Below are 56,637 nucleotides of genomic sequence, written 5' to 3'. Positions count from 1 at the left end.
CACCGTCCAGCCGTCGTGCCTGCACCTTGATCCGTCCCAGGTGCGGCAGGTGCAGCAGCAGGTCCAGTTGCGGGTCCTGGGTGGCGCGCAAGCGCGGCGTGAGTTGATCGACAAACGCCTCCACGTCACCGCCGTCCAGGCCCACCAGGCCTGACAGCGAGCCCGCCCCGGCGGTGTCCTGCTGCGAGCCGCCGTCCGGCGCATCGACCCATTGGCGAAACCAGTAACCATCGCTGCGGCCGATCGCGGCCTCGGGATCGCCGTCGGTACGGGGCGCGGGATCGCGCGGCGCCGGGCGCGTCAGCCGGCTCACCTGGGCCGGCGGCTCATACCCGCGAAACGGCGGGTGGGCCGGCGCTGCCGGCGGCTCGTGGCGAGGGATCGGCTCATGCCGTAGGGGACGTTCATTCATCGCAAGGTTCCTGCGCCAGGCGCTCCATCAGCGCCTTGAGTTTTTCCAGGTCGCGGCGGCGCCCGCGCAAGCGCTGTTGGGCCGCCTCAGTGTCCTGTGCCTGCCGGGCCTGGGCAGCGTCCAGCGCCTGCACGCCCTGGGCTTGCTCGGCCAACTCGCCCATCAGGCGGCGTTCCTGGGTGCTCCAGGCGTTCAGCTCGACCACACTCAGCGCCCGCCCGCGGTGCTCGTCGCACAACGCCGCGCGCTGCACCGCCTGGCGCTCACGGGCAGCCTGCCATTGCGCCCGCGCCGCCGTGGCTTCGGCTTCGCGCTCACGCAGCAGGTCGCGGGCCTGTCGCCACGCCCGTTCGGCCTGCGCTTCGCGGTGACGGCGCACCGGCGCCAGGGCATCCAGATCAGCTCGGGACATAGGCGGTCAACTGTTGCAGGTGCGCGAGGGTCGACGGCCAGGGTTCCGGCTCGCGCAGGTCCTGGCGCAGGAAGGCGTCCAGGGCGCCGCGTGATTCCACCGCCAGGTCGGTCAGCGGGTCGGCGCCGGCCTGGTACTCGCCCAGGCGCAGCATCAGTTCGATCTGTTCGTAGGCCGACAGCAATCGACGCAGGTTGATACCCGCCCGCAGGTGCTCCGCCTCGGCCACATTGGCCAGGGTGCGCGACAGGCTCGCCAACACATCGATGGCCGGGTAATGCCCGCGCTCAGCCAATTTGCGCGACAGGACGATGTGGCCGTCGAGCAACGAACGCACTTCGTCGGCCACGGGATCGTTCATCGAATCCTGTTCGATCAGCACCGTGTACAGCGCGGTGATGGCCCCGCCATCGGTCAGCCCGGCGCGCTCGACCAGGCGCGGCAGCAGGCTGTAGACCGAAGGCGGCAGGCCGCCCCGGCCCAACGGCTCACCGGCGGCCAAGCCGATCTCACGCTGGGCCCGGGCAAACCGGGTCAGCGAATCGATCAACAGCAGGACGCGCCGGCCTTCGGCCCGGAAGCCTTCGGCCAGCGCCGTCGCCGTGAAGGCCGCGCGGGCGCGCTCCATGCTGGAGCGGTCGGAAGTGGCGCACACCAGCACTGCCCGGGCCCTGAGCTCGTCATCGAGTTCGTGATCGAGGAATTCGCGCAGCTCGCGTCCGCGCTCGCCGATCAGGCCGAACACGATGACGTCGCAATCGACGTTGCGGGCGATCTCCGCCAGCAACGTGGTCTTGCCGCAGCCGGCGCCGGCGAACAGCCCCACGCGCTGGCCTTCGCCGAGGGTCAGTGGGCCGTCGATGGCCCGCACGCCGGTCGTCAGGGCGTGTTGGATGCGAGGTCGGGCGGTGGGCGCGGGAGCTTCGCCAATCACCACCGAGGCATTCAGCACCGAGGCGTCGGCAAACGCGCCGGCGCCACCGTCCACCAGTGGCCGGCCAAAGCCATCCAGGACCTGGCCCAGCAGGTGCGCGCCCACCTGCACCCGATGCGGCATGCCCAGCGGCTCCACCGTCGCACCCACGCGCACGCCTTCCAGGCCACCCAGCGCGCTGAGCAAGGCATCGTGCTGGTCGAAGCCGACAATCTCGGCGAGCAACGGCTCACGGCCATCGCGCTCGACCCGGCACAGGTCGCCGATCTGCGCCTCGGGCAGCCGGCATTGCAACAGGATGCCGTTGACCCGTTGCACCCGCCCGCGCACCGCGACCGGCGCGAACCGCTGCAAGCGTGCCCGTTGCCCGGCCTCCCAGGCCTGCAAGCGTGCCGCCGTCGCGTGGGTCATCACCAGGTCACCTCGTAGCGCTGGTCGCCCTCGAAGGTCACCTTGTCGTTGCCGATGGCGGTCAGGCGCAAGCCATCGATCTGGTCGCCGAGAAACAACCGGCGGCCGTCGGACGTGACGACATGACCGCGCTTGCCCCCCACGATCTGGGCGATCTGGAACGGCAACTGCGACAGGTGTTCGCGCACATCGGCAGTGACCGGGACCGACGTCTCGTAGCGCTCGTTGAAACGCTCCACCAGGCGCTCGACAACCGCCACGCGCTGGCGTGGCAGCTCGCCCACCAGCACCAGCCGATCGTCCCGCGCCTCGACCTGCACCTGCGCCGCCAAGTCGCGCTCCTGCAGCATGCGGTCGAGCTCCAGGCGCGCCGCCGCGACGTTGTCCAACGTCACCTTGCTGCGCTTGAGCGATGGGGCCGCAGCCGGCGCCACGGTCTGCGCCGGTTGGCTGGTAAAGGCCCAGGCACTGGACGCCACGGTGATCACGGCGGCGGCGATGGCCAGGCGCCGCAGCCACCAAGGCCGGGCAGCGGGTTTCGGATTGTCCGGGCCGCCCGCCGCCGGCATGGCCTCCTCCAGCGTCGCGTCCTGGGGCCATGGCTGGTCGGCCGGGGCGAGGCACAACCAGATGCCGGCGACCACGAAAGGCGCATTGACCGCCAGCGGCGCCGTGGCGGTCCACGGTTGGCCCTGGGCATCGCACACCGTGCCTTCCAGCAGTTCCAGCCGCCATTGTTCCTCGATCCGGCCCACGCGTACGTGGCGGGCGCAGACGCCTGGATCGTAGAGCGCCAGGTCGGCGTCCTCCGCCGCCCCGACCACCCATTCGTCGCCCACCAACGGCAAGGCCGCACCCCGGTGCAGACCACTCAATACCCGCAGCTCGAACATGGCCAACTCCTTCACCTGTCTGAGGCGGGACGCACGAAGCGCCCGCCCTTGTTATTTGCGCCAGGCCATCGCATGCACCTGGACGCCACCCGTGACGCGGCTGGACCGACGGCGGTCAGGCGGCGTCCTCCACCCGCAGTTGTTCCTGCTCGAGATCGAAGCGGCCCAGGACGTTGACCTGGGCGTTGCTGTTCAACTCGCTGTAGGCCAGCACCGGCACGTGATTGAACTCGTCGCGCAACAGGTCGCGCAGCGGTGCCCGCAGGTCCTGGGCCACCAACAACACGGCCACGCGCTTGGCGCGCAATGGAAAGCCTTCGCGCAACTGCAAGACCAGCGCCCGGGTGTGCCCGCTCTCCAGGGCAAAGAAAGTTTCCGTCTGCGTCTGGCGCAGCGCCTCGCGCAACAGCGTTTCGGTTTCCGGCGTCAGCAGCCAGGCATGCAGGCCTTCGGCGTCGCGGTACTGGTGATAGATCTGCGACTTCAGGGCGATACGGGCGTAGTCGGTCAAGGCGCCGACATCCCGTTCGTGCTGCCCGTGTTCGATCAACGATTCGGCGATCAGGCGCACCGCGCGCAGCGGAACCCCCTCCCCGGCCAGGCGTTGCAGCACCGCGGCGAAACGCGCCAGCGGCATGGTCCGTTGCAACTCCTGGACGAGCTCCGGCTGGCCGGCTTCGAGCCAACTGAGGATCGACTTGCTTTCCTGGAGGCCGAGGAACTGCGGGCCGGTGGCGAACATGGCCCGGCTCATCCGCTCCACCAGCAACTCGGTCGCGGACACCGTTTCCACACGCTCGTCGGCCAGCAGCGGGTCGTCGGGCAGCAACCATAGCCACTGTTGCTCGTCGCGCGCCTCGCTGCCGACCTGGGCGTCCCGCGGTTCGAACGGCAGGGGCCCACGGGCCACGGCCATGCGCTCGCTGAAGGTGGCGCGCAGCATCGGCACTTCATGCACGCAGAAGCGACATTCGTCGTCATCCAGCAGCGCGCTGTATTCGATTTCAAACGGCGGCAACGTCAGGCCGAATCCAGCCACCAAGCCGTTGCGTTTCTTGCGGATCGCCTGGATCGCTTCTTCGGTGGCCGGGTTGCCTTGCATGACCTTGGAAAACTGCAAGAGATAGGCGCGGGTCGGGTCGAAGCTGCGCAGGTCTTCGGCGCCGTTGTGCTCGGGGGACACCGTCTCCGGCGCGTGCTCGCCCTGCCGCGCCTGCCGTGCGCGGGCATACAACTGGACGATCCCGGCGGTCCCGGTGATCAGGGCGATGACGATGAACACCAGCGTCGGCATGCCCGGCAGTGCGGCGAAGCCCAGCATCCCCACCGACGCGATCACCCAGGCCTTCGGTTCGGCGGTCAACTGGCTGGCGATTTCCTTGCCGACGCTACTGCCCGCCGGCTGCCCTTCCGGCGACACCCGGGTAATGATCATGCCGGCGGTGAGGGAAATCAGCAGTGCAGGAATTTGCGCGATGAGGCCATCGCCGATGGTCAGCACGGAATACAGGTGCATCGATTCGGAGGCGCCCATGTCGTGCTGCATCATGCCCACCGAGAAACCGCCGATGAGGTTGATCACGACAATCACCAGGCCGGCGATGGCGTCGCCCTTGACGAACTTCATCGCCCCGTCCATCGCCCCGAACAGTTGGCTTTCCTTGTTCAGTTCCTCGCGCCGGCGTCGCGCTTCGGCGACATCGATCAAGTTGGCGCGCAAATCGCTGTCGATGGACATCTGCTTGCCCGGCAGCGCGTCCAGGGTAAAGCGCGCCGCCACCTCGGCGACACGTTCGGAGCCCTTGGTGATCACCAGGAAGTTGACGACCGTCAGGATCAGGAAGATGACCAGCCCGACCGCCAGGTTGCCCCCGACCACGAAGTTGCCGAACGCCTGGACGATATGCCCGGCGTCGCCCTGGAGCAGGATCAGCCGGGTGGTCGCCACCGACAGGGCCAGCCGGAACAGCGTCGTCAGCAACAGCACTGCCGGGAACGAGGAGAACGCCAATGGGCGTGGCAGGTACAACGAGAGCACGATCAGCAGGCAGGAGATGCAGATGTTGACGGCGATCAGCGCATCGACCACCGGGGTCGGCAGCGGCAGGATCAGCATGAACACGATGCCCAGCACCACGAACGCCCCGGCCACTTCGATGCGCCGTACCGCCCCGCTGGCGACTTTGTTCAACAGGGCGATCATGAGTGCACCCCCACGACCGGCGCGGCGGTCTGCCCGCGGATCTCGCCGCGGGACCGTTCATCCAGAAGCACCAATAGATTCTTCAATGCGCCCTGCCGACTCTTGGCGTCACGCCAGAGGGCCAGCGGCAAGCGCTTGAGCATCGAATACAAGCCGTTCAGGGAAACCAGTTGATCGCGCTCCCGCTCCCCGCCGAGCTCCCGCCCGATGCGGCGTACTTCGGCCGCCGACAAACCACTGGCCGCCACCCCGAGCATGCGCTGGAGCAACAGCACCGCCGTGAGCTGGCTGGCCGGGCAACTGCCCGCCAACTGTTCCAGCAACTGCCGGCAGCTGTGCAACACGCTGCCGAGCTGGGTCGAAGTGGCCAGGCCGATTAGCAGCGTGCGCAACTTGGCGGTGGGGCTCGATGGGGTCTGCGCAGCGATGTCGTCCGCCAGGGCCCGGCGCATCATGTCCAACCCCGACACGAAGGCGGCTTCGCCGAACAGGCCGAGCAATGCCTGCATCATGGTGGGCAGGGACTGCTTGAGCACCACGGTGTCGTAGTAGAGCCGGCGCACCGCCTGGCGCAATTGCGGGTCGCCGCCCGCCGCCCGCAATGCCTCGGCGATGTTCATTCCGGCCTGGATCTGCGCGCCGTATTGTTCGCGCAGCAATTGCAGGTAATCGCGGGCACGCCGGGCTTCGATCCGCCGGCCTTGCGCCTCGGCCTCGCGTAACACCGCTTGCAGGATCAGGTCGGTGCGGGCCGGGTCCCCCCCGGTGGCTTGCACCACGTCCTCCAGCACCGGCTCGCTGTAGAGCAGGGTCCCGGCCTGGGCCGCCATGGCACTCAGGCTTTGCTTGCCGGGATGGCCAAGCTGGTCGTACCACTCTTCCAATTGCTCACGCGTCTCGACCCGCGCCTGGCCCACTTCGCTGCGGGCGTTGCGTATGCGCCGCTGGCTCAGGGCCTTGGTGTTGCGCTCCACGTGATGGCTGAAGGTCATGCCGACCTCCTCCATCGAATTGGACTGCACGGCCTGCTGCGTTTCGACAGGCTTGCCCAGGCCCGCCACGGCCGAAGCGGCCTGGGCGAGATTGACGGCAATGCGCATGTTTGTCGGTGCTTCTACTTTCATGATGACCAGGGACGTGGTTTCGGACGCTCAATAGGTGGCAGCGCTCCGCTGTTCGGTTCCATCCGTGCCCAGGGTGTTTTCCGGCCGATGCCAGGGACAGGCGAAGTGGCCCTTTTGCACCGGCCGGGGCGGTGCAAATTATTGCAGTGGCGCTCGGGCCCGCTGTGCACGCCCCTGCACAGATAGAGCCAAGGCTCTAAATAAAAAACCTTATCTATCAATCAGATAAACCATAAAACCGGCTTGGCACAGGTCCTGCTGATAGGGGTTGTCGACATCCGATCGACGCTATGCACCTATTTCAGAGGGATTCATCGATGAGCAGTCTGAACCTCGTGTCACCCCCGAAAACCTCCTCGCCAGGCATGACCTTTGGCGAGGAGCGCAAACTGCGTCTGTTCGTACAAAAGCGTGTGCTCAACCAGGATGACGCCGACGACCTCATCCAGCTCACCTACCTGGAGGCCTGGCGCAACCAGGAGAAATTCAAGGGGCTGGCAAAGCCGGACACCTGGCTGTGCGGGATCGCCCTGAACCTGATCCGCAACCATTTCCGCCGCTACTACGCGCAGCCGCCGCTGAGCACATTCGATGAGAGCGAGTTCCACGAATCCAGTGACGACGTCGACCTGAGCGAGCTGTGCGACAACCGTCGGCTGCTGGACCGCACGCTGTCGGCCATGGATGCGCTGCCCAAGGACATGCGCGAGACCTTGTGGACCGCCGTGGACACCGAGAGCAGCTACCGCGACGCCGCCGAACGGCTGGGCGTGCCCATCGGAACCGTGCGTTCACGGTTGTTCCGTGCCCGCGAACAACTCAAGAGAAGCGTCTATGGAGAAGCCCGATCATGAGCACCAACCGCTTGAACAGCCGACCCGACCTGCCCCAGGGGGTACGTCGCTACACGCCCGACGACTTGCCGGTGATGACGGATATCTTCAACGAAAGCGCTCTGGGGGGCACCAGTTCCCCCGTGCTCAGAGCGTTTTCCCTGAAGGAAATGACCTTCTTCGTCGATTGTTTCGTCAAGGAGGGCGATCCGATCTATGTGCTGGAACGCGGGGGCGAAGTCGTCGCCTGGCTGATCGTCAATCGCTTCAGCTGGGGTGCCCAGGCCTGTCGCTTGACCGGCGAGGTGTCGATCTACGTGCGCCACGACCACGTGGGCAGCGGCGTCGGCATTCGCCTCGGCCAGGCCGCCGTCGTGTTGGCCAGGCGGTACGGCTTCGAGACGCTGGTGGCCTGGATCATCGAGCATAACGAAGCCAGCAAGCGCGGCGTGCAAGGCTTGGGCGCGACGCAATGGGGGCGGTTTCCGGGCATTGCCCGATTCGCCGACACCCGTGCCGATGTGGTCCTGTACGGCTTGCACCTGACAGCGGACGCTTCAGCCCACGCAGGCGCACGCGCGCAGGAGGCGCAGGCGATCCCGGCGTAACGTCAGGGCTCGCCCGGCAGGGTTGCCGGGCGGGCCCCACCCACCCGGGCCCGTCAATCCACCGACCAGCGCACGGGCAAGGCTTCCGGCCCCCTGAAGTTGGGCACATAGCGCCAGCGCACGGCGTCGGGCGCCACCGCCAGTTGCAACCCCGGGCAGCGCCGGAGCAGGGTGTTCAGCGCGATTTCCAGTTCCTGCCGGGCCAGCGAGGCGCCCAGGCAATGGTGGGTACCCTTGCCGAACGACAGGTGCGGGCAGGCCGGGCGCGTGATGTCCAGGGTATCCGGCCGGGCACACAGCGCTTCGTCACGATTGGCCGAGCCCACCACCGCCATCAATAACTGCCCGCGCTGCAAGCGTTGTCCGGCCAACTCGGTGTCCCGGGTGACGAAGCGGACCATGGCCCGCTCCACCGACGAGTCGAAGCGCAACAACTCTTCGACGGCAGCGGGCATCAACCCGGGTTCGTCGCGCAATTGAGCCAGTGTCTGGGGATGCTGCACGAGCACGTGCACCGCATTGCCGATCATCGACGCCGCCGTCTCATGCCCGGCGATGATGAGCAGGGCGATCATGCTGCACAGCTCGCTGCTGCCAAGCACGTTGCCCTCTTCCTCGACCTGCACCAGCGCCGACACCAGGTCGTCGCTGGGCTGCGCCCGACGCTGTTCGATCAAGGCCAGCATGTAGGCCGCGAACTCGCCGTAGCAACGCTGCAGCTTACTCAAGTCGTGCCCGACCTGCTGGACGATCATGTGGGACCAGCGGCGGAAATCGTCCCGGTCCCGGGCGGGAACGCCGAGCAGTTCGGCGATGACGATGATCGACAAGGGAAACGCGTACTGGCTCACCACGTCCATCTGCCCGCCCGGCCCTACTGCGTCCAGCAACGTCTCGGCGACCTGCTCGATGCGCGGGCGCATGGCATTGACCGCCTTCAGCGTGAACGCCTTGTTCACCAGGCGCCGCAAGCGGCGATGGCGCTCGCCGTCGCGGTTGAGCATGTGGTCGTTGAGAAACGCGATGGACTGTTCGCCGCCCATCATCGCCGCGAACTGCGGACTGATCCGGGCCGGGTCGCGGGCAAAGCGCTCGCTGTCCAACAGCACCGTCTCGACCTCCCGGGCACCGGTGACGTACCAGATCGGCAACTGCCCCTGCGGCTGGCTGAGGAACACCGGCGCGGTCTCGCGCAACGCCGCATAGTGCCGGTAGGCCGCGCTGCGAAATGCGTCGCTGTTGAAATCGAGGCTGTTGAAATCAAGGGTGCGCTCGTACGCCATGGGCAGGCTCCAAAGACAGGTTCGTTGCCACTGAGTGGCCCGGCGTGGGAAAAAGGTCCATCGACCAGGCCTCGCAAACCGGTGAACCGTTTACACCGCCGCGCTCACTCAGGAGTGACCTTCCCCCATTCCTGGAGCTGACATGACGCGCGCACCCGTAGTCCATGGCCATTGCGACCCTCGCTTCGAACCGGTCAGGGCGGCCTTTATCGAACTGATGCAAAGCCCCTTCGAACGCGGCGCCGCCCTGTGCATGCAGATCGACGGCGACACCGTCATCGACCTCTGGGCCGGCCAGGCCGGGCCCGAACCCGAGCGCCATTGGCAACGCGACACCCTGCTCAACCTGTTCTCCTGCACCAAGCCCTTCACGGCAGTGGCGATCATGCAACTGGTGGGCGAAGGCCGCCTGGCTTTGGATGCACCGCTGTGCGAGCACTGGCCGGCCTTCGCCGACGCCGGCAAGGCTTCGATCACCCTGCGCCAGGTGCTCTGCCACCGGGCCGGGTTGCCGGCGTTGCGCACACCGTTGGCGCCGGAAACCCTGTACGACTGGGACACCATGGCGCAGCTGATTGCCAGTGAACAACCCTGGGCCGCCGCCGGCGAACGGCAGACCTATTCGCCGCTGCTGTTCGGCTGGATCCTGGGTGAACTGCTGCGCCGGGTGGATGGCCTGGCCCCTGCGCAAAGCATCTGCCGCCGGGTGGCCGCGCCCCTGGGGCTGGACTTTCACCTCGGCCTCGACGACGCGACCATGGCGCGCTGTGCCTACATGGCGCGGACCAAGGAGGACATCGACGACGACGCCTTCGGCCGGGTGCTCCACGACGTGCTCACCGAACCGACGGCCATGAGTTCCCTGGCCTTCGCCAACCCGCCGATGGTGCTGGGACGCAGCAACGAACCCGGCTGGAAACGCATGACCCAACCGGCCGCCAATGGCCACGGCAACGCGCGCAGCCTGGCGACGTTCTACGCCGGCCTGCTCGACGGGCGCTTGCTGGAATCGCCGCTGCTCAATGAAATGCTGCGTGAACACAGCGCCGAGTACGACCCGACGCTCCAGACCCCGGCGCGCTTCGGCCTGGGCGTGATGCTCGACCAGCCGAACGTGGCGAACGGCAGCTATGGCATGGGCAGCGAGGCTTTCGGCCACATGGGCGCCGGCGGCACGGTCGGTTTTGCCGATCCGGAGCGCGGTGTCTCGTTCGGCTTCGCCTGCAATACCATCGGCTCCTACGTCTTGATGGACCCCCGCGGGCGGCAGTTGGCCAACGTCGCGACGGCCTGCCTGTAACGGGCCTGGCCAGCGCCTCGCCCCGGGCAGGGGCGGGCGTTGTTCACGCTCCCGGGGGCACGCTGGCTTCGGCGACCTGCGTCCCGACCGCGTCGGTATCCGGCGCGGCGACCCGTTGCTCTTCGTTGCCCGGCACACGGGGTTGCGCGGCCCTGGCGATCAGGTCCGGCTGCGCACTCAGTCGGCGCGAGGCCGCCATGGGCATCAGCAGGCGCCCACTGGCCCGGCCTCGGCCCGCCGGATTGAGCATGCGCAGTTCTCGCTCATGCACACCGGACAGCGCCGCCAGGTGCGCCAGGTCCACCGGCTGCGCCAGGGCAAGCATCTGGAAATACGGCTGGTCGGCAATGGGCACCAGGTCGACGCCGTAGTCCGCGGGCGCATTCACCAACTGCGACAGGGCCAGCAACCGTGGCACGTAGTTCTGGGTCTCGCCAGGCAGCGACAGGTCCCAATAGTGGGTCGCCAGGCCCCGGGCCTGGTTACGCGTGATGGCATCGCGCACGCGCCCTTCCCCGGCGTTGTAGGCGGCCAGCGCCAGCAGCCAGTCGCCGTCGAAGTAGTCGTGCAGGTAGGACAGGTAATCCAGGGCGGCGCGGGTGGAGGCTGGAATATCCCGGCGCTCGTCATAGTCGGCGCGCTGCTGCAACTGATAACGGCGGCCCGTGGCCGGGACGAATTGCCAGAGGCCCATGGCTTGGGCGGGCGATTGCGCGTTCGGGTTGAAGCCACTCTCGATGGCCGGCAACAGGGCCAGTTCCAGCGGCATGTTGCGCTTGCTCAACTCACCGACGATGAAGTGCAGGTAGCGACTGCCGGCGCGCCCGGTCTGGGTGAGAAAGGCCGGGCGGTCCATCAGCCAGCGGCGCTGCTCGTCGATGCGCGCCACGCCCCGGGTCTTGGCCTGCAACGAAAACCCCTGGCGCATGCGCGCCCACAGGCTACCGTCGCCCTGGGCGGACACTTCGTCGATCTGGACGATCGTGTCCGTCGGCGCCGGCGTGCGCCAGCGCAGTTGCGACCGATAGGGTTCGTTGGCGGAAGGATCGCCGATGGTCAACTGGGGTTCGAGGTGCTGGCACCCGTACAGCAAGGTCCCCATCGCCAACATGGACAACCCCCGGGGGACGAAGCGAAGGGCCGGCGAACGTGAAAGTGAACGGGACATGGGCGATCAACCTTGAATGAGGTGGCGCCAATGGGTGGCCGATCCCTGCCCGGCGGTTCCCACCCGGGCGGCACGACAACGCGCGTTGGAACCGAAATGCCGCCGGTGTCACTCACGAGGGCAGCAGGCGCTCGTCGCGCCTGGATGACAATGCGAGGTCAATCATGGCGTCACCCACCTATTGCAAGCTGATCGATCAGCTCTGTGCCCTCACGATGATTCCCACCCCGTCGGCGTTCTACGAACAGGCGAACCTGTCGGTCAAGGAGGTCGACTTTTCCCTCAAGCACACCCCCAGCGTGGGTGAAGGCGACGTGTTCATCTACGCCAGCTTCGGGCCGCTGCCGACAGCCAATCGCGAAGCGGTCCTGCAACGGCTGCTGGAAACCAATCTCTACCTGCTGAGCGGGCCGTTCTGCCCGTCCCTGTCCTACAACCGCGACAGCGAACTGGTGATCCTGATCGGCCACGTGCCCCTGGACAACCTCACGGCCGAACGCCTGCTGGGGCTCATGGGCGGCATCGCCGACATGGCGCTGATCTGGCGGGAGGGCTATTTCTTCGACGGCCCCAGCCCGAACGACGCCGCCAAAGCCACCCCGCACAAACCCACCCACCGCAGCAACGGGCTGAACAACGCCCTGTCAATCTAGGAGAGCGCGACATGCCAGATTTATCCGTAGGACGAAGCACAAGCTCGGCGGCGTTGCCCCAGGACGACCGAATCACGCCGATAGGGACCAGCCTGTCCGGCCAGGTCCGTCCTTCCACCACGCCGCTGGTCCCGTATCACTTCGAAGGAAAACCGAGCGATACGACCCAACAGACCCTCAGGACCCGGCAACAGCGCCTGACAGGGATGGTCAACACCCTCGGCAAGCGAAACCCCGACAGCGACCCCATCGGCTATGCACGTGAGCATATGAGCCTGGAGGCCAAGATCCTGGGCTTCGCGCCAGGGACCAGCTACCAGGATGTACAGAAGCAGCTGGTCGAACTCGGCGGTACCCCCCACCCGATGCTGTCGGGCCAGGAAGAAACCGTCGAGTTCGTCAAGGACTTCAACGAATACCTGGGCAAGAGCGACAAGGACAAGAAAGAAGACGGCGGTTTCAAGGCCGTCTGGGACAAACACTGCGGGCGAGTGGGCGATACCCTCGGCGCCTACCATTCGTTGTGCCAGGAAGTCATCGAAAACACCCCGGAAGGCGAGGATCGTACGAATCTGCAAAGCAGCCATGCAGCCTTCCGCGGTTACGCCAAAGGTGTCATGCACGCCATGACGCAAGAGCTGCCCACGCGCTTGAATACCTTCATGGAAAGCCGCATCGAGCATGCGCGCAGTGCGATGAACAACGAGAGTCTGTCCCAGCCCGAACGGGACCAGGCGACTTCCGAACTGAACCAACTGATCAAGGTTCAGGTGGAGTTCGAAGAGTTGGTGGAAAAGGAGGATGACAAACCCAGCGAACTGGCGACTGCGACGAAGAAAAACGAAGTGCTGGACACGGCACTGAAGAACGTCGGTCGCCAGGACTATGTCGCTGACCTCAAGACCCATAGCGGATTCCTGACAGGGCTGGCGGTATTTGCCGATGCGGGCATCCCGCAAGGCTTCGCCTCCTCGGCGCACTTCGGTGCCAGCACCGCAGCGATCGACGAGCAGCTCGCCGGTACACACCTCGCAGCCCATGCCGCGGGTACATCGGCCGTCCTGGGAGCGGCCCATAAAGTGGTCAGCGACAGCGCTCGTCCGATCATCCAGACCATCGTCGATAAAACCATCGGCAGTGGCCTGGAGAAGGTTGATCCGCTGGCGGTGTACCCCAAGGCCCTGCAGACGGTCACGGTGGATGGCCGACGGGTCGCCAACCCTCAACGCGAGACGCTCGACAGGACGCAGGAAGACAAGCGCACCGGTTTCCTGCTCAAACAAAACGCCAATAACTTTGGCACCATCAGCGGCGACTTCACCGGCTACCTCGCTTTCGGTGCGGCCCACGCGGTACGCGAAGCCTTGAATCAATTCTCCAGCGTGAATGCTTCGGGCATCGGCGCCCGTAGCCTGGCTTCCGCCGTCGGCGGCGCTTTCATGGCTGGCGGCCAGGCAGTGGCCAAGTACTCCCAAACCCACGGTGACGAGAAGATCCCAACCTATCGGGTCAAGAACGAAACCCGCGAATGGAAAGAGCTCCTGCCCAAGGCACTTGCCGAATCGAGCAAAGTGCTTCCGATCAACATGACCAATATCAGTGACTATGCCAACCGAATCGTTGGCGTCGGTGCAGGCATTACCATGCGCACCGCCGTGGGAGACGCCGCTGCGCCAGGGGAAGATGCCGAGACGCTGGAAAAAATGCAGCAGATCATCACGACGTTCTTCTCGTCGGGCCTGACCCTGCTGCCATTCTTCGCCAACAGCGTGGCGGCACCGCTGGAAAACAAAGCGCTGAACGACGGCACCGACGACTTGACCGCACGCGCGAACGTCCCGTGGCAGAACGTCACGAACCCAAACCGGGACACCCTGCCCCATACCCAACCCCCGGGTGCGAGACGCGTCGCCGAGAACGCCTACCACGTCACTCGCGGCGCGTCCCAACTGGTCCCGCAAGCCACGGTCGCCGGGCTTAACGTGGGTGCAGAGTGGATCAAGAGCGTGACGACACGGCCCAAGGAGACCGGCGGTGGCGACACGATGGAGCTGGCCGAACGAGGCGAAGCGCCAGCCAAGGGCGGGCCGTCCAACGAACCGGCACCTACCACCCGGCCAAGCTGAGAACCCGCCGGGCCATCCTTCGATGGCTCGGCGATCACCGACTGAAACCTCCCTCCCATCACCGGTCGCGGGAACCTCCTGCGGCCGGCCCTCCTGACACACGCCGACTGACATCCCTTGCACCTCGACGACGGCTCGGGGTGATTGCTTCAGCCATCGACGATAGCCTTGCCAGGCCTGGGATCGGTCGCCGCTCGCTGTCCGAGATTTTCCAGCGCCCACACGCCGGCTCGCGGGCCCTCTGGAGAAAATCCCTCCAATGGACGATGCGCCAGGAAGCGACCCTATGCTAAACAGGCAACCAACAGCGAGACGATGGAACGCTGTCACCCGAATAAGGACTCACCATGAAACGCACCCTCGTTGCCTTCCTGTCACTGGTCGTCACTGCGGTCATCGTCGCCGGCGGCTACCTCTACAGCAAGCAGCCCACCCGCCAGGGCACCGTGCAGTTGCAAGGCCTGCAGGGCTCGGTGACCGTGCGCTACGACGAGCGTGGCGTGCCGCACATCCGCGCCGAGAATGAAACCGACCTGTACCGCGCCCTCGGCTATGTCCACGCCCAGGACCGACTGTTCCAGATGGAGATCATGCGGCGCCTCGCCCGTGGCGAGCTGGCCGAGGTGCTGGGGCCGAAACTGCTCGACACCGACAAGCTGATGCGCAGCCTGCGGATCCGCGAGCGGGCCGCGCGCTATGTGGCGGAGCAGGATCCGCAAGCCCCGGCGTGGATCGCGATACAGGCCTACCTGGACGGCATCAATCTTTACCAGGACAGCCACGCCCGGCCACTGGAGTTCGACGTGCTGGGTATTCCCAAGCGCCCGTTCACCGCCGAAGACACCGTGAGCATCACCGGCTACATGGCCTACAGCTTCGCCGCGGCCTTTCGCACCGAACCGTTGTTGACCTATGTGCGCGACCAACTGGGCGCCCGCTACCTGGATATTTTCGACCTCGATTGGCAACCCCAGGGCGCGCTCGGCGACGGGCGCAAGGCGGGCTTGCCCCTGGCCGCCGCCGACTGGCAAGCCCTCAACGCCCTGGCCGGCCAGAGCGAACAGGCCCTGGGCGAAAACGGCCTGCCGCAGTTCGAAGGCAGCAACGCCTGGGCGGTCTCCGGCAGCCGCACCCACAGCGGCAAGCCGTTGCTGGCGGGCGACCCGCACATTCGCTTCTCCGCGCCCTCGGTGTGGTACGAGGCGCACCTGTCGGCACCCGGTTTCGAACTCTACGGGCATTACCAGGCGCTGATGCCCTTCGCGACGCTGGGCATGAACAAGGATTTCGGCTGGAGCATCACCATGTTCCAGAACGATGACCTGGACCTGATTGCCGAAAAGGTCAACCCGGACAATCCCGAACAGGTCTGGTACCGCGACCGGTGGGTGAACATGACCCGCAGCGAACAGCAGATCGCGGTCAAGGGCCAGGCACCGGTGACACTGGTGCTGCGCCAGTCGCCCCATGGGCCGATCGTCAACGATGCCCTCGGTGCCAACGCCGGCAAGACCCCGGTGGCGATGTGGTGGGGTTTCCTGGAGAGCCGCAACCCGATCCTCGAAGCCTTCTACCAGCTCAACCGCGCCGACACCCTCGCCAAGGCGCGCGGTGCCTCGGCCAAGATCCACGCACCGGGGCTGAACGTCGTCTGGGCCAACGCCAAGGGCGATATCGGCTGGTGGGCCGCCGCGCAGTTGCCCAGGCGGCCGAGCGGCGTGAAACCCGGGTTCATGCTCGACGGCAGCAGCGCCGAGGCGGAAAAGGACGGGTTCTACCCCTTCAGCAGCAATCCGCAGGAAGAGAACCCGGCGCGCGGCTATATCCTTTCGGCCAACGTCCAGCCGGTGGCGGCCAGCGGCATCGAGATCCCGGGCTACTACAACCTCGCCGACCGCGGCCAGCAGTTGAACCAGCAGCTCAGCGACAAACAGGCAAAGTGGGACATCGAGACCACCCAGAAACTGCAACTGGGCACGACCACCGCCTACGGCCCTCGCCTGCTCGCGCCATTGTTGCCGGCGCTGCGCGAGGGGGTCAGCGACCCGCAGGAACGCAAATGGGTGGAGCAGCTGGCCCAATGGCCCGGCGATTACCCGCTCGATTCCATCAGCGCCACGCTGTTCAACCAGTTCCTGTTCAACCTGGCCGATGCGGCGCTGCGCGATGAACTGGGCGACGGTTTCTTCGACACGGCGTTGTCGACCCGGGTCATCGACGCCGCCCTGCCACGCCTGGCGGCCTCGGCGGATTCACCCTGGTGGGATGATCGCTCCACGCTGGGCACCGAAACCCGCGCCGACATCGTGAACATCGCCTGGCGCAAAAGCATCGCCCACCTCAAGGCCACCCTGGGCGAGGATGCCAGCCAGTGGCAATGGGGCAAGGCCCACACCCTGGTCCACGGTCACCCACTGGGCCAGCAAAAGCCCCTGGACCGGCTCTTCAACGTCGGTCCGTTTGCGGCACCGGGTACGCATGAGGTCCCCAACAACCTTTCCGCCCGGATCGGCCCCGCGCCCTGGCCGGTGACCTACGGGCCATCCACCCGGCGCATCATCGACTTCGCCGACCCGAGCCACAGTGTCACCATCAACCCTGTCGGCCAGAGCGGCGTGCCATTCGACAAGCATTACGAAGACCAGGCCGAGGCGTACATCGAGGGGTTGTATCACCAGGCGCACCTGGCCGAGGAAGAAGTCACGGCCAACACCCACGGCACGCTCAAGTTGCTGCCGGCCCGGGCGCCTTGACGGCCAGGGGGGCTGTTTTTTTCAGCGCCCACGCGCTTGTTCGCCAAGGATGGTCAAGACTACAAGGTTCAACACCCCCGTCCCCTTCTTGAGGAGTCAACGCAATGTTCAATAACTGGTCCGAACTGCTGCCCACCATCAAGTCCGCCTTCGGCGCCCTGGGCAAAAGCAACCCGAAGATGGTCAAGGCCTACATGGCCCTGGATGAAGCCGCCGCCGAGAACAACGTACTCGACGCCAAGACCCGCGAGCTGATCTCCATCGCGGTGGCGATCACCACTCGCTGCGACGGGTGCATCGGCGTGCACACCGATGCCGCCATCAAGGCCGGCGCCACCCGCGAAGAAATCGCCGCCACCCTGGCCACGGCGGTCTCCCTGAATGCGGGCGCGGCCTACATCTACTCCCTGCGGGCACTGGAGGCCCATGACGCGTTGAAAAAGTGAGCGCCGGGGCCGTCAAATCATCGCGGCAAAATTCGACCTGAATTGCTGTGGCGTCACGCCCAGCCGTCGATTGAATACGCTGCGCATGTGTTGGGCATCGCGGAAACCGCATTGATACGCCACGGTCTTGAGCGCCACCCGAGTGCTTTCCAGCATCACTCGGGCCGCGTCCAGGCGGGCCTGCTCCACGAACGCCGCGGGCGTGACCTGCGCCTCCCGGGTAAATACCCGGGAGAAGTTGCGTGGGCTCATGTTCGCGGCATGGGCGAGGTCGGCAATGCCCAGGTCACCGTTGAGGTTGGCCATGACGTATGCCTGGACCCGGGCCACGGTGGAGGTCGGCTCGGCATGCGGCGCAAGGAACGGACTGAACTGCGACTGCCCGCCCGAACGCTGGGTGAACACCACCAGCCGCTTGGCGACATTCAGCGCCACGTCCGGCCCATGGTCCTGCGCCAACAGGAACAGCGACAGATCGATCCCCGCCGTCACGCCCGCCGATGTGTAGAGTTCACCGTCCTGCACATACAGCCGGTCGGTTTCGACCCGGGTCGCGGGATACCGCTGCGTCAGTGCCGACGCGTCGCCCCAATGGGTGGTGACGGTACGCCCCTCGAGCAATCCGGCCTGGGCGAGCATGAATGCGCCGTTGCAGATCGAACCAAAGCGCCGGGCCCGGACGCAAGCGTCGCGCAGCCAGGCATTGAACGCTGCGCTGAACCCCTGGGACGGTAGCTGCGGCCCGCCAGCGACCAGCAACAGGTCATAGGCGCATGAAGCTTCGCTGAAGTGGCGGTGAGGATTGAGAGACAGCCCGTTGGAGCAGGACATCGCGCCACGCTCGACACCGATCACTTCCAACCGATAGCGGTCCTGCGGGGCGAGAAAGCGATTGGCTTCGCAGAACACATCCATGGGGCCGCTGACATCCAAGGACTGGGCGCCTGTAAACACCACGATGGCGACGGTTTTTTCCATGGCTTTCGCTGACCTGTGCGGGTTGTCCAGCGAACCCTAGCCAATCCGGCGTCCGGACGCCAGATGGCATGAAACCTGAGTTCATTGGCAGGAATCGCAGCCATGGCGCGATTGCTGCGCCGTACGCCGACGAACAGACTGAAATCCTCAGCGCCGCCACGGCGCACCACCCAGAGGAGAGCTTCATGAACAGCATCGCCGGCATCAGTATTCCCGACAGCGCCCTCGCCCGCGCCACCACCGAGTACATCCGCGACATCGAATCGGACCTGTTGTACCACCATTCCCGCCGGGTGTTCCTGTTCAGCGCCTTGAGCGGCGAGCGCCGGCAACTGCCCTACGATCCGGAGTTGCTGTATGTCGGCGCGATGTTCCACGACCTGGGCCTGGTGGAAGGCCACCGCAGCGATGACGAGCGCTTCGAAGTGGACGGTGCGAACGCGGCCGCAGCGTTCCTCAAGCCCTACGGATTGAGCGATGACGACATCGAGCAGGTGTGGTTGTCGATCGCCCTGCATACCACGCCGAGCATACCGAAACACCTGCGCCCCACGGTCGCCCTGGTGACCGCAGGCGTGGAAATGGACGTACTGGGCATGGACTACGCCGCGTTTCCCGCCGCGCAGCGCGACGCCGTGGTGCACGCCCATCCACGCGGAGCAGGTTTCAAGGAATGCATCATCTGCGCCTTCGCCGACGGTTTGCGGCATCGTCCCCAAACCACATTTGGCAACGTGAAAACCGACGTGCTGATGGATCAGGAACCCGGGTTCAAACCGATGAACTTCGTCGAGGTCATCCGCACTTCACCCTGGAACTCGTAACCAGCCCACCCCGCCGCCATCGCGAGCAAGCCCGCTCCCACCCTGGATCTGCGTCTGGTCGCGGACTCACAGGCGACCCCAAAAAACCTGTGGGAGCGAGCCTGCTCGCGAAAGCGGAGTACTTGCCAACAAGAATGTTGAACCTACCTCCGTCTTCGCGGGCGGGCCCGCTCCCACATTGGATTTGCGTCTGGTCGCGGACTCACAGGCGACCCCAAAAAACCTGTGGGAGCGAGCTTGCTCGCGATGACGACCTGACAGTCAACTTTTCCGTCGACTGTCACACCGCTGTCGCGAGCAAGCTCGCTCCCACATTTACCCTGGGAGGATTAGGCCTGTACGGTTTCGGCCCGGCGTACTTCCGGTTGTTTCCAGGAGTCGGCGGCGCTTTCCTCGATGGCTTGCTGGATCGCCCGCTTGCGGTTTTCCTCGGCGCGACGGCTGAAGAACCAGACCAGGAACGTCACCAGCGACACCGCCAGCAGGATCAGGCTGGCCACGGCGTTGATTTCCGGCTTGACCCCCAGGCGCACCGCCGAGAACACTTCCATCGGCAAGGTCGTCGACCCCGGCCCCGACACGAAGCTTGCCAGCACCAGGTCGTCCAGGGACAACGCGAACGACATCATGCCCCCCGCCGCCAGCGAAGGCGCGATCATCGGGATGGTGATCAGGAAGAACACCTTCCACGGCCGCGCCCCCAGGTCCATGGCCGCCTCTTCGATGGACAGGTCCAGTTCACGCAAGCGTGCCGACACCACCACTGCCACATAAGCCGCGCAGAACGTCGTGTGGGCGATCCAGATCGTGACGATGCCACGCTCCTGGGGCCAGCCGATGATCTGTGCCATGGCCACGAACAGCAGCAACAGCGAGAGGCCGGTGATCACTTCCGGCATGACCAGCGGCGCGGTGACCAGCCCGCCAAACAGTGTGCGCCCCTTGAAGTGGGTGATGCGGGTCAGCACGAAGGCCGCCAGCGTACCCAGGGCCACCGCGGCCACCGCCGTGTAGCAGGCGATTTCCAGCGAGCGCAGCACCGACCCCATCAACTGGGTGTTGTCCAGCAGGCCGACGTACCACTTGATCGACCAGCCGCCCCACACCGTCACCAGTTTCGAGGCGTTGAACGAGTAGATCACCAGGATCAGCATCGGCGCGTAGATGAACAACAGACCCAGCACCAGCATCAGGCTTGAAAAACTGAAGCGCTTCATTCCTTGCCCTCCATTTCCTTGGCCTGACTGCGGTTGAACAGGATGATGGGCACGATCAGGATCGCCAGCATCACCACCGCCAGGGCGGATGCCACCGGCCAGTCACGGTTATTGAAGAATTCCTGCCACAGCACTTTGCCGATCATCAGGGTTTCCGGGCCGCCCAGCAGTTCCGGGATCACGAACTCGCCCACCACGGGGATGAACACCAGCATGGCCCCGGCGATGATGCCGTTCTTGGACAGCGGCACGGTGATTTTCCAGAAGCTGTTGAACGTGCTCGAACCCAGGTCGGAAGCGGCCTCCAGCAGGCTCGGGTCGTGTTTGACCAGGTTGGCGTACAGCGGCAGGATCATGAACGGCAGGTAGGAATAGACCACGCCGATGTACACCGCCAGGTTGGTGTTGAGGATCTGCAACGGTTCGCTGATCCAGCCCATGCTCAGCAAAAAGCCGTTGAGCAGGCCGTTGTTGCTGAGGATGCCCATCCACGCATAGACGCGGATCAGGATCGCGGTCCAGGTCGGCATCATGATCAGCAGCACCAGCACCGTCTGGATTTCCTTGCGGGCGTTGGCGATGCCGTAGGCCATCGGATAACCGATCAGCAGGCACAGCACGGTGCTGATCAGGGCCATCTTCAGCGAGCCGAGGTAGGCGGCGATGTACAACTCGTCGTCGCTCAGCATCGCGTAGTTGGCGAAGTTGAGCAGCACCTGCAGCTTCTGGTCGACGTAGCTGTAGATCTCGGTGTACGGCGGGATGGCCACATCGGCTTCGGCGAAGCTGATCTTCAGGACGATGAAGAACGGCAGCATGAAGAACAGGAACAGCCAGATGAAGGGCACCCCGATGACCAGTTGACGGCCACCGGGCGTTATTCGATCGAGTCGGCGTTTGAGTTTGCGCATGTTCATGAGCGAAGCACCACGCCGCTGTCATCTTCCCACCAGACGAACACCTGGTCGCCCCAGGTCGGGCGCTGGCCACGGCGTTCGGCGTTGGCGACGAAGGACTGCACCAACTTGCCGCTCGGCAGTTCGACGTAGAACACCGAGTGCCCGCCCAGGTAGGCGATGTCGTGGACCTTGCCGCTGGACCAGTTGTGCTCGCAGGTCGGCTGCTCGACGGTCACCAACAGTTTTTCCGGGCGAATGGCGTAGGTCACCGACTTGTCCTGCACCGAGGTGCTGATGCCGTGGCCGACGTAGATGTTGCGGTCCAGGTCCTTGCAGGTCAGCACCGCGTGGCCCTCGGCGTCGTCCACCACTTCGGTCTCGAAGATGTTGACGTTGCCGATGAATTCGCAGACCAGCCGGCTGGTCGGGGTTTCGTAGATGTCGATCGGGCTGCCGATCTGGGCGATCCAGCCCAGGTGCATGATCGCGATGCGCTCGGCCATGGTCATGGCCTCTTCCTGGTCGTGGGTCACCATCACGCAGGTCACGCCGACGCGCTCGATGATTTCCACCAGCTCAAGCTGCATCTGCGAGCGCAGCTTCTTGTCCAGGGCGCCCATCGGCTCGTCGAGCAGCAGCAGCTTCGGGCGCTTGGCCAGGGAACGGGCCAGGGCCACGCGCTGGCGCTGGCCGCCGGAGAGCTGGTGCGGCTTGCGCTTGGCGTACTGGCTCATCTGCACCAGCTTGAGCATTTCCGCCACGCGGGCTTCGATCTCAGGCTTGGGGATCTTGTCCTGTTGCAGGCCGAAGGCGATGTTCTGCGCCACGGTCATGTGCGGGAACAGGGCGTAGGACTGGAACATCATGTTGATCGGCCGCTCGTACGGCGGCATGTCGGTGATGTCCACACCGTCGAGGAAAATGCGCCCCTCCGTGGGCCGCTCGAAGCCGGCGAGCATGCGCAGCAAGGTGGATTTGCCCGAACCCGAACCGCCGAGCAAGGCGAAGATCTCGCCTTTCTTGATCTCCAGGGACACATCGTCCACGGCAATCGTCTCGTCGAACTTCTTCGTGACCCGGTCGATTTTGACCAGCACCTGCTTGGGTGTCTGGTCGCCCTCGAGGGCTTTCTTATAGGCGCCGGAGGCAACTGCCATTTGCGAAACTCCCACAGAATTTACTGTTCGTCCCCGCTGGGCGAACGTTTGGTTAGAGCGTTTAACGCTATTTACCCGACTTGACCTTGGTCCAGCTGCGGGTCATGAGTCGTTGGATCTTGGGCGGCAACTCGGAGTTGACGTAGAGCTTGTCGACGACCGCTTGCGGTGGGTAGACCGCTTCATCGGTGCGGACTTTCTGGTCCATCAGTTCGCCAGCCTTGGGGTTCGGGTTGGCATAACCGACGGCGTCGCTGACCTGGGCGATCACCTCAGGCTTGAGCAGGAAATTGATGAAGGCGTGTGCTTCCTTGACGTTGGTGGCATCGCGCGGGATCGCCAGCATGTCGAACCAGAGGTTGCCGCCCTCCTTGGGGATCACGTAGGCGATTTCGACGCCCTTGCCGGCTTCGCTGGCACGCGAGCGGGCCTGGAAGATGTCGCCGGAGAAACCGGCGGCCACGCAGATCTCGCCATTGGCCAGATCGGAGATGTACTTGGAGGAATTGAAATAGGTCACGTACGGCCGGATCTTGAGGAGCTGGGCCTCGGCCTTCTTGTAGTCTTCGGGGTTTTCGCTGTTGGGGCTCAGGCCCAGGTAGTTGAGCATCGCCGGGATCATCTCGTCGCCCGAATCGAGGAACGACACGCCGCAGCTGGAGAGTTTCTTGATGTTCTCCGGCTCGAACAGCATCGCCCACGAATCGATCTTGTCGACGCCCAGGACCGCCTTGACCTTCTCGACGTTGTAGCCGATGCCGTTGGTGCCCCACAGGTACGGCACGGCGTACTGGTTGCCCGGGTCGTTGCGCTCCAGGCGCTTGAGCAGCGCGGGGTCCAGGTTGGCGTAGTTGGGCAACTGGGCCTTGTCGAGCTTCTGGAACGCCCCGGCCTTGATCTGCTTGCCCAGGAAGTGGTTGGACGGCACGACCACGTCATAGCCGGTACGCCCGGCCAGCAACTTGCCTTCCAGGGTTTCGTTGGAATCGAACACGTCATACACCGGCTTGATGCCCGTGGCTTTTTCGAAGTCCGCCAGGGTGGTCTCGCCGATGTAGTCCGACCAATTATAAATATGCACGGTGGAGGCCGCCTGGACGCTGACGGCGAGCGTCAGGCCGGCGCCGACCAGCAAGGCGTTGCGTAACAAAGAAAAGACTGGCACGTGGAGGTCCTCTTAAATAGTCGGGCCCAAGTTGCCCCCGTTACCTGGCCACGGTGGGCCCTGCAACAAAACCGGCGCGCAACTTACCCTCGATAAACCGATCCAGCAAAACTTTTAATTATTCGGGGCTTCCCGTTGCCGTCGCCCCGATGGCGACGACAACGGGAAAGTACTTCAGGTCGGCTTACTTGCCGGATTTGATCTTGGTCCAGCTGCGGGTCAGGATCCGCTGGGTGGCCGGCGGCAAGTCGCTGATCGCGTACAACTTGGCTTTCACTTCATCCGATGGGTAGATGTTCGGGTCGCCGGAGATGTCTTTTTCCACCAACGGCGTCGCGGCCTTGTTGCCGTTCGGGAAGCGGACGTTGTTGGTGATCTCGGCCATGATTTCCGGCTTCAGCAGGAAGTTCATGTACTGGTAGGCGGCATCGACGTTTTCGGCATCCTTGGGAATGGCGACCATGTCGTAGAACGAACCGGCGCCTTCTTTCGGAATGGCATAGGCCACCTTGACCTTGCCACCCGCTTCGGCGGCGCGGGACTTGGACTGTTCGATGTCACCCGAATAACCCACGGCTACGCAGATGTTGCCGTTGGCCAGGTCGGAGATGTACTTGGACGAGTGGAAATAGCTGATCGAAGGACGGATCTTGAGGAACAGTGCCTCGGCGTCGGCCAGTTGCTTCTTGTCCTGGCTGTCGGTCGGGTAGCCCAGGTAGTGCAGCGCCACCGGGATCATTTCGGTTGGCGAATCGAGGAAGCTCACGCCGCAGCCCTTGAGCTTGGCAATGTTTTCCGGCTTGAGCAGGGTGTCCCACGAGTCGATTTTGTCGACGCCCAGTGCGGCCTTGACCTTCTCGGGGTTGTAGCCGATGCCGATGGTGCCCCACATGTACGGGAAGGCATGCTGGTTGCCCTTGTCGCTGGCATCGCCAACGGCCTTGAGCAGGTCGGTGTCCAGGTTCTTCCAGTTGGTCAGCTTGGACTTGTCCAGTGGCTGGTAGACGCCGGCCTTGATCTGCTTGGCCAGGAAGTTGTTCGACGGCACCACGATGTCATAGCCGGACTTGCCGGCCAGCAGCTTGGCCTCCAGGGTTTCGTTGCTGTCGAAGACGTCGTAGACGACCTTGATCCCCGATTCTTTCTCGAACTTGGCAACCGTGTCCGGCGCAATGTAGTCGGACCAGTTATAGACGTGCAGCACTTTGTCGTCCGCCTGGACGGTTCCCGCCAACAGCCCCATCAGGGACATCGCCAGGAGGGTCTTGCCAGCTATCTTCGTACCTAATGTCTTCATGCCTAATGCCTTCATGAAAATGCTCCAGTTATTCTTCTTGGCCACCGTTCAGTAGCCGGCTCGCGGGCAACCTGAACAGCCGGTAGTCTGGCAAGTTACAGGCCAGGCTTTCAACATGAGCCCGGTCTTTTGTTCGCGCCGTGCGAGGCCCGTGCAAGGACCTCGCTCAGAGCCTAGCACTTAGCCCTGCAACGCACTGAGTGTCAGGTCCAGGCATTGCCGCGCCTTGGCCACCAGTTCGTCGATCTCGGCCTGGCTGATCACCAGTGGCGGCGCAATGATCATGGTGTCGCCCACCGCGCGCATGATCAGCCCGTTGTCGAAGCAGAACTGCCGGCAGATCATGCCCACGCCCCGGCCTTCATAGCGCTTGCGCGTGGCCTTGTCCTGGACCAGCTCGATCGCCCCCAGCAGGCCGACACCCCGGACTTCACCCACCAGCGGATGATCGTTCAGCTCCCGCAGACGCTTCTGCAAATAGGGTGCCGTTTCGCTGTGGACGCGCTCGATGATCTTTTCATCGCGCAGGATGCGGATGTTCTCCAGGGCCACCGCGGCAGCCACCGGGTGACCGGAATAGGTGAAGCCGTGGTTGAAATCGCCACCTTCGTTGAGCACGGCGACCACGTCGTCACGCACGATCAGCCCGCCCATGGGGATGTAGCCGGAGGTCAGGCCCTTGGCGATGGTCATCATGTGCGGCTTCAAGTCGAAATGATCGGTGCCGAACCACTCCCCGGTGCGCCCGAAACCGCAGATCACTTCGTCGGCCACGAACAGGATGTCGTACTTGGCGAGGATTTCCTTGACCCGCGGCCAGTAGCTGTCCGGCGGGACGATCACACCGCCGGCGCCCTGGATCGGCTCGGCGATGAACGCGCCGACGTTGTCCACGCCGATCTCGAGGATCTTCGCTTCCAGTTGGTCGGCCGCCCACACGCCGAACGCTTCGGGGCTCATGTCGCCGCCCTCGCCGAACCAATAGGGCTGGGCGATGTGGACAATGCCCGGGATCGGCAGGTCGCCCTGCTCGTGCATGTAGGTCATGCCACCCAGGCTCGCGCCGGCCACGGTGGAACCGTGATAGCCGTTCTTGCGGCTGATGATGACTTTCTTGTTCGGCTGGCCCTTGATCGCCCAGTAATGGCGGACCATGCGCAGCATGGTGTCGTTGCCCTCGGAGCCGGAGCCGGTGAAGAACACGTGGTTCATGCCTTGCGGGGCGATGTCGGCGATGACCTTGGACAGTTCCAGCACCGGCGGGTGGGCGGTCTGGAAGAACAGGTTGTAGTAAGGCAGTTCGCGCATCTGCCGGCTGGCGGCGTCGGCCAGTTCGTCGCGGCCATAACCGACGGCCACGCACCAGAGGCCGGCCATGCCGTCGAGGATCTGGTTGCCTTCGCTGTCCCAGAGGTAGACGCCCTTGGCGTGGGTGATGATGCGCGGGCCTTTCTCTTTGAGCTGCTTGAAGTCGCTGAACGGCGCCAGGTGGTGATCGTTGCTCAGGGCCTGCCATTCACGGGTTTGCGGGTTGTTGCGGGTCATGCGAATTCTCCTTTTTATCGATGGGGGCGAGGCTGCCGCAGGCAACCCCGCCCGGCGCTTCAGACGGCAAAGAGCAGGAATTCCCGCTCCCACGAACTGATGACGCGCTTGAAGTTTTCATGCTCGGCCCGCTTGACCGCGACGTAGCCCGTGATGAATTTCTTGCCCAGGTACTTCTCGATGGTGGCGCTGTTTTCCATGCGCTCCAACGCATCTTCGATGGTCAGCGGCAGGCGCAGGTTCCGACGCTCGTAGCCACGGCCCACCACCGGTGCACTCGGGTTGATGCCTTCGACCATGCCGATGAAGCCGCACAACAGGCTCGCGGCGATCGCCAGGTACGGGTTGGCGTCGGCACCCGGCAGGCGGTTTTCCACCCGGCGGTTCTGTGGCCCGGCGTCCGGCACGCGCAGGCCGACGGTGCGGTTCTCCTCGCCCCACTCCACGTTCACCGGCGCCGAGGTGTCCGGCAGGAAGCGGCGGAACGAGTTGACATTGGGGGCGAACAGCGGCAACAGCTCGGGAATGAACTTCTGCAGGCCGCCGATATGGTGCAGGAACAACTCGCTCATGGTCCCGTCTTCATTGGAGAAGACGTTCTTGCCGGTTTCCTTGTCGATGATGCTCTGGTGCAGGTGCATCGCACTGCCCGGCTCGCCGGTCATGGGCTTGGCCATGAAGGTCGCGGCCACGTTGTGCTTGAGCGCCGCCTCGCGCATGGTGCGCTTGAACACCAGGATCTGGTCGGCCAGGGACAGGGCATCGCCATGACGGAAGTTGATTTCCATCTGCGCGGTACCGTCCTCGTGGATCAGGGTGTCGAGGTCCAGCTCTTGCAGTTCGCACCAGTCGTAGACGTCTTCGAACAGCGGGTCGAATTCGTTGGCCGCTTCGATCGAGAACGACTGGCGTCCGGTTTCCGGGCGGCCGGAACGGCCCACCGGCGGTTGCAGCGGGAAGTCCGGGTCGTCGCTGCGCTTGGTCAGGTAGAACTCCATCTCCGGCGCGACGATCGGCTGCCAGCCTTTGTCGGCGTACAGCTTGAGCACCTTCTTGAGCACGTTGCGCGGCGACAGCTCGATGGGGTTGCCCTGCTTGTCGTAGGAGTCGTGGATCACCTGGGCGGTGGGCTCGATGGCCCAAGGCACAAGGAATACGGCGTTCTCGTCCGGGCGGCACATCATGTCGATGTCGGCAGGGTCGAGCAGTTCGTAATAGATGTCGTCTTCGACATAGTCGCCCGTCACGGTCTGGAGCAGGACGCTCTCGGGCAGGCGCATGCCTTTTTCGGCAATGAACTTGTTGGTCGGCGAGATCTTGCCCCGGGTGATACCGGTCAGGTCGCCAATCATGCATTCGACTTCTGTGATCTTGTGGTCTTTCAACCAATCGGTGAGCTGGTCGAGGTTGTTACTCATAAATGCCTCTAGGCGTGAGTTTCCTGACTGCTATTAGTCGTCAGGCGTTGTTTGACGCATCGGCGTCGCGTTGTGTTGCCCTTGCTCGGCAGGCATCGCCAAATGCCTGGAAAATCGCAAGGTAGTGCGGGTTAGAGCTTACCGCCCATTCGGGGTGCCACTGCACTCCTAAAGCAAAAGCCTTGCCTTGTATAACCGAAACGGCTTCGATCAGGCCATCGGGCGCGCGCGCTTCAATGCGCAGCCCCGGCGCCAGGCGCTCGATGCCCTGGCCGTGAATCGAGTTGACCTCGATCACCGGCGGCAGCCCCAGGCCGGCGAGCACGCCGCCCGGCTGGACGTGCATGGCGTGGGCCGGGCCGTACTGGATCGCCACTGGCTGCGTATCGTCTTCACGATGATCGATGAAGGTGCCGACTTCATGAACTTTCTGATGCAGGCTGCCGCCAAAGGCTACGTTCATTTCCTGGAAGCCACGGCAAATGCCCAGCACCGGCACGCCTGCCTCGACAGCGGCGCGGATCAGCGGCAAGGTGGTGGCATCCCGTGCAGGATCATGGGCGGTGCCCGGCGCGCTGGCGGGGCCCTGGTAGTGAAAAGGTTCTACATTGGAAGGAGAGCCGGTAAAGAGAATACCGTCCAGGGCGTCCAGAATATCGGACGGGGCGAACAGATCCGCCAGGGACGGAATCAGCATGGGCAGGCCCTTGGCGGCTGTCGCGACAGCCCGGGAATATTTATCGCCGCTGATGTGATACGCATGCAGGCCCAACTGCCTGGAGCAGGTGGTGACGCCGATTAACGGCAGGCGAGACATGAAGCACCCCGGTATTATTGCTGTTATGGGTTTGAATCGAGCTTAGCCTTGTTCATTTTTTTACACAACACCCCCGTAAAAAATACAACACGGCCCGCTCAAGCCCGCGGGCGCCAAGACCTTCAAAGGGAAAAAAACGCCCTAAATTGCCTCAAAAAAGCCCCACGAGTGCTTTTTTAGGGCAAAAAAGGCCCTGCTTGACTTCGGCATGCCGTTCGGGTTGACTGGCTTTCGAAGAGATCAATGATTGATATTTTTAACAACAAAGGTGTTGCATCATGTCGGTACCCCCGCGTGCCGTTCAGCTTAACGAAGCGAACGCGTTCCTTAAGGAACATCCTGAGGTTCTGTACGTTGACCTTCTGATTGCGGATATGAATGGTGTGGTGCGCGGCAAGCGCATCGAACGCACCAGCCTCCACAAGGTTTACGAGAAAGGCATCAACCTGCCGGCCTCCCTGTTTGCCCTGGATATCAATGGCTCTACGGTGGAAAGCACCGGCCTGGGCCTGGACATCGGCGATGCCGACCGCATCTGCTATCCCATCCCTGGCACCCTCTCCAACGAACCCTGGCAGAAGCGCCCAACCGCGCAACTGCTGATGACCATGCATGAACTCGAAGGCGAGCCGTTCTTCGCCGACCCTCGCGAAGTCCTGCGCCAGGTCGTGACCAAGTTCGACGAGCTGGGCCTGACCATCTGCGCCGCATTCGAGCTGGAGTTCTACCTGATCGACCAGGAGAACGTGAATGGACGCCCGCAACCGCCCCGCTCGCCGATCTCCGGCAAGCGCCCGCACTCGACCCAGGTCTACCTGATCGACGACCTCGACGAATACGTCGATTGCCTCCAGGACATCCTCGAAGGTGCCAAGGAGCAAGGCATCCCCGCCGACGCCATCGTCAAGGAAAGTGCCCCGGCGCAGTTCGAGGTGAACCTGCACCACGTCGCCGACCCGATCAAGGCCTGCGACTACGCGGTCCTGCTCAAGCGCCTGATCAAGAACATCGCCTACGACCATGAAATGGACACCACCTTCATGGCCAAGCCGTATCCGGGCCAGGCGGGCAATGGTCTGCACGTACACATTTCGGTCCTGGACAAAGACGGCAAGAACATCTTTGCCAGCGAGGATCCCGAGCAGAACGCCGCGCTGCGTCACGCGATCGGCGGTGTGCTCGAGACCCTGCCCGCGCAGATGGCGTTCCTCTGCCCGAACGTGAACTCCTACCGTCGTTTCGGCGCGCAATTCTATGTGCCGAACTCGCCGACCTGGGGCCTGGACAACCGCACCGTGGCCTTGCGCGTCCCCACCGGCTCCGCCGATGCCGTGCGCCTGGAACACCGCGTGGCTGGCGCCGACGCCAACCCGTACCTGCTGATGGCGTCCGTGCTGGCGGGCGTGCACCATGGCCTGGTCAACAAGATCGAACCCGGAGCGCCGGTCGAAGGCAACAGCTACGAGCAGAACGAGCAAAGCCTGCCGAACAACCTGCGCGATGCCCTGCGCGAGCTGGACGACAGCGAAGTCATGGCCAAGTACATCGACCCGAAATACATCGATATCTTCGTGGCCTGCAAGGAGAGCGAGCTGGAGGAGTTCGAACACTCCATCTCCGACCTCGAGTACAACTGGTACCTGCATACCGTGTAAGCGGGTTGCGGTAAAGAAAGACGCCGCAGGCCTCCAGGGCTGCGGCGTTTTTTATGGGCGCTCACTGACCATTGTGGCGAGGGGATTTATCCCCGCTGGGGTGCGTAGCGCCCCTGAAACCAACCACCTCGTTGTGCCAGGCTGGACGCCATTCGGTCGGGATGGGGCTGCTACGCAGCCCAACGGGGATAAATCCCCTCGCCACTGGAAATCCTCACCACAAGACCGGGCTATGGACCATCTGCCCGCTCTGCGTACAATGCCCGCACCCCGCAGGAGCCCACTCATGACGCGCATCGCCACCCCACGCAAACCCCGCGCACGCAGCCAGGCCCGGATCGACACCATTCTCGATGCCGCCCGCACGCTGCTTGCCGCCGAAGGCGTGGCCAGCCTGTCGATCTACAGCGTCGCCGAACGCGCCGGGATCCCACCCTCCTCCGTGTATCACTTCTTCGCCAGCGTCCCGGCCCTGCTCGAAGCCCTGACCGCCGATGTCCACGCCGCCTTCCGCGCCTGCCTGCAAGCGCCGATCGATCATGCCGCGCTGAACCACTGGCACGACCTGTCACGGCTGGTGGAACAGCGCATGCTCGTGATCTACGGCCAGGATGCCGCCGCCCGCCAGTTGATCCTGGCCCAGCACGGCCTGACCGAAGTCACCCAGGCCGACCGCCAGCACGACCTGGAACTGGGCGCGCTGATGCATGCCCTGTTCGACCGCCATTTCGCGCTGCCACCGCTGCCCACCGACGTCGACGTGTTCGCCCTGGCCATGGAACTGGGCGACCGCGTCTACGCCCGCTCGGTGCAACAACACAACCAGATCACCCCACGCATGGCCGAGGAAGGCATGCGGGTGTTCGATGCCTACCTGGGCCTGTACCTGCCGCCTTATTTGCCCAAGCGTGAAGCTCCCTGACCCAAGAGCTGCCCCATCGTGGCGAGGGAGCTTGCTCCCGCTGGGCTGCGCAGCAGGCCCTGGCCTCACCAAAGCGTGTTCAAACTAAAAACCCCGAGGGCTCGCGCCGTCCGGGGCTTATGGTCATTCATTATTCACAACTTGGCGATGGACACCTCGGTGGATTTGACGAAGGCGATCACTTCGCTGCCGATCGCCAACTCCAGCTCTTTCACCGAGCGGGTGGTGATGACCGAGGTGACGATGCCGGAAGCCGTCTGTACGTCGATTTCCGAGAGTACGTCGCCTTCGACGATTTCCTTGATGGTGCCTTTGAACTGGTTGCGTACGTTGATCGCTTTGATAGTCATGGTGTCGATTCCTCTCGGGATGAAGTTAGAGTGCCCAACGCAACTGCGTGGGCAAGGGTGAAACGGGTTCGGGTTCCGGCGGTTGGCCGGGCAAGGACAGCACACGGTTGAGCACTTCGGTTTCCAGGCTCGCCAGCCGGTGAGAGCCGCGAGCCCGTGGACGTGGCAGGTCGATGGGCAGGTCGAGGCCGACCTGGCCGTCCTCGATCAGGATGACCCGGTCGGCGATGGCCACCGCTTCGCTGACGTCGTGGGTCACCAGCAACACGGTGAAGCCGTGTGCCTGCCAGAGGTTTTCGATCAGTTGCTGCATCTCGATACGGGTCAACGCGTCCAGCGCGCCCAAGGGTTCGTCGAGCAGCAGCAACCGTGGTTGATGGATCAGCGCCCGGGCCAGGGCCACGCGCTGTTTCTGGCCGCCGGACAGCGCCGCCGGCCACTCGTTGGCGCGGTCGGCCAGGCCGACGGCTTCCAACGCCTGCAACGCCTGCGCCCGCCAATTGCCCTTGAGCCCGAGGCCGACGTTGTCGATGATTTTTTTCCACGGCAACAAGCGCGCTTCCTGGAACATCAGCCGCGTGTCCTGCTGCGCGGCACCCAACGGCGCCGAGCCGGCCAGCAATTGCCCGGCCGTGGGTTGATCGAGGCCGGCCAGCAAACGCAGCAAGGTACTTTTGCCGCAGCCGCTGCGGCCGACCACCGCCACGAATTGACCGGCCGGGATGTGCAGGTCGATGTCACGCAGCACCGGGCGCGTGCCGAAGGTCTTCTGCAAATTGCGCACTGCCAGCGGGATGCCTCGCAGTAGGCGCGGAGGTTGTTGGGCGGTCATGCGACACCTCCCTTGTTCACCTGGTACGCCGGGTGCCAACGCAACCAGACCCGTTCAAGCCCGCGGGCGGCGAGGTCGGCCAATTTACCCAGCACGGCGTACAGAAGGATCGCCAGCACCACCACGTCGGTCTGCAGGAACTCCCGGGCGTTCATCGCCAGGTAGCCGATGCCGGAACTGGCCGAGATGGTTTCCGCCACGATCAGCGTCAGCCACATGAAACCCAGGGCAAAACGCACGCCCACCAGGATCGAAGGCAAGGCGCCCGGCAGGATCACCTGGCGAAACAGGCTGAAGCCCGACAAGCCGTAGCTGCGAGACATCTCCACCAGGGCCGGGTCGACGTTGCGGATGCCGTGGTAGGTGTTGAGGTAGATGGGGAACAGCGTGCCCAGCGCCACCAGGAAAATCTTCGCCGACTCGTCGATGCCGAACCACAGGATCACCAGCGGAATCAACGCCAGGTGCGGCACGTTGCGGACCATTTGCACCGAGCTGTCCAGCAAGCGCTCGCCCCATTTCGACAAACCGGTGATGAAGCCCAGAATCAGGCCGATGCCACCGCCGATCGCGAAGCCGACCGCAGCCCGCCAGCCGCTGATCGCCAGGTGCGTCCAGATTTCGCCGCTGCGCACCAGGTTTACCCCGGCCTCGACCACCGCCACCGGTGCCGGCAGGATGCGCGTGGACAGCCAGCCTGCCGACACCGACAACTGCCAGACCGCCAGCAAGAGCAGCGGCACCGCCCACGGCGCCAGGTTGTGGATAAGTTTTTTCATGGCCGCCTCAGCTCTGCGCGGCGGCTTTGGGAAGAATGTCGTTGGCGACCATTTCCCCGAACGGGCTCACATAACCCTGGCTCTTCGGCAGTTCCGGGCGCTCCACGTCTAGGTGCGGGAACAACAATTCCGCCACCCGATAGGACTCTTCGAGGTGTGGATAACCCGAGAAGATGAAGGTGTCGATGCCCAGCTCGGCGTATTCCTTGACCCGCGCGGCGACCGTCGGCCCGTCCCCCACCAGCGCCGTGCCGGCACCGCCGCGAACCAGGCCGACCCCGGCCCAGAGGTTGGGGCTGACTTCCAGCTTGTCGCGGCTACCACCGTGCAAGGCAGCCATGCGTTGCTGGCCCACCGAGTCGAAGCGCGCCAGGGACGCCTGGGCACGGGCGATGGTTTCGTCGTCGAGGTGGGAAATCAGCCGGTTGGCGGCTTGCCAGGCCTCGGCATTGGTTTCGCGCACGATCACGTGCAAGCGGATGCCGAAGCGCACGGTGCGCCCGAGCTTGGCGGCCTTGGCCCGGACTTGTTCGATTTTCTCTGCGACGGCGGCGGGCGGCTCGCCCCAGGTCAACACCATTTCCACCTGTTCGGCGGCGAGGTCCTGGGCCGCTTCCGAGGAACCGCCGAAATACAGCGGCGGCCGTGGTTGCTGGATCGGAGGATAGAGCAACTTGGCGCCCTTCACGCTGATGTGTTCGCCGTCGTAATCCACCGTCTCGCCTTCCAGCACCCGGCGCCAGATGCGGGTGAATTCCACCGAGGCCTGGTAGCGCGCCTCATGGTCGAGGAACAGGCCGTCACCGGCCAGTTCGTCGGGGTCGCCGCCGGTTACCAGGTTGAACAGCGCGCGCCCGCCGGACAACCGATCGAGGGTCGCCGCCTGGCGCGCCGCCACCGTCGGGGAAATGATCCCGGGGCGCAGGGCGACGAGGAACTTCAGGCGCTGGGTCACGGGGATCAGCGACGCCGCCACCAGCCAGGAGTCTTCGCAGGAGCGCCCGGTGGGAATCAGCACGCCGCCGAAACCCAAGCGGTCGGCAGCCTGGGCGATTTGTTGCAGGTAGCCGTGGTCGACGGCGCGGGCGCCTTCGGCGGTGCCAAGGTAATGGCCGTCGCCGTGGGTGGGCAGGAACCAGAAAATATTGAGGCTCATGGAGTGGTCTCCTAAAGGGGGTCGGATTACTGCGCGTTCGCAACGGCCGCCGGCGGCGTCCAGATCACGTCCTTGATGCTCAAGGGCTTGGGTATCAGCTTGAGCTGGTAGAAGCTGTCGGCGATTTTCTGCTGCGCCGCGACCACGTCCGGGGTAAGGAACAAGGCCCCGAAGCCCTGGCGCTTCATCGAAGTGAGGGTGATCGGTTCAGGCAGGCCGAGCAGCGGCGACACTTGTTTGGTCACGTCCTCGGGATTGGCCTTGGACCATTCCCCCACGGCACGCACTTCTTCCACCAAGGCGGTGATGACCTGGGGATGCTTCTGCGCATAGGGCTTGGTGGCCAGGTAGAACTGATGGTTGTCGACGATCCCCTGGCCGTCGCGCAGAGTCCGTGCCTGCAACTGTTGTTCGGCAGCGGCCTGGTACGGGTCCCAGATCACCCAGGCGTCGACGCTACCGCGCTCGAAAGCGGCGCGGGCATCGGCCGGTGGCAGGAAAACGGTCTGGATGTCGGTGTATTTCAGGCCCGCATCTTCCAGGGCCCGCACCAGCAGGTAATGGACATTGGAGCCTTTGTTCAGCGCGACTTTCTTGCCCTTGAGGTCTTGCACCGACTGGATCGGCGAGCCCTTGGGCACCAGGATCGCTTCGCTGGTGGGCGCGGGTGGTTCATAGGCGACGTAGAGCAAGTCGGCGCCGGCGGCCTGGGCAAACACCGGCGGGGTTTCGCCAGTCACACCGAAATCGATGGAGCCGACGTTCAGGCCCTCGAGCAGTTGCGGCCCGCCGGGAAACTCGGTCCATTGCACGTCCACGCCTTGGGCGGCGAGGCGCTTTTCCAAGGTGCCCTTGGCCTTGAGCAGGACCAGGGTGCCGTATTTCTGATAACCGATCCGCAAGGTCTCGGCTTGGACCTGGGTAATGACGCCGAAGGACACAGCCGCAGCAAACAGAGCGACCAGCCCGCGACGCAAAATGACAGTGCGCATGGCGCCTCTCCTTTTTGCTATGGGGTTGTGGCTGCACCTGCTGGGCCGTTGGCGGCTGAGTAAGGTGAGTTGAAACAGGGTGTTCGGGGGTCAAATGCTCCAGCGAGCACTCAACAGACGTTCATTCAAGACGTGGGGGTCCAACGGCCGGGGCCGACGGGCCATGGCGCTGAAAAACTGTTCCAGCGCCTCGTCCAGGCGTTGTTGCAGGGCCGGCGCCAATTGCGCCTGGGCAGTGCCTTCGCCGTAGGCGATCTGGCTGTCTTCGGCAAAGATCCCCTGGAGCATTTCCTGGGCCTTGAGGGCCGACAACACCGGCTTGAGGGCGTAGTCCACCGCCAGCATGTGGGCGATGCTGCCGCCGGTTGCCATGGGCAACACGACCTTGTGGTTCAGGGCCCGCTCCGGCAACAGGTCCAGCACGGTCTTCAGCGCACCGGAAAAAGACGCCTTATACACGGGTGTTGCGATCAACAGGCCATCGGCGTTGTCGATCTGCTGGAGCAGGTCGACCACCTTCGGGCTGTCGAAACGGGCATGGAGCAAGTCTTCGGCGGGAAAATCGCGCACCTGGTAACTCACCACTTCCACACCTTGCTGCTGCAACCAACGTTGCGAGCGTTCCAGCAACACCCCGGAGCGCGAGCGCTGGCTGGGGCTGCCACCGAGTGAGACGACCAACATGCCTGCCATTCCTTAACTGTCACGTGCGATTCGCGGTGGGCGATCTCGCTGTATGGGGCAAACCATAACAGGGGATTCATATATCTTTAAATCATATTTATTCATTTGGTTATTCTTTATATGAATATGAATTGGTTTCCGCAGGCATAAAAAAAGGCCGTCGAAACCGCCACAATCCCCTGTCGCACCTCATTTCCACTGTGGGAGCGAGCTTGCTCGCGATATCGGCGGATCTGCCACCGGCGATGTCGACTGACACTCCGCCATCGCGAGCAAGCTCGCTCCCACACAATCTCACTCCCCATTAGGTTTTGCGTCAGCGATTGGGCTGCGGGGTCAGGCGCAGGTACGGCTTCACCGCGCGGTAGCCCTTGGGGAAGCGCTGCTTGAGTTCTTCCTCGTCCTTCAGGGACGGCACGATCACCACCTCATCGCCGTCCTGCCAGTTGGCCGGCGTGGCGACCTTGTAGTTGTCGGTCAATTGCAGGGAATCGATCACCCGCAGGATCTCGTTGAAATTGCGACCGGTGCTCGCCGGGTAGGTGATGGTCAGGCGAATCTTCTTGTTCGGGTCGATCACGAACAGCGAACGCACGGTCAAGGTATCGCTGGCGTTGGGATGGATCAGGTCGTACAGGTCGGAGACCTTGCGGTCGGCATCGGCCAGGATGGGGAAGTTGACCACGGCGTTCTGGGTTTCGTTGATGTCGTCGATCCACTTGTGGTGGGAATCCACCGGGTCCACCGACAGGGCGATGGCCTTGACGCCGCGCTTGGCAAATTCATCCTTGAGCTTGGCGGTCAGGCCCAGCTCGGTGGTGCACACCGGCGTGAAGTCCGCCGGGTGGGAAAACAGCACGCCCCAGCTGTCGCCGAGCCACTCGTGGAAGCGGATCTTGCCGGCGCTGGAATCCTGTTCGAAATCGGGGGCAATGTCGCCCAGTCTGAGGCTCATGGTAAGGCTCCTGGATGAAATTCTTGTGGAGCCTGACTGTGCCTCGGTTCGGACCGTTTTAAAAAGAATGAATATTGCTTTGGCTAGACTTTTTCTGAATATAAAAAACTGTTCACTGGCACTGGAGCGCCTATGGGCCCACTCTCTTTCACGAGGTTTCGAGAAGGCCTCGAGTGGCTGTAAAGAGGAGAGGTTTCGAGGAGGGCTACAGGGGTGGGCCTGACTCGAAAACGCAAAAGCCCCGCCAGGCACATGCCGGGCGGGGCTTTTTTTTCTTCGCTACGTCTTACATGAAGTTGTAAGTGTAGTTGAAGATCAGACGGGTCTGATCCTGGCTGTCGCCGGCACCGCTGCTGCGGTAAGTACCCTGACGCAGGGTGGTACCGAAGCCTTTCAACGCGCCTTGCTGGATGACGTAATCCACACGCATGTCGCGTTCCCACTCGGAGTAATCGCTTGCACCGTTGGCGGTCTTGACGTCATCGCCACGCAGGTAAGCGACCGAGGCTTTCAGGCCTGGAACGCCCATGGAAGCGAAGTCATAGGAGTACTGACCGAAGGTGGTGTTTTCACCGGCACGGACAAAGCCGTTGATCATACTGTCGGTGAACAGATAGAAGCTGGAGCCGCCAGCGCCTTCGGGACGATTGTTGCCGTTGACCACGTTGCCCTGGTTCAGGTAGACGAAGCCACCGTCGTCGCCGACCTGTTGGTGACCCAGCAAGAACGCACTGCCACCGAGGGTGTACGTGAACATGGCGCTCCAGGTCTTGTTATCGACCTCGCCCGGGTGCTTGGCATAGCCACTGTTGTTGTTGAAACGGTAGCCGACATCGCCGTTACGGCCATCCGAGCTGCTGTCGAAATAACGCAGGTCGGTCTTGAACGACTGGCCTTCGCTGATCGGGAAGACGTGTACCGCGCCCAGGAAGTGCTGCTTGTAGTAGTCCTGCAGGTTGGCGTAGTAGTACTGCAGGGTCAGGTCCTTGGTGACCTTCCAGTCTGCGCCGCCGTAGCGGAACTGGTTGCTGTCCTGGGTACCGCCGGCGATGGCCAGGCCGGTGCTGTTGCTCGAGGCGCGGCCGGTGGCGTGTTCCAGCTGGCCTGCGTTGAACGTGACGTTGTCGATTTCCTTGGAGGTGATGGTGCCACCTTCAAAGGTCTGCGGCAGCAGGCGACTGTCGTTGGCAACCAGGATCGGCAGGTTAGGCGCCAGGGCACCACCGAGGTGAGCTTCGGTCTTGGAGAAAAGTGCCTTCACGTTGCCGGACAGACGGCTCCAGTCGTGTACCGCCGCGCCATCGGTATCGGCTGGCATGTAGGAACCGGCGTTACGGCCCTTCCCGCCGTCCAGACGAATACCCACCAATGCCTGGGCATCGATACCGAAACCGACGACACCCTGGGTGAAGCCGGACTTGTAGTCGAACTTCAGGCCGGTGCCCGTTTCGCGCAGGTCTTCACTGCCGGTTTCATGGTTGTCGTTGTTGAAATACAGCGTACGAGAACTGACAGACGCCTTGCTGTCTTCGATAAAACCAGCGGCGCCTGCCTGCTGCGCCAGAACCCCAAAGGCCACAGCCAGGGCCAAGGTGGACTTGTTCATGCTTCGCTCCTCTCGTTTTCTAATTCTTGTGTTTCTTTGGTTCCGAATCGAACGTCCGGAATCCGCAGATGCGCGATTAGCGCCAGACCGTGACTGACAAGTCAATCGTAACCATTTGTGATTACGACCAAGGTCTAACCCCGCTACACCGGCGCGCAGAATAATGGATTCTGGATAACTCCAAAAAGAATTGTTTCCACAGTTTTCAGATTATTTTGAAATAAAGAGGCCATCAAAACTTCGTCAAGCTGAGATACGGCGTATCGGCCAGCTTTCGAATTACTGAATGGTCATTTTTTCTGCGCCCTAACGGATCGAATTCGGGGCCTGGCGCGAGAAACTGCCTCAGGCTGCAATCTTGATGGCTTTGCGTCAGACGGTTCCTTGTCTGAAGTCAAAAAGCCTCGCAGCCCGAGGGACAGCCAAAGGGCATGGCGGCCTACAGCGATTTCTCGAAGATCTTCGAGTTGCGCTGGTAGTTATAGAGCGACGCCCGCGCCGCCGGCAGGCGTTCGACGCTGCTGGGTTCGAAGCCGCGTTCGCGGAACCAGTGGGCGGTGCGGGTGGTGAGTACGAACAGGGTCTTGAGGCCTTGGGCCCGGGCGCGGGTTTCGATCCGCTCCAGCAGTTCGTCGCCCCGGCCACCGTGGCGGTACTCCGGGTTCACCGCCAGGCAGGCCAGCTCCCCGGCGTCCGAATCGGCGATCTGGTACAACGCCGCGCAGGCGATGATCATGCCTTCGCGCTCGACCACGCTGAACTGCTCGATCTCGCGCTCCAGCACTTCGCGGGAGCGGCGCACCAGAATCCCCTGCTCTTCCAGTGGGCTGATCAGGTCCAACAGGCCACCGACGTCTTCGATGGCCGCCTCGCGCACCACTTCGAACTGCTCCTGGGCCACCAGGGTCCCGCTGCCATCGCGGGTGAACAATTCGGCCAGCAGCGCGCCGTCTTCGGCGTAGCTGACGATATGGCTGCGCGCCACGCCGCCCCGGCAAGCCTGGGCGGCGGCATCCAGCAATTCGGCCTGGTAATCGCTGCCCAGGCGCTGCATATGGGCAGGCACTTGCTGCGGACGCAGTTCACGTACCAGCCGGCCGTCTTCGCCGATCAGCCCCTGCTCGGCGCCGAACAGCAACAGCTTGTCGGCCGCCAGGTCGATGGCGGCCCGGGTGGCGACGTCTTCGCAGGCCAGGTTGAAGATTTCCCCGGTGGGCGAATACCCCAGCGGCGACAGCAGCACGATGGAGCGCTCGTCCAGCAGGCGATTGATGCCCTTGCGATCGACCCGGCGCACTTCGCCGGTGTGGTGGTAATCGACACCTTCCAGCACGCCGATGGGCCGTGCGGTGACCAGGTTGCCGCTGGCGACCCGCAGACGCGAACCCTGCATCGGCGAGGACGCCATGTCCATGGACAGGCGCGCCTCGATGGCGATGCGCAACTGGCCAACGGCGTCGATCACGCATTCCAGGGTCGCGGCATCGGTGATGCGCATGCCGTGGTGGTAATGCGGCGTCAGGCCCCGCGCGGCAAGGCGGGTCTCGATCTGCGGGCGCGAGCCATGGACCAGCACCAGGCGCACGCCGAGGCTGTGCAGGAGCACGAGGTCATGGACGATGTTGCCGAAGTTGGGGTGTTCCACCCCGTCGCCGGGCAGCATGACGATGAAGGTGCAATCACGGTGGGCATTGATATAGGGCGAAGCGTGACGAAGCCAATTGACGTATTCGGGCATGAACCTGGGCCTGTAATAAATAGCAGCCGAAAAAAGACCAAACTGAACGCACAGCGGGCTGGTGGTTATCGTCGGAACAGGCTTGGCGACACGCGCGCTCTCCTCATGAATACGGGCCCGGACGTGGGCAATTTAGCCGGCGGTGGCCGGCGTCAGGCAGTAATGGCCGATCAACTGCCGCAACAGCTGTACGGTAGGTTGCAAACGTGACATTTCAAGGTACTCGCCCGGTTGGTGGGCGCAGGCGATGTCGCCGGGGCCCAGCACCAGGGTTTCGCAGCCAAGGCGCTGAAGATAAGGCGCTTCGGTGCCGAACGCCACTGCTTCGGCGCGATAGCCGGTGAGTCGCTCGGCCACGCGCACCAGTTCGGCATCCTCGACCTGTTCGAACGGCGGGACTTCGGGGAACAGCGGCGCGTAGTCGATCCTGACCTTGTGCCGCTCGGCAATGGGGTCGAGCTTCTGCCGGATCGCCGCCCGCAGCACCTGCGGGTCCATGCCCGGTAGCGGCCGCAGGTCGAACTCCATGGAACACTGGCCGCAGATCCGGTTGGGGTTGTCGCCGCCATGGATGCAACCGAAGTTCAGGGTCGGTTGCGGCACCGTGAACTGCGGGTTGCGGAATTCACGCTGCCATTGCAGGCGCAGGCCACGCAACTCGCCCATCGCGTCGTGCATCGCTTCGAGCGCGCTGTGGCCCAGGCTCGGGTCGGAAGAATGACCGCTGCGCCCGAGGATATCGATGCGCTCCATCATCACGCCCTTGTGCAGGCGAATCGGACGCAGGCCAGTGGGCTCGCCGATGACGGCCGCCCGCCCCAATGGACGCCCGGCATCGGCCAGGGCGCGGGCGCCGGCCATCGAGCTTTCTTCATCACAAGTGGCGAGGATCAGCAGCGGCTGCTTGAACGGCTGGTCCAGCAGTGGCTTGACCGCTTCGATGACCAAGGCAAAGAAGCCCTTCATGTCGCAGCTGCCCAGGCCCACCCAGCGGCCATCGACCTCGGTGAGCTTCAGCGGGTCGGTCTGCCACAGCGCGCCATCGAACGGCACGGTGTCACTGTGCCCGGCAAGCACCAGGCCGCCGGGACCGCTGCCAAAACTGGCCAGCAGGTTGAACTTGCCCGGGCTGACCTGTTGGATATCACAGGCGAACCCCAGGTCGGCGAGCCAGCCCGCCAGCAGTTCGATCACTGCACTGTTGGACTGGTCCAACCCAGGCTGGGTGCAACTGACTGACGGCGCGGCGATCAGGGCAGCGAACTGATCTTTCATGGACGGCAAAGGCATCGCTGGCTCCGAGCTCACAGATTGGCGTCCATCATAGAACCATCTGGCCCCAGGAATAAACCGGCGCGGCGCGGAGGATGGACGAGTCCTGTACACTGCACGACCTTGGCAGCCACACCTTCCCCGGCTGCACACCCGATCCCTGGATTTTCCGGCCATGCAGAAAGAAACCGAAATCAAACTCCGCGTCAGCCGCGAGACCCTGGCAGCCCTGCGCGAGCACCCGCTGCTGAAAAAACGCAACAAGCATGGCTGGGAACGCCATGAGCTGATGAACCAATACTTCGACACGCCGGAGCGTGACCTCGCCAAGGCCAAGGTCGCGTTGCGCCTGCGGCGTGACGGCGAAGAGGTGATCCAGACCCTCAAGACCCGTGGCCAGAGCATCGCCGGCCTGTCCGAACGCAACGAATACGACTGGCACCTGCCCAAGGCCAAGCTCGACGTGAAGAAACTCGACGGCGAATGCTGGCCCGAGGCCCTGGCGGAACTGGACAAGAAAACCCTCAAGGCAATCTTCACCACCGATTTCGTCCGCGAGCGCGCCGAAATCGCCTGGGGCCGTGGCAAGGCCAAAGTGGTCATCGAAGCCGCGCTGGACCTGGGCCACGTCGTGGTCGGCAAGCAGAAGGAGGAAATCTGCGAGCTGGAGCTGGAACTGCGCGAAGGCGAGCCCGCGGCCTTGCTGGAACTGGCGGCCGAGCTGGCGCAGACGCTGCCCTTGATGCCTTGCGACATCAGTAAGGCCGAGCGCGGCTATCGCCTGCACGACGCAGCCAGCTATGCCTTGAGCCTGCCGGCCCCGCAACTGACCGCCGAAACGCCGCTGGACGACGCCTTCGCCGCGCTGGGCTGGCACCTGCTGGGCAGTAGCCAGCGCCTGGCCGAGCAATACCGTTTCAATGGCCACTGGCGCTTGTTGCAAGACTGGGTGGAAAACCTCGCCGAACTGCGTGCCCTGCTCAGCAGCCTGGGCCAGGCCGCGCCCCGTCAATCGACCCACGACCTGCGCGTCGCCCTGGACGCGTTGCTGGAAGACTGGCGCCCACTGGTCCAGGCCGGCCTGGACGACGAAGACGTGCGCAAGGCCGCGCCGGAGCAGTTCCTCGAAGAGTTGCAAGACCCGCGTTGGGGCCTGTTCTCCCTGAACACTTCACGCTGGCTGCTGGCCCGCCGCTGGACCGCCGAACGCAACACCCGGGGCAATCGCCAGGGCGCCGCGCAACTGGGCAGTTGGCTGCCGCGCCTGCTGGGCGAAGAGTCCACGTCCCTGCAATTGCAACGCTACCAGCAACAGCCGGAAGACCTGGCCGAGCAACTGCCGCGGATCGAGCGCATCCAGGCCTGGCTGCACCACGCCCGCCACGTGCTGGACATCCCGGAGATGGACCGGCTCTACGGCGAGCTGAACAAGCTGGCGCAACTGGCCAACCAACCGATCACCGACGAAGCCCTGGACGCGCGCAAGCAACAGGCGATCGCGGTGTATCAGAACCGGGCATGGAAGACCTTGCTGCGCCTCTGATCGAGATATCTGCGACGCCTGGAATATCGCTTTCGCGAGCAGGCTCGCTCCCACAGCCCCTGAAATTCCACTGTGGGAGCGAGCTTGCTCGCGAAGAGGCCGGCACATGCACCTCATATCCAACTATCGCACCACCGGCAAACTCGTCGTGGACTTGATCTCCGAAAGCGCCACGATCGAGTTCACCTCCTGGATCCCCGGTACCATCGACAGCTTTTCGAAGAAAAACCGCTCGTAAGCCTCGATGTCCGCCGTGACGATCCGCAGCAGGAAGTCCACCGCACCCATCAACACGTAGCATTCCAGGACTTCAGGAAACCCGCGGATCGCCTCGGTGAACTCGGTGAAATTCGAACGGCCGTGGGCGTTGAGCTTGACCTCGGCGAAGATCTGCGTGTTCAGGCCGATTTTCTTGCGATCCAGCAAGGTCACCTGGCGGCGGATGATGCCCTCTTCCTTCATCCGCTGGATCCGACGCCAGCACGGCGATTGCGACAATCCCACCTGCTCGGCCACCTGGGCGCTGGACAGCGAGGCATCCTCTTGAAGCAGCGCCAGTATCCGGCGGTCATAGCCGTCCAGCTCGATTTGCATAAATAAACCCGTTATCTACCGATGATCGAATTGAACCAGTCAATTTTGCATTTAATCCGCGCATCTTAGATAAGAAATACCCGGTCGCGCATGTAAATATTTCTCCCAACCCAAGGAGACCGACATGCCCCCACTCGATGCCATCGCCACCCCACCGAGCCGCGCCGACGCCTGGCACACCGCCAATCCCCATTGCCGCGCGCACTACCGACTGCTGGCCGAGGCCGAGCCGGACCTGTTGTGTCGGGCGCTGAACCTGTTTGCCTTGCAGGGCCTGACGCCACAGCAGGTCCACATGGCGCGTCACGACGATCTGCTGGCGATGGACATCGTCGTCGATGGGCTGAGCTGGCACCGTGCCCAGGTCCTTGCCCAAAAATTACGCAACCTGATCAGCGTGTGCTCGGTGGACTTGCAAGACGCTGACAGGGCGCGGGTCGAGCCGCTTCAAGCCGCCGGTTGAGCTGCGCAGGGCAAGCATTTGTAACGCATTGGTCGGGTAGTGGCCCAACGGCCCCTGGCGTCGGGACTATTCTTTTGTACATCGAGCGAAGACGCCAAGGCGTCTGTATCGCGGCTTTGCTGCAATTGTCCAATAGGAACCCGCATGTCCACCAAACACGCCACTCAGGACCGCTGGCTGGACCTCAACGATCTGCTACGCCAACTGGTCGCCCAGGGCATCATCAGCCAGGACGGCGCCGAGACCGCCCTGAACGCCCGGCGTCGCCACGGCGCCAATAGCCAGCTGCATCCACTGGAGTTCATCGCCAACCAGCACCTGGACGACCTCAGCCGCCCCGGCAAGCGCCTGGACCTGGAAAGCCTGACCCTGTGGCTGGCCGAGCAGGCCGGCCAACCCTACCTGCGCATCGACCCGTTGAAGATCAACGTGGCGGCCGTGACGCCCTTGATGTCCTATGCCTTCGCCCAGCGCCACAAGATCCTCGCCGTGGCGGTCGATCGCGATGCCGTCACCGTGGCCAGCGCCCAGCCCTACGTCAGCAGTTGGGAGGCCGACCTGACCCACGTGCTCAAGCTGCCGGTCCAGCGGGTGGTCGCCAACCCGGTGGACATCCAGCGCTTGAGCGTGGAGTTCTATCGCCTGGCCAAATCGGTCAGCGGCGCTTCCACGGCCGACCAGCAGCCGAGCAACCTGACCAATTTCGAACAACTGCTCAACCTGGGCGCCAGCGACCAGGAACCGGACGCCAACGACGCCCATATCGTCAATATCGTCGACTGGCTATTCCAGTACGCCTTCCAGCAACGAGCCAGCGATATCCACATCGAACCGCGCCGCGAGCAAGGCACCGTGCGGTTTCGCATCGACGGGGTGCTGCACACCGTCTATCAGTTCCCGCCACAGGTGACGATGGCGATCATCAGTCGCCTCAAGAACCTGGGGCGGATGAATGTCGCCGAGAAGCGCAAGCCCCAGGACGGCCGGGTCAAGACCAAGACCCCGGACGGCGGTGAAGTGGAACTGCGCCTGTCGACCCTGCCGACGGCGTTCGGCGAAAAGATGGTCATGCGGATCTTCGACCCGGAAGTGCTGCTCAAGGATTTCGACCAGCTCGGCTTCTCCGCGGACGACTTGCGCCGCTGGCAGGACATGACCCGCCAGCCTAACGGCATCATCCTGGTGACCGGGCCCACCGGTTCCGGCAAGACCACCACCCTCTACACCACCCTCAAGAAACTGGCGACGCCCGAGGTGAACCTCTGCACCATCGAAGACCCGATCGAAATGGTCGAGGGCTCCTTCAACCAGATGCAGGTCCAGCACAACATCGACCTGACGTTCGCGGCCGGGGTGCGGGCGCTGATGCGGCAGGACCCGGACATCATCATGATCGGCGAGATCCGCGACCTGGAGACCGCCGAAATGGCGATCCAGGCGGCGCTGACCGGTCACCTCGTGCTGTCGACGCTGCACACTAACGATGCACCGAGTGCCATCAGCCGCCTGCTGGAGCTGGGGGTGCCCCATTACCTGATCAAGGCCACCGTGCTCGGCATCATGGCGCAACGCCTGGTTCGGACCCTGTGCCCCCAGTGCAAGGCGCCCCTGGCCCTGGCCGAAGACGACTGGCAAACCCTGACCCGCCCCTGGCAGGCGCCCTTGCCGAGCAATGCCCATCGGGCCGTCGGCTGCCTGGAGTGCCGCGACACCGGCTACCGGGGCCGGGCCGGGGTCTACGAGATCATGCAACTGACCGACAGCGTCAAGGCCCTGATCCATCCGGACACCGACCTGCTGGCGGTGCGCCGCCAGGCGTTCAAGGAAGGCATGCGCAGCCTGCGGCTGTCCGGTGCGCAGAAAGTCGCGGCCGGGCTGACCACCGTCGAAGAGGTGCTGAGGGTGACGCCGCAAAGCGAGCAGCGCTGAGCAGGACGACGCCTGACTGTGCGGTCACGGAACTGAATCGAGGCGCTGGTTATCCAAAGTCATAGTTAACCCAGTGGAGTCACCTATCATGCGTCTCAAACTTGCTGTCGCTACCCTGGCCTTGCTGTCTCTTCCTGTTGGCTCGGCGATGGCCGACACGTTTTGGCGTAACGTCATCTCGTCCGGCGCAACCACCGGCTCGACCTACCTGACCTTCAAGGATCACAAGCTGATCGTCGCCGCCCAGGACGACGCCGGCAGCTTCGTTGCCAGTGACGGCGGCATCCGTGGCCCTTACCTGGAAGCCGCGATGCAGAAAGTGCGTGCCGACAACCCAGGCCTGCAAGCCACCGACATGGAACTGGCCAACGCGATCCTGGCGAAAAACGCCGTCGCCCAGGACTGATGCCCGGCCAATAAAAAATGCCGCTCGATGGAGCGGCATTTTTTTGCCCGGCGAACAGCCCAAGGCTGCCCCCAATATCCTGTGGGAGCGGGCTATTCGCCGATAGCGGACTTATAGCCCGCCGCATCGAGCAACTTGCCCAGCTCGGCCTCGTCGTTTGGCTTGAGCTTGAAGATCCAGGCGCCATATGGATCGGAGTTCAGCAGTTCCGGCGAACCGCCCAGCTCCTCGTTGACGGCAATCACCGTACCTGCAATCGGGGAATAGATATCGGAAGCGGCCTTGACCGACTCGACCACACCGGCCTGGGCACCTGCCTCAAAGGTCGTACCGACTTCTGTCAGCTCGACGAATACCACGTCACCCAGGGCTTCCTGGGCGTGGTCGGAGATGCCGACGGTGACGGTGCCATCGGCTTCCAGGCGTGCCCACTCATGGCTTTCGGCAAAACGCAGTTCGGCAGGGATATCGCTCATATTCTGTGTCCTCAAGAGAAAGTGTCAGCGGCCGGCGGCCTGCCGCATAAAGTTAGATCAGGGTTTTGCCATGGCGGACGAAGGTCGGCTTGACCACTCGTACCGGGTACCACTTGCCACGAATTTCCACCTCGGCTCGGTCGGCGGTGGCCATCGGAACGCGTGCCAGGGCGATCGACTTGCTAAGCGTAGGAGAAAAACTACCACTGGTGATCTCCCCTTCGCCAACATTGGCGATGCGAACCACCTGATGAGCGCGCAAGACACCCCGCTCCTCCAGCACCAGTCCGACCAATTTGTGCTGCACACCGCTCGCAAGCTCGGCTTCCAGGGCGCTGCGACCAATGAACTGGCGGCTCGCCGGCTCCCAGGCAATGCTCCAGGCCATGTTCGAGGCCAGTGGGGAAACGTCCTGGTGGATGTCCTGGCCGTAGAGGTTCATGCCGGCCTCCAGGCGCAAGGTATCGCGTGCGCCGAGGCCGATGGGGGAAATGCCGGCGCCGACCAGGTCGTTGAAGAAACTCGGCGCTTCGTGGGCAGGCAGGACAATCTCCAGGCCGTCCTCACCGGTATAGCCGGTGCGGGCGATGAACCAGTCGCCGTCGGCGCGCCCCTCGAAGGGCTTGAGCTGCTGGATCAGCTGGCCACGTGCCTGGGTGACCAGCTCGGCAATTTTCTGCCGCGCATGGGGCCCCTGGATCGCCAGCATCGCCAACTCGGGCCGCTCGTGCAGTTGCACGTCGTACCCGCCGAGTTGCGCTTGCATCCAGGCCAGGTCCTGGTCGCGGGTCGAGGCATTGAAGACCAGCCGATAGCCGTCCTCGACGCGGTAGATGATCATGTCATCGACGATACCGCCGCGCTCATTGAGCATGGTGCTGTACAAGGCACGTCCTGTGTCCTGCAAGCGATCGACGTCGTTGGCCAGCAAACGCTGCAGCCAGGCCTTGGCCTGGGGACCGGCGACATCGATCACGGTCATGTGGGATACATCGAACACCCCGCAGTCGCGCCGCACCTGATGGTGCTCCTCGACTTGCGAGCCGTAATGCAAGGGCATATCCCAACCGCCAAAATCGACCATCTTCGCGCCCAGGGCGAGATGAAGGTCATACAGAGGCGTACGCTGTCCCATGGGTTTCTCCTTCCGGGCTTGGCGAAGGTGCGGACGGGTACTGCACAGCGCAAGCACCTGGAAACAAGGGTGCCTCAGCCGTTCTCAGTTACCCGGTCCGACAGACGGACCGCACCGAATGCCGCGCATTGTAGCCGCATGATGTAGGACTGGCACCTACTGGCCCGTGTGGCTAATTCATATGCTCAACTTCGGCGCCAGAATTAACCGTACAGGCCACTAGCCAATTCGATGGGCCGAACGCCGGATCAATCCGATGACCGGCAACAACCCGACCAGTACCAGGGTCAACGCTGGCAGCGCGGCCCGGGCCCATTCACCTTCGCTGGTCATTTCGAAAATCCGCACCGCCAGCGTGTCCCAGCCGAACGGGCGCATCAGCAGGGTCGCGGGCATTTCCTTGAGCACGTCGACGAACACCAGCAGCGCCGCGCTCAATGTGCCAGGCACCAGCAGCGGCAGATACACTTTGAAAAACAGTCGCGGCCCACTGACACCAAGGCTGCGTGCGGCCTCCGGCAGCGACGGGCGAATGCGCGCCAGGCTGCTTTCCAGCGGGCCGTAGGCCACGGCCAGGAAGCGCACCAGATACGCCAGCAGCAGCGCCGACAGGCTGCCCAGCAGCAAGGGTTTGCCCGCGCCGCCGAGCCAGCTCGACAGCGGGATGACCCACGCGCGGTCCAGGTAGCTGAACGCAAGCATGATCGACACCGCCAGCACCGAACCGGGCAACGCATAGCCCAGGTTCGCCAGGGCCACGGCGGAGCGAATCGGCCGGGTCGGTGCCAGCCGCCGGGCGAACGCCAGCAGCAGGGCGACGGCCACGGTGACCAGGGCAGCCAGGCCTCCCAGGTAGAGGGTGTGGGCGATCAGCCCGGCATAGCGTTCGTCCAGGTCGAAGCGCCCGCGCTGCCAGAACCACACCAGCAACTGCAGCACCGGGATGACGAACGCGCAGGCGAACACCAGGCAACACCAACCACTGGCCGCCACGGCCTTGAGGCCATGCAGCGGGTACAACGCCTTGCTCCGCGGCCGCTCGTTGCTGGCGCGATGGGCGCCCCGGGCCCGACGCTCGCCGTAGAGCACCAGCATCACCACCAGCAACAGCAGGCTCGCCAGTTGGGCAGCACTGGAAAGGCTGAAGAAGCCGTACCAGGTCTTGTAGATGGCGGTGGTGAAGGTGTCGAAGTTGAACACCGACACCGCGCCGAAGTCGGCCAGGGTTTCCATCAGCGCCAATGCCACGCCGGCACCGATGGCCGGCCGCGCCATTGGCAGCGCCACCCGCCAGAACGCCTGCCACGGCGATTGCCCGAGTACCCGGGCCGCTTCCATCAACCCCTTGCCCTGGGCCAGGAACGCGCTTCGCGCCAGCAGGTAGACATAGGGGTAGAACACCAGGACCAGCACCAGGATCACCCCACCGGTGGAGCGCACCCGCGGCAGGCGCAGGCCGCTGCCGAACCATTCGCGCATCAGCGTCTGCACCGGCCCGGCGAAATCCAGCAGGCCCACGAAGACAAATGCCAGCACGTAGGCCGGAATCGCGAACGGCAGCATCAACGCCCAGTCGAGCCAACGTCGCCCGGGAAACTCACACAGGCTGGTGAGCCAGGCGAGACTCACCCCCAGCACCGTCACCCCGACGCCCACCCCGAGGATCAATGTGAAGGTATTGCCCAGCAACCGGGGCATTTGCGTATCCCACAGGTGGGACCAGATCTGCTGGTCGATGCTTTGCCAGGACAGCAACAGCACGCTCAACGGCAGCAGGACCAGCGCGGCGATGGCGAAGACCAGGGGATACCAGCGGCGTTGGACGGGGTGGGTCAAGGAATACTCTCGTTTGAATGATGATGCCCTGTGGCGAGGGGATTTATCCCCGCTGGCTTGCGAAACAAGCCCAATGCAACCAACACAGCCCGCCCGACTCCCCGGGTAGGCTGTTCAGGGCTGCTTCGCCCCCCAACGGGATAAATCCCCTCGCCACAAAGACCGTGGCCGATTGTTAGTTCCAGCCGGCCCGATCCATCATTCGAATGGCCTCGGCCTGGCGTTTTCCAGCCACTTCCACCGGCAGGGTGTCGGCCTTGAACGTGCCCCAGGCGGCGACCTCCTTGGACGGCTCCACCGTCGGGTTGGCCGGGAACTCCTGGTTAACGTCGGCAAAGATGCTTTGCGCTTCTGGCGTGGTCATCCATTCCACCAACTGCTTCGCGGCTTCCGGATGCGGCGCGTGCCGGGTCAGGCCGATGCCCGAGAGGTTGATGTGCACACCGCGGTCGGCCTGGTTCGGCCAGAACAGCTTCACCTTCAGGTCCGGTTTCTGCTGGTGCAGGCGGCCATAGTAGTAGGTATTGACGATCCCGACGTCGCACTGCCCGGCATTGATGGCTTCAAGCAGCGCGGTGTCGTCGGAGAAGACGTCGGTGGACAGGTTGCGGATCCAGCCCTTGAGGATTTCCTCGGTTTTTTCCGCGCCGTGGGTTTCGATCAGCGTGGCGGTCAGGGACTGGTTGTAGACCTTCTTCGAGGTGCGCAGGCACAGGCGACCCTCCCACTGCTCGCCCGCCAGGGCCTCGTAGGTGCTCAGTTCAGCGGGTTTGACCCGGTCGGTGGAATAGACGATGGTCCGCGCCCGCAGGCTCAAGCCGGTCCAGGCATGGGACGACGCACGGTATTGCGGCGGGATGTTGGCATCGATCACCGGGGAGGTGAACGGTTGCAGGATGCCCATCTGCTCGGCCTGCCAGAGGTTGCCGGCGTCGACGGTGAGCAGCAGGTCGGCGGTGGCGTTTTCGCCCTCGGCCTTGATCCGCTGCATCAGCGGCGCTTCCTTGTCGGTGATGAACTTCACCGATACGCCGGTCTTTTGGGTATAGGCATCGAAGACGGGCTTGATCAACTCGTCGATGCGCGAGGAGTAGACCACCACCTCGTCGGCGGCCTGGGCGGCGGTGGTGCCCACCAGGGTCAAGGCGAGGGCGGACAGCAGGCGCTTGGGTGCCGACATGGTAGCGGTCTCCGGATGGCGAAAGAGGTGCAAATGATAAGGACTCACATTTGGCATCTCAATCGAACAGTGGGTAGACACATTTCCAAATGTTGCAGCTTGATGTGCTGTATTTTTGCGTCCGCCATCGCGGGCAAGCCTTGCTCCCACAAGCTCTTGCTTCCCCTGATGTGCAATGTGGGAGGCTTTTGTGGGAGCAAGGCTTGCCCGCGATGAGGCCATAAGCCCCAACCCATCTCTCAAGCCTTGGCCAGATCCGGCAAATCCCCAATCAGCCCCAGCGCCTCGCGCACGAACAACGCCTTGGCCTCAGGCATGCGGTCCACCAGCTTCAACCCGGTATTACGCAACCAGCGCACCGGCAACGGATCGGCCTGGAACAGCCGCTCGAAGCCTTCCATGGCCGCCATCAGCGCCAGGTTGTGGGGCATGCGGCGGCGTTCGAACCGGCTCAGCACCTTCACATCCGCCAGGCGCTCGCCGCGTCCGGCGGCCTGAAGCAGTACTTCGGCCAATACGGCGGCGTCGAGGAAGCCCAGGTTGACGCCCTGCCCGGCCAATGGGTGAATGGTGTGGGCCGCGTCGCCGATCAGCGCCAGCCCTTCGGCCACGTAGCGCTTGGCATGGCGCTGGCGCAACGGTACGCACAGGCGCGGATCGGCGCCCAGCACGGCCCCCAGTTGGCCTTCGAAGGCCCGCTCCAGCTCGCTGCAGAACGCGCCGTCATCCAGCGCCATCAAGCGCTGCGCTTCGCCCGGGGTGGTGGACCAGACGATCGAGCACCAGTCGTGCTGGCCGTCGCGCTCCAGGGGCAGGAAGGCCAGCGGGCCGTTGTCGGTGAAGCGCTGCCAGGCCGTCAGGCGATGTGGCCGGGCGCTGCGCACGCTGGTCACGATGGCATGGTGCAGGTAATCCCATTCCCGCGTGGCGACGCCGGTCAGGCGCCGCACCGCCGAATTCGCCCCGTCGGCGGCGATGACCAGCGGCGCGCGCAGGGTGCGGCCGTCAGCCAGGGTCAGCAACCAGTCGTCGCCGGAGCGACGCATCTGTTCGAGCCGCGCGTTGGCCAGCAGGCCCAGGTCGCAGTCGTGCAGGCGCTCCAGCAAGGCATCTTGCACCACGCGGTTTTCAACGATGTGGCCCAGGACGTCGGCGTGCAGGCTGTCGGCCGAAAAGTGGATCTGGCCGGTGCCGCTGCCATCCCACACCTGCATGTCGGTATAGGGACTGGCACGTCGGGCGGCGATGCCGTCCCACACGCCCAGGCGTTCGAGGATCCGCTGGCTGGCCGCCGACAGGGCACTGACCCGGGGCTCGAACGCGGCCTGGGGATCGAAGGGCTTGACGCTCAGCGGGCCGCCATCGAGCAGCAGCACTTGCAATCCGCTGCCCTGCAACGCCAGCGCCAGGGCGCTGCCGACCATTCCCGCGCCGACAATCAGCAGATCTGCACGCAATTCCATGCTTTACGCCTGTTTAGCGGGCGACACGCGTCGCCCATGAAAAGAAGGTTCCACCGCGGCCCTACACATCGGGCCGCGTCCCGATCCCCATGGCCTGCCGGGCAAACCAGCGCTTGGCCGGCGGCAGCAGGTCGAGGCCCAGCAAGCCGAGGTTACGGCCCAGGGAGACCAGCGGCAGGCTGCTGCTGAACAGGCGCGTGACCTGGTCGGAGAAGCCCACGGTCAATGCCTGGTCCATGCGTTGGCGCTCGCGATAGGCTTGCAGCACGGCAAAGTCGCCGGGCTCGCGGTCGCTGTCGAGCAAGGCCTCGGCCAACGCCTGGGCGTCACGCAGGGACAGGTTGAAACCCTGCCCGGCGATCGGGTGCAGGCTGTGGGCGGCATTGCCAAGGATCGCCAGGTGCGGGCGTACCTGCTCTTCGGCCTCGACCAGGGCCAACGGATACAGATGCCGCGCACCCACCTGCTTGAGCGTGCCCAGGCGATAGCCGAACACGCCCTGCAATTCGCTGAGGAAGCTGCGCTCGTCGAGGGCCGCCAGGCGCTGCGCATCCATCCCCTGGCGGGTCCAGACCAGCGCACAGCGGTCCTCCGGCAGCGGCAGCAGGGCCATCGGCCCATCGTCGGTGAAGCGCTCGAACGCCATGCCGTTGTGGGCTTCGCTGGGGGTGATGTTGGCGATCAGCGCGCTCTGGTCATACGGTCGATGCCGCACGCCGACGCCCAACTGTTCCCGCAGCCCCGAACGGCCACCGTCGGCCAGCACGGCGAGGTCGCATTCCAGGGTGGTTTCATCGTCCAGGGTCAGGCGGTAACCGCCCACTAGCGGCTCCATCCGCGTCACCTGCGCCGGACAGCGCCAACTGACCACCTCCTTGTCGAGGCCTTGCCACAGGCACTGGCCCAGCCAGGCGTTCTCCACCACGTAGCCCAGCGCAGGCACGCCCTCTTCCATGGCCGACAGGCGCGCCGTGGAAAACCGCCCGCGATCGGACACGTGGATCTGCTTGATCGGTTCGGCGCGCCGGGAAATGGCCTGCCAGACGCCCAGGCGTTGATAAATCTGCCGGGCGCCGTAGGACAATGCCGAGGATCGGGCATCGTAGCTCGGCTGCCAGGCATCGCCAGGGGCGAACGGCTCGATCAGCAGGATCTTCCAGCCCCGGGCCTTGGCCCCGGCCTGCAACGCCAACGCCAGGCTCGCGCCCACCAGGCCGCCGCCGACGATCGCCAGGTTGACCCGGCTCATGCCGCTTGCGCCCGGGCGGCAGCCATCAGGGCCTCGATATCGGCGACCGTCTTCGGCACGCCTCGGGTCAGGATTTCACAACCGGTTTTGGTCACTACCACGTCATCCTCGATGCGCACGCCAATGCCGCGCCATTTTTTCGCTACGCTGCGGTCGTTCGGACCGATGTAGATGCCCGGCTCCACCGTCAGCGTCATGCCGACTTCCAGCACCCGCCATTCGCCGCCGACCCGGTACTCGCCTACGTCATGCACGTCCATGCCCAGCCAATGGCCGGCACGGTGCATGTAGAAGGCCCGGTAGGCTTCGCTGGCGATCAACGCCTCCACGTCGCCTTCCAGCAGCCCCAGGCGCACCAACCCTTCGGTAATGACCCGGACCGTCGCCTCGTGGGCCTGGTTCCAATGCTTGTCCGGGGCGATTTCGGCAAACGCCGCTTCCTGGGCCGCCAGCACCACTTCATAGATCGCTTTCTGCTCGGGCGAAAACTTGCCGCTGACGGGCCAGGTCCGGGTGATGTCACTGGCATAGCAGTCGATTTCACACCCGGCGTCGATCAGCACCAGGTCGCCGTCCTTGAGCACCGCGTCATTCTGCTGGTAGTGCAGGATGCAGCTGTTGCGCCCCGCCGCGACGATCGAGCCGTAGGCCGGCATCTTCGCCCCACCCTTGCGGAACTCATAGTCCAGCTCGGCTTCGAGGCTGTATTCGTAGAGCCCCGGCCGCGCCGCCTGCATCGCCCGGATGTGGGCCTGGGCGGAAATCCGCGCCGCCTCGCGCATCACCTTCAATTCCGCCGCCGATTTATACAGGCGCATGTCGTGGAGCAGGTGATCCAGGGCAACGAATTCGTTCGGCGGCTGGGCGCCGAGGTTGGCCTTGGAGCGGATCACGTTGATCCACTCCATCAGGTGCCGGTCGAATTCCGGGTTGCTGCCCATGGCCGAGTACACCCGGTCGCGGCCTTCGATCAGGCCTGGCAGGATGTCGTCGATGTCGGTGATGGGGAAGGCGTCGTCGGCACCGTAGTCGCGGATCGCGCCTTCCTGGCCGGCCCGCAGGCCGTCCCACAACTCACGCTCGGCGTTGCGCTCGCGGCAGAACAGGATGTACTCGCCATGGGCGCGGCCCGGCATCAGCACGATCACTGCCTGCGGTTCGGGAAAGCCGCTGAGGTATTGGAAATCGCTGTCCTGGCGGTAGACGTGCTCGACGTCGCGATTGCGGATGGCAACCGCGGCGGCGGGCAGGATTGCGATGCTGTTGGGCTCCATCTGCGCCATCAGCGCCTTGCGGCGACGGCCGTATTCCGCTTTCGGGATATGAATCATGGGCAGGCGGCGTTCCCTTTCAGGCAATCAGTGCAAGGACGGCTTGGCGGCCGGTTCCGAGCTCTTCCGGGTCTCGGTGAACAGCAGCAATGGCGCGACCCGCAGGTATTCCATCACTTCCATGTAGTCGCTTTCGCCGTCATCGGATTCTTCCAGGGCGTCCTGGACCTGGGAGATCGCGGCCAGGTCCTGCAACACTTCCTTGGCCTCGTCGCTGAGGGCGTATTCACGGCGGGTCAGGCCGAAGCCGGCGAGGAACCCCTGGCACCACTGGCCCAGCGCGGCGGCGCGTTCGGCCAGCGGGGTGTCATCGGTGGGCAGCAGCAGGACGACGGTCATGTCGTCGCTGGTCAACTCGCCCTTGACCATTTCCTGCAGGCCGACCAGCGCATTGCGGACGTTGTCCGCCGGCTCGCCTTCGAGCAGTTCGGCGGCATCGGCCAACCAGCCCTCGACGTCGAAACCGGCGCCGGCGCAACTGCGGCCGAGCAGCAGGCCATGGAGTTCGGCTGGCGAGACGGGGTGGCCGCTGGAGCTCAGCAGGGTGGCGAACGCTTGATACGGGGAGTTCTGAATGGGCATGGGCAGCTAGGCGCCAGACGGCGCTATGTCTAGAATGGAGGCCTTGTATCCTACATCGACAGACTCGCCAAGACTATCAGAGGCTGTGCGACCTGCATTCCCCATCAGACACAATCTTCAGTGGACACAATGGAAGACAACGACCTGCAAGCGCTGATGGCCAGACTCGAATTGCTAATTGAGCGGGTCGAGCAACTAAAGAGCCAAAACGGACTCCTATTAGCTCAGGAAAAAACCTGGCGCGAGGAACGCGCTCACCTCATTGAAAAAAACGAAATCGCCCGGCGTAAGGTCGAATCGATGATTTCGCGCCTCAAGGCCCTGGAGCAAGACTCATGAGTTCAAGCAATAGCGTTACCGTGCAGATCCTCGATAAAGAGTATTCGATCATCTGTCCCCAGGAAGAGCGCAGCAACCTGGTGAGCGCCGCCCGGTACCTGGACGGCAAGATGCGCGAGATCCGCAGCAGCGGCAAGGTCATCGGCGCCGACCGCATCGCCGTGATGGCCGCCTTGAACATCACTCACGACCTGCTGCATCGCCAGGATACGCCTGATGTCCAGGTCAGTGGCTCGACCCGCGAACAGGTCCGTGACCTGCTCGATCGGGTGGATCTGGTGCTGGCCACCGATC

The 56,637-nt window shown here is 64.0% G+C and carries 52 protein-coding genes (2 of these 52 running past the window's edge); 16 read left to right on the top strand and 36 right to left on the bottom strand.

Translation table 11 applies throughout. From position 1 onward, the window contains the following. The 6 genes from Q6A48_RS02535 to sctW form a co-directional block, all read right to left on the bottom strand. Nucleotides 1–412: the 5' portion of a type III secretion protein gene (locus Q6A48_RS02535; RefSeq protein WP_304551720.1), read on the bottom strand. The gene continues 149 nt to the left of window position 1, outside the view; the window shows 412 of its 561 coding nt (coding positions 1–412); the start codon lies at nt 410–412; its stop codon lies beyond the left edge, outside the window. Next, entirely contained in the window at nt 405–824 is a 420-nt protein-coding gene (locus Q6A48_RS02530) for a hypothetical protein (protein WP_304551719.1), read from the bottom strand. Before Q6A48_RS02530 ends, Q6A48_RS02535 begins: the two co-directional genes overlap by 8 nt. Then, nucleotides 811–2,169: a FliI/YscN family ATPase gene (locus Q6A48_RS02525; RefSeq protein ID WP_304551718.1), complete on the bottom strand. Its 1,359-nt coding sequence runs from the start codon at nt 2,167–2,169 to the stop codon at nt 811–813. The genes Q6A48_RS02530 and Q6A48_RS02525 overlap by 14 nt, the downstream gene beginning before the upstream one ends. Next, on the bottom strand, nt 2,169–3,062 hold the full coding sequence (locus tag Q6A48_RS02520) for an FHA domain-containing protein (protein ID WP_304551717.1): 894 nt from the start codon (nt 3,060–3,062) through the stop codon (nt 2,169–2,171). Before Q6A48_RS02520 ends, Q6A48_RS02525 begins: the two co-directional genes overlap by 1 nt. Nucleotides 3,063–3,177: 115 nt before the next feature. Continuing rightward, nucleotides 3,178–5,265: a type III secretion system export apparatus subunit SctV gene (gene sctV, locus Q6A48_RS02515; protein WP_304551716.1), complete on the bottom strand. Its 2,088-nt coding sequence runs from the start codon at nt 5,263–5,265 to the stop codon at nt 3,178–3,180. Continuing rightward, nucleotides 5,262–6,365, bottom strand: a complete 1,104-nt coding sequence (sctW, locus tag Q6A48_RS02510; protein WP_304551715.1) for a type III secretion system gatekeeper subunit SctW — start codon at nt 6,363–6,365, stop codon at nt 5,262–5,264. The genes sctV and sctW overlap by 4 nt, the downstream gene beginning before the upstream one ends. Nucleotides 6,366–6,706: 341 nt before the next feature. Between sctW and Q6A48_RS02505 the strand changes: the two genes are divergently transcribed. Further along, the gene (locus tag Q6A48_RS02505) at nt 6,707–7,243 is read left to right on the top strand and encodes an RNA polymerase sigma factor (RefSeq protein ID WP_304551714.1); all 537 of its coding nucleotides are present in this window, start codon (nt 6,707–6,709) and stop codon (nt 7,241–7,243) included. Continuing rightward, a complete protein-coding gene (locus Q6A48_RS02500; RefSeq protein ID WP_304551713.1) occupies nt 7,240–7,830 on the top strand; it encodes a GNAT family N-acetyltransferase in 591 nt (196 codons plus the stop codon). The genes Q6A48_RS02505 and Q6A48_RS02500 overlap by 4 nt, the downstream gene beginning before the upstream one ends. A gap of 53 nt (nt 7,831–7,883) precedes the next feature. On the opposite strand, the gene Q6A48_RS02495 is transcribed toward Q6A48_RS02500, so the two are convergent. After that, entirely contained in the window at nt 7,884–9,113 is a 1,230-nt protein-coding gene (locus Q6A48_RS02495) for a cytochrome P450 family protein (RefSeq protein ID WP_304551712.1), read from the bottom strand. Nucleotides 9,114–9,255: 142 nt separating this feature from the next. On the opposite strand from Q6A48_RS02495, the gene Q6A48_RS02490 reads away from it, so the two are divergent. Continuing rightward, nucleotides 9,256–10,413: a serine hydrolase domain-containing protein gene (locus Q6A48_RS02490; RefSeq protein WP_304551710.1), complete on the top strand. Its 1,158-nt coding sequence runs from the start codon at nt 9,256–9,258 to the stop codon at nt 10,411–10,413. A gap of 43 nt (nt 10,414–10,456) precedes the next feature. Here Q6A48_RS02490 and Q6A48_RS02485 read toward each other — a convergent pair whose 3' ends face one another. Continuing rightward, nucleotides 10,457–11,581, bottom strand: a complete 1,125-nt coding sequence (locus Q6A48_RS02485) for a transglycosylase SLT domain-containing protein (protein ID WP_304551708.1) — start codon at nt 11,579–11,581, stop codon at nt 10,457–10,459. 164 nt (nt 11,582–11,745) lie between these two features. Between Q6A48_RS02485 and Q6A48_RS02480 the strand changes: the two genes are divergently transcribed. The 4 genes from Q6A48_RS02480 (at nt 11,746) to Q6A48_RS02465 (ending at nt 17,559) form a co-directional block, all read left to right on the top strand. Then, nucleotides 11,746–12,234: a type III secretion system chaperone family protein gene (locus Q6A48_RS02480; protein ID WP_304551707.1), complete on the top strand. Its 489-nt coding sequence runs from the start codon at nt 11,746–11,748 to the stop codon at nt 12,232–12,234. A gap of 11 nt (nt 12,235–12,245) precedes the next feature. Next, nucleotides 12,246–14,360, top strand: a complete 2,115-nt coding sequence (locus Q6A48_RS02475; protein WP_304551706.1) for a type III effector — start codon at nt 12,246–12,248, stop codon at nt 14,358–14,360. 347 nt (nt 14,361–14,707) lie between these two features. After that, the gene (locus tag Q6A48_RS02470) at nt 14,708–17,113 is read left to right on the top strand and encodes a penicillin acylase family protein (protein ID WP_304551705.1); all 2,406 of its coding nucleotides are present in this window, start codon (nt 14,708–14,710) and stop codon (nt 17,111–17,113) included. A 104-nt stretch (nt 17,114–17,217) separates the two neighbouring features. Then, nucleotides 17,218–17,559 carry a carboxymuconolactone decarboxylase family protein gene (locus tag Q6A48_RS02465; protein WP_014340738.1) on the top strand — a complete coding sequence of 114 codons (342 nt, stop codon included), beginning with the start codon at nt 17,218–17,220 and terminating at the stop codon, nt 17,557–17,559. Between the two features lie 12 nt (nt 17,560–17,571). On the opposite strand, the gene Q6A48_RS02460 is transcribed toward Q6A48_RS02465, so the two are convergent. Continuing rightward, nucleotides 17,572–18,537 (bottom strand): GlxA family transcriptional regulator, encoded by a 966-nt coding sequence (locus Q6A48_RS02460; protein ID WP_304551702.1) that lies wholly within the window; start codon nt 18,535–18,537, stop codon nt 17,572–17,574. Nucleotides 18,538–18,722: 185 nt separating this feature from the next. Here Q6A48_RS02460 and Q6A48_RS02455 point away from each other — a divergent pair, with 185 nt between their 5' ends. Continuing rightward, the gene (locus Q6A48_RS02455; protein ID WP_304551876.1) at nt 18,723–19,361 is read left to right on the top strand and encodes an HD domain-containing protein; all 639 of its coding nucleotides are present in this window, start codon (nt 18,723–18,725) and stop codon (nt 19,359–19,361) included. A 329-nt stretch (nt 19,362–19,690) separates the two neighbouring features. Here Q6A48_RS02455 and Q6A48_RS02450 read toward each other — a convergent pair whose 3' ends face one another. From Q6A48_RS02450 to Q6A48_RS02415, 8 genes are all read right to left on the bottom strand, one after another. Further along, nucleotides 19,691–20,578 carry an ABC transporter permease subunit gene (locus Q6A48_RS02450; protein WP_304551701.1) on the bottom strand — a complete coding sequence of 296 codons (888 nt, stop codon included), beginning with the start codon at nt 20,576–20,578 and terminating at the stop codon, nt 19,691–19,693. After that, complete coding sequence (locus tag Q6A48_RS02445; protein ID WP_304551699.1) at nt 20,575–21,495, bottom strand: ABC transporter permease subunit; 921 nt, start codon at nt 21,493–21,495, stop codon at nt 20,575–20,577. The genes Q6A48_RS02450 and Q6A48_RS02445 overlap by 4 nt, the downstream gene beginning before the upstream one ends. Beyond that, nucleotides 21,492–22,634: an ABC transporter ATP-binding protein gene (locus Q6A48_RS02440; protein WP_304551697.1), complete on the bottom strand. Its 1,143-nt coding sequence runs from the start codon at nt 22,632–22,634 to the stop codon at nt 21,492–21,494. The genes Q6A48_RS02445 and Q6A48_RS02440 overlap by 4 nt, the downstream gene beginning before the upstream one ends. A 67-nt stretch (nt 22,635–22,701) precedes the next feature. Continuing rightward, on the bottom strand, nt 22,702–23,799 hold the full coding sequence (locus Q6A48_RS02435) for a polyamine ABC transporter substrate-binding protein (RefSeq protein ID WP_304551696.1): 1,098 nt from the start codon (nt 23,797–23,799) through the stop codon (nt 22,702–22,704). Between the two features lie 184 nt (nt 23,800–23,983). Further along, a complete protein-coding gene (locus Q6A48_RS02430; RefSeq protein WP_304551875.1) occupies nt 23,984–25,096 on the bottom strand; it encodes a polyamine ABC transporter substrate-binding protein in 1,113 nt (370 codons plus the stop codon). 180 nt (nt 25,097–25,276) lie between these two features. Continuing rightward, nucleotides 25,277–26,641 (bottom strand): aspartate aminotransferase family protein, encoded by a 1,365-nt coding sequence (locus Q6A48_RS02425; RefSeq protein ID WP_304551695.1) that lies wholly within the window; start codon nt 26,639–26,641, stop codon nt 25,277–25,279. Nucleotides 26,642–26,700: 59 nt separating this feature from the next. Then, a complete protein-coding gene (locus tag Q6A48_RS02420) occupies nt 26,701–28,059 on the bottom strand; it encodes a glutamine synthetase family protein (RefSeq protein ID WP_304551694.1) in 1,359 nt (452 codons plus the stop codon). Nucleotides 28,060–28,099: 40 nt separating this feature from the next. Then, entirely contained in the window at nt 28,100–28,876 is a 777-nt protein-coding gene (locus Q6A48_RS02415; RefSeq protein ID WP_304551692.1) for a gamma-glutamyl-gamma-aminobutyrate hydrolase family protein, read from the bottom strand. Between the two features lie 278 nt (nt 28,877–29,154). Between Q6A48_RS02415 and Q6A48_RS02410 the strand changes: the two genes are divergently transcribed. Further along, a complete protein-coding gene (locus tag Q6A48_RS02410) occupies nt 29,155–30,531 on the top strand; it encodes a glutamine synthetase family protein (RefSeq protein WP_304551690.1) in 1,377 nt (458 codons plus the stop codon). A 286-nt stretch (nt 30,532–30,817) separates the two neighbouring features. Next, entirely contained in the window at nt 30,818–31,453 is a 636-nt protein-coding gene (locus Q6A48_RS02405) for a TetR/AcrR family transcriptional regulator (RefSeq protein ID WP_304551689.1), read from the top strand. A 134-nt stretch (nt 31,454–31,587) separates the two neighbouring features. Here the strand turns inward: Q6A48_RS02405 and Q6A48_RS02400 are convergent, their stop codons facing one another. The 10 genes from Q6A48_RS02400 to argE form a co-directional block, all read right to left on the bottom strand. Beyond that, on the bottom strand, nt 31,588–31,803 hold the full coding sequence (locus tag Q6A48_RS02400; RefSeq protein WP_003177394.1) for a TOBE domain-containing protein: 216 nt from the start codon (nt 31,801–31,803) through the stop codon (nt 31,588–31,590). 25 nt (nt 31,804–31,828) lie between these two features. Continuing rightward, entirely contained in the window at nt 31,829–32,635 is an 807-nt protein-coding gene (gene ssuB / locus Q6A48_RS02395; protein ID WP_304551678.1) for an aliphatic sulfonates ABC transporter ATP-binding protein, read from the bottom strand. After that, complete coding sequence (gene ssuC / locus Q6A48_RS02390; RefSeq protein WP_304551677.1) at nt 32,632–33,414, bottom strand: aliphatic sulfonate ABC transporter permease SsuC; 783 nt, start codon at nt 33,412–33,414, stop codon at nt 32,632–32,634. The genes ssuB and ssuC overlap by 4 nt, the downstream gene beginning before the upstream one ends. Before the next feature lie 7 nt (nt 33,415–33,421). Further along, nucleotides 33,422–34,570 carry an FMNH2-dependent alkanesulfonate monooxygenase gene (gene ssuD / locus Q6A48_RS02385; protein ID WP_304551675.1) on the bottom strand — a complete coding sequence of 383 codons (1,149 nt, stop codon included), beginning with the start codon at nt 34,568–34,570 and terminating at the stop codon, nt 33,422–33,424. A gap of 26 nt (nt 34,571–34,596) precedes the next feature. Beyond that, on the bottom strand, nt 34,597–35,562 hold the full coding sequence (locus Q6A48_RS02380; RefSeq protein WP_304551673.1) for a sulfonate ABC transporter substrate-binding protein: 966 nt from the start codon (nt 35,560–35,562) through the stop codon (nt 34,597–34,599). A 90-nt stretch (nt 35,563–35,652) separates the two neighbouring features. Continuing rightward, on the bottom strand, nt 35,653–36,246 hold the full coding sequence (ssuE, locus tag Q6A48_RS02375) for an NADPH-dependent FMN reductase (RefSeq protein ID WP_304551671.1): 594 nt from the start codon (nt 36,244–36,246) through the stop codon (nt 35,653–35,655). Between the two features lie 316 nt (nt 36,247–36,562). Further along, on the bottom strand, nt 36,563–37,201 hold the full coding sequence (locus Q6A48_RS02370) for a peroxiredoxin (protein ID WP_304551669.1): 639 nt from the start codon (nt 37,199–37,201) through the stop codon (nt 36,563–36,565). A 286-nt stretch (nt 37,202–37,487) separates the two neighbouring features. Continuing rightward, on the bottom strand, nt 37,488–38,807 hold the full coding sequence (locus Q6A48_RS02365) for an OprD family outer membrane porin (RefSeq protein ID WP_304551668.1): 1,320 nt from the start codon (nt 38,805–38,807) through the stop codon (nt 37,488–37,490). 439 nt (nt 38,808–39,246) lie between these two features. Next, on the bottom strand, nt 39,247–40,545 hold the full coding sequence (gene argA / locus Q6A48_RS02360; RefSeq protein ID WP_042730190.1) for an amino-acid N-acetyltransferase: 1,299 nt from the start codon (nt 40,543–40,545) through the stop codon (nt 39,247–39,249). A gap of 132 nt (nt 40,546–40,677) precedes the next feature. Continuing rightward, nucleotides 40,678–41,835 (bottom strand): acetylornithine deacetylase, encoded by a 1,158-nt coding sequence (argE, locus tag Q6A48_RS02355; protein WP_304551662.1) that lies wholly within the window; start codon nt 41,833–41,835, stop codon nt 40,678–40,680. A 157-nt stretch (nt 41,836–41,992) separates the two neighbouring features. On the opposite strand from argE, the gene Q6A48_RS02350 reads away from it, so the two are divergent. Continuing rightward, nucleotides 41,993–43,360: a CYTH domain-containing protein gene (locus Q6A48_RS02350; RefSeq protein ID WP_304551661.1), complete on the top strand. Its 1,368-nt coding sequence runs from the start codon at nt 41,993–41,995 to the stop codon at nt 43,358–43,360. 123 nt (nt 43,361–43,483) lie between these two features. On the opposite strand, the gene Q6A48_RS02345 is transcribed toward Q6A48_RS02350, so the two are convergent. After that, on the bottom strand, nt 43,484–43,954 hold the full coding sequence (locus tag Q6A48_RS02345; RefSeq protein WP_304551660.1) for an Lrp/AsnC family transcriptional regulator: 471 nt from the start codon (nt 43,952–43,954) through the stop codon (nt 43,484–43,486). Nucleotides 43,955–44,078: 124 nt separating this feature from the next. On the opposite strand from Q6A48_RS02345, the gene Q6A48_RS02340 reads away from it, so the two are divergent. The 3 genes from Q6A48_RS02340 to Q6A48_RS02330 all read left to right on the top strand — a co-directional run bounded on the left by Q6A48_RS02340 (nt 44,079) and on the right by Q6A48_RS02330 (nt 46,752). Next, nucleotides 44,079–44,417: an ACT-like domain-containing protein gene (locus Q6A48_RS02340; RefSeq protein ID WP_304551658.1), complete on the top strand. Its 339-nt coding sequence runs from the start codon at nt 44,079–44,081 to the stop codon at nt 44,415–44,417. A gap of 144 nt (nt 44,418–44,561) precedes the next feature. Continuing rightward, nucleotides 44,562–46,346, top strand: coding sequence for a type IV pilus assembly ATPase TfpB (gene tfpB / locus Q6A48_RS02335; protein WP_304551657.1), 1,785 nt, complete (start codon nt 44,562–44,564; stop codon nt 46,344–46,346). Nucleotides 46,347–46,431: 85 nt separating this feature from the next. Beyond that, entirely contained in the window at nt 46,432–46,752 is a 321-nt protein-coding gene (locus tag Q6A48_RS02330; RefSeq protein ID WP_170846005.1) for a DUF2388 domain-containing protein, read from the top strand. A gap of 92 nt (nt 46,753–46,844) precedes the next feature. On the opposite strand, the gene gcvH is transcribed toward Q6A48_RS02330, so the two are convergent. The 8 genes from gcvH to Q6A48_RS02290 form a co-directional block, all read right to left on the bottom strand. Then, complete coding sequence (gene gcvH, locus Q6A48_RS02325; protein WP_304551655.1) at nt 46,845–47,228, bottom strand: glycine cleavage system protein GcvH; 384 nt, start codon at nt 47,226–47,228, stop codon at nt 46,845–46,847. Nucleotides 47,229–47,280: 52 nt separating this feature from the next. Then, nucleotides 47,281–48,363: a glycine cleavage system aminomethyltransferase GcvT gene (gene gcvT, locus Q6A48_RS02320; RefSeq protein ID WP_304551654.1), complete on the bottom strand. Its 1,083-nt coding sequence runs from the start codon at nt 48,361–48,363 to the stop codon at nt 47,281–47,283. Nucleotides 48,364–48,582: 219 nt separating this feature from the next. Further along, complete coding sequence (locus Q6A48_RS02315) at nt 48,583–50,199, bottom strand: ABC transporter permease (protein WP_304551652.1); 1,617 nt, start codon at nt 50,197–50,199, stop codon at nt 48,583–48,585. Nucleotides 50,200–50,374: 175 nt separating this feature from the next. Continuing rightward, a complete protein-coding gene (locus tag Q6A48_RS02310; RefSeq protein ID WP_304551650.1) occupies nt 50,375–51,379 on the bottom strand; it encodes an extracellular solute-binding protein in 1,005 nt (334 codons plus the stop codon). A 239-nt stretch (nt 51,380–51,618) separates the two neighbouring features. Further along, complete coding sequence (locus tag Q6A48_RS02305) at nt 51,619–52,836, bottom strand: 2-octaprenyl-3-methyl-6-methoxy-1,4-benzoquinol hydroxylase (RefSeq protein WP_304551872.1); 1,218 nt, start codon at nt 52,834–52,836, stop codon at nt 51,619–51,621. A 67-nt stretch (nt 52,837–52,903) separates the two neighbouring features. Continuing rightward, complete coding sequence (gene ubiH, locus Q6A48_RS02300) at nt 52,904–54,091, bottom strand: 2-octaprenyl-6-methoxyphenyl hydroxylase (RefSeq protein WP_304551649.1); 1,188 nt, start codon at nt 54,089–54,091, stop codon at nt 52,904–52,906. Further along, nucleotides 54,088–55,422, bottom strand: coding sequence for a Xaa-Pro aminopeptidase (gene pepP / locus Q6A48_RS02295; protein ID WP_304551647.1), 1,335 nt, complete (start codon nt 55,420–55,422; stop codon nt 54,088–54,090). The genes ubiH and pepP overlap by 4 nt, the downstream gene beginning before the upstream one ends. Nucleotides 55,423–55,449: 27 nt before the next feature. Then, a complete protein-coding gene (locus tag Q6A48_RS02290) occupies nt 55,450–56,004 on the bottom strand; it encodes a YecA/YgfB family protein (RefSeq protein ID WP_304551645.1) in 555 nt (184 codons plus the stop codon). A 129-nt stretch (nt 56,005–56,133) separates the two neighbouring features. Between Q6A48_RS02290 and Q6A48_RS02285 the strand changes: the two genes are divergently transcribed. Both Q6A48_RS02285 and Q6A48_RS02280 read left to right on the top strand, forming a co-directional pair. Next, the gene (locus tag Q6A48_RS02285; RefSeq protein WP_042731580.1) at nt 56,134–56,343 is read left to right on the top strand and encodes a TIGR02449 family protein; all 210 of its coding nucleotides are present in this window, start codon (nt 56,134–56,136) and stop codon (nt 56,341–56,343) included. Further along, on the top strand, nt 56,340–56,637 hold the 5' portion of the coding sequence (locus Q6A48_RS02280) for a cell division protein ZapA (protein ID WP_039590276.1). It continues 20 nt past the right edge of the window; the window shows 298 of its 318 coding nt (coding positions 1–298); the start codon lies at nt 56,340–56,342; the stop codon falls past the right edge of the window. Before Q6A48_RS02285 ends, Q6A48_RS02280 begins: the two co-directional genes overlap by 4 nt.

This window comes from Pseudomonas citrullilanati (genome assembly GCF_030580855.1).
Taxonomy (GTDB): Bacteria; Pseudomonadota; Gammaproteobacteria; order Pseudomonadales; family Pseudomonadaceae; genus Aquipseudomonas; species Aquipseudomonas citrulli.
Note: the sequence above shows the minus strand (reverse complement) of the source record. Positions and strands in the feature narration are given on the sequence as shown.

Bases quoted from the DNA above. Each gene is read 5' to 3' on its own strand.
- Q6A48_RS02530 (WP_304551719.1), bottom strand. From the start codon at position 824: ATGTCCCGAGCTGATCTGGATGCCCTGGCGCCGGTGCGCCGTCACCGC.
- Q6A48_RS02525 (WP_304551718.1), bottom strand. From the start codon at position 2,169: ATGACCCACGCGACGGCGGCACGCTTGCAGGCCTGGGAGGCCGGGCAA.
- Q6A48_RS02520 (WP_304551717.1), bottom strand. From the start codon at position 3,062: ATGTTCGAGCTGCGGGTATTGAGTGGTCTGCACCGGGGTGCGGCCTTG.
- sctV (WP_304551716.1), bottom strand. From the start codon at position 5,265: ATGATCGCCCTGTTGAACAAAGTCGCCAGCGGGGCGGTACGGCGCATC.
- sctW (WP_304551715.1), bottom strand. From the start codon at position 6,365: ATGCGCATTGCCGTCAATCTCGCCCAGGCCGCTTCGGCCGTGGCGGGC.
- Q6A48_RS02505 (WP_304551714.1), top strand. From the start codon at position 6,707: ATGAGCAGTCTGAACCTCGTGTCACCCCCGAAAACCTCCTCGCCAGGC.
- Q6A48_RS02500 (WP_304551713.1), top strand. From the start codon at position 7,240: ATGAGCACCAACCGCTTGAACAGCCGACCCGACCTGCCCCAGGGGGTA.
- Q6A48_RS02495 (WP_304551712.1), bottom strand. From the start codon at position 9,113: ATGGCGTACGAGCGCACCCTTGATTTCAACAGCCTCGATTTCAACAGC.
- Q6A48_RS02490 (WP_304551710.1), top strand. From the start codon at position 9,256: ATGACGCGCGCACCCGTAGTCCATGGCCATTGCGACCCTCGCTTCGAA.
- Q6A48_RS02485 (WP_304551708.1), bottom strand. From the start codon at position 11,581: ATGTCCCGTTCACTTTCACGTTCGCCGGCCCTTCGCTTCGTCCCCCGG.
- Q6A48_RS02480 (WP_304551707.1), top strand. From the start codon at position 11,746: ATGGCGTCACCCACCTATTGCAAGCTGATCGATCAGCTCTGTGCCCTC.
- Q6A48_RS02475 (WP_304551706.1), top strand. From the start codon at position 12,246: ATGCCAGATTTATCCGTAGGACGAAGCACAAGCTCGGCGGCGTTGCCC.
- Q6A48_RS02470 (WP_304551705.1), top strand. From the start codon at position 14,708: ATGAAACGCACCCTCGTTGCCTTCCTGTCACTGGTCGTCACTGCGGTC.
- Q6A48_RS02465 (WP_014340738.1), top strand. From the start codon at position 17,218: ATGTTCAATAACTGGTCCGAACTGCTGCCCACCATCAAGTCCGCCTTC.
- Q6A48_RS02460 (WP_304551702.1), bottom strand. From the start codon at position 18,537: ATGGAAAAAACCGTCGCCATCGTGGTGTTTACAGGCGCCCAGTCCTTG.
- Q6A48_RS02455 (WP_304551876.1), top strand. From the start codon at position 18,723: ATGAACAGCATCGCCGGCATCAGTATTCCCGACAGCGCCCTCGCCCGC.
- Q6A48_RS02450 (WP_304551701.1), bottom strand. From the start codon at position 20,578: ATGAAGCGCTTCAGTTTTTCAAGCCTGATGCTGGTGCTGGGTCTGTTG.
- Q6A48_RS02445 (WP_304551699.1), bottom strand. From the start codon at position 21,495: ATGAACATGCGCAAACTCAAACGCCGACTCGATCGAATAACGCCCGGT.
- Q6A48_RS02440 (WP_304551697.1), bottom strand. From the start codon at position 22,634: ATGGCAGTTGCCTCCGGCGCCTATAAGAAAGCCCTCGAGGGCGACCAG.
- Q6A48_RS02430 (WP_304551875.1), bottom strand. From the start codon at position 25,096: ATGAAGACATTAGGTACGAAGATAGCTGGCAAGACCCTCCTGGCGATG.
- Q6A48_RS02425 (WP_304551695.1), bottom strand. From the start codon at position 26,641: ATGACCCGCAACAACCCGCAAACCCGTGAATGGCAGGCCCTGAGCAAC.
- Q6A48_RS02420 (WP_304551694.1), bottom strand. From the start codon at position 28,059: ATGAGTAACAACCTCGACCAGCTCACCGATTGGTTGAAAGACCACAAG.
- Q6A48_RS02415 (WP_304551692.1), bottom strand. From the start codon at position 28,876: ATGTCTCGCCTGCCGTTAATCGGCGTCACCACCTGCTCCAGGCAGTTG.
- Q6A48_RS02410 (WP_304551690.1), top strand. From the start codon at position 29,155: ATGTCGGTACCCCCGCGTGCCGTTCAGCTTAACGAAGCGAACGCGTTC.
- Q6A48_RS02405 (WP_304551689.1), top strand. From the start codon at position 30,818: ATGACGCGCATCGCCACCCCACGCAAACCCCGCGCACGCAGCCAGGCC.
- Q6A48_RS02400 (WP_003177394.1), bottom strand. From the start codon at position 31,803: ATGACTATCAAAGCGATCAACGTACGCAACCAGTTCAAAGGCACCATC.
- ssuB (WP_304551678.1), bottom strand. From the start codon at position 32,635: ATGACCGCCCAACAACCTCCGCGCCTACTGCGAGGCATCCCGCTGGCA.
- ssuC (WP_304551677.1), bottom strand. From the start codon at position 33,414: ATGAAAAAACTTATCCACAACCTGGCGCCGTGGGCGGTGCCGCTGCTC.
- ssuD (WP_304551675.1), bottom strand. From the start codon at position 34,570: ATGAGCCTCAATATTTTCTGGTTCCTGCCCACCCACGGCGACGGCCAT.
- Q6A48_RS02380 (WP_304551673.1), bottom strand. From the start codon at position 35,562: ATGCGCACTGTCATTTTGCGTCGCGGGCTGGTCGCTCTGTTTGCTGCG.
- ssuE (WP_304551671.1), bottom strand. From the start codon at position 36,246: ATGTTGGTCGTCTCACTCGGTGGCAGCCCCAGCCAGCGCTCGCGCTCC.
- Q6A48_RS02370 (WP_304551669.1), bottom strand. From the start codon at position 37,201: ATGAGCCTCAGACTGGGCGACATTGCCCCCGATTTCGAACAGGATTCC.
- Q6A48_RS02365 (WP_304551668.1), bottom strand. From the start codon at position 38,807: ATGAACAAGTCCACCTTGGCCCTGGCTGTGGCCTTTGGGGTTCTGGCG.
- argA (WP_042730190.1), bottom strand. From the start codon at position 40,545: ATGCCCGAATACGTCAATTGGCTTCGTCACGCTTCGCCCTATATCAAT.
- argE (WP_304551662.1), bottom strand. From the start codon at position 41,835: ATGCCTTTGCCGTCCATGAAAGATCAGTTCGCTGCCCTGATCGCCGCG.
- Q6A48_RS02350 (WP_304551661.1), top strand. From the start codon at position 41,993: ATGCAGAAAGAAACCGAAATCAAACTCCGCGTCAGCCGCGAGACCCTG.
- Q6A48_RS02345 (WP_304551660.1), bottom strand. From the start codon at position 43,954: ATGCAAATCGAGCTGGACGGCTATGACCGCCGGATACTGGCGCTGCTT.
- Q6A48_RS02340 (WP_304551658.1), top strand. From the start codon at position 44,079: ATGCCCCCACTCGATGCCATCGCCACCCCACCGAGCCGCGCCGACGCC.
- tfpB (WP_304551657.1), top strand. From the start codon at position 44,562: ATGTCCACCAAACACGCCACTCAGGACCGCTGGCTGGACCTCAACGAT.
- gcvH (WP_304551655.1), bottom strand. From the start codon at position 47,228: ATGAGCGATATCCCTGCCGAACTGCGTTTTGCCGAAAGCCATGAGTGG.
- gcvT (WP_304551654.1), bottom strand. From the start codon at position 48,363: ATGGGACAGCGTACGCCTCTGTATGACCTTCATCTCGCCCTGGGCGCG.
- Q6A48_RS02310 (WP_304551650.1), bottom strand. From the start codon at position 51,379: ATGTCGGCACCCAAGCGCCTGCTGTCCGCCCTCGCCTTGACCCTGGTG.
- ubiH (WP_304551649.1), bottom strand. From the start codon at position 54,091: ATGAGCCGGGTCAACCTGGCGATCGTCGGCGGCGGCCTGGTGGGCGCG.
- pepP (WP_304551647.1), bottom strand. From the start codon at position 55,422: ATGATTCATATCCCGAAAGCGGAATACGGCCGTCGCCGCAAGGCGCTG.
- Q6A48_RS02290 (WP_304551645.1), bottom strand. From the start codon at position 56,004: ATGCCCATTCAGAACTCCCCGTATCAAGCGTTCGCCACCCTGCTGAGC.
- Q6A48_RS02285 (WP_042731580.1), top strand. From the start codon at position 56,134: ATGGAAGACAACGACCTGCAAGCGCTGATGGCCAGACTCGAATTGCTA.